Genomic DNA, 51,793 nt, shown 5'->3' on the forward strand with positions numbered 1-51,793 from the left:
GGGGACTGCTTGGGGTCCTGCTGTGGTCCTGCCACCTGCTCCAACCTCTTCCAACGGGTGATCAAACTACCCGCGGCTGATAGGTGTTTCGGACCGGGACTGGTTCATTAGCTCTGACGCGGATGGGCAACCCCACGAACTCGTTGGCGGGATACCCCGCCTTGTAGATGTCGAAGGCCGTCTTGAACAGCGGGTCACTCTTGCTGAAGTCCGGCTCGGCCGTCTTGTTGCCAGGGAAGCCGTTCGCCAACGTGCTCAGCTGCGCATTCGCCTGCTTGTTCATCAAGAACTGGACCAGCTTGAACGCCTCGGTCTTGTGTTCCGAGGACTCGGCGACGCCGATGCCCCAGGACGCGTACGGGATGCCGCGCTTGCCGGTGTAGCTGTCCTCGGCCGGGACCGGCACCACCGTGAAGTCCAACTTGGGATTGTTCTTCTTGATCAGCGTGATGTGGGCCAAGGAATCGATCACCATGCCGACCTGACCGGTGGAGAACTTCTCGACCTTGTCCTGCTCTTTCATGGTGAGTGCTCCGGGCGAGATGACGCCCGCGTCGTTCAGGCTCTTGACGTACTCCACGGTGCTCTTGACGCCTTGGCCGGTCAGATCGGGCTTCCCGTCCTTGGTGAGCATGCTGCCGCCCGATGCCCACAGCCATGACATCACGTCATTCTGGACGCCGTTGGGAACAGCGGTGTCGAGTGGCAGGGCCCAGCCTTTGACGTTGCCGCCAAGTGCGCTGATCTTCTTGGCCGCCTCCAAGAACTCCGTGCGCGTGCTCGGAGGCGTCTTGATCCCCGCCTTCGAGAGCAGATCGTTGTTGACGAACAGGGGGTAGACGAAGTTCACGACGGGGATCATGTAGGTCTTCCCCTTGACCTGTATCTGGCTCGCGAGCTGGCTTGAGTCGTACTTCGCAGCTGCCATGAGCTCGGACAGGTCAGCGATGGCACCCTGCTTGGCGAAGTCGCTCACCCATGCACCGTCGAGGCCCACAACATCAGGCAGCGTCCTCGACGCCGCTCCGGACACCAACTGCTGCTTCGTGGACGCGTACGGACCACTCAACAGCTTGACCTTGATGGTCGGGTTCTGCGCGGTGAATTCCGACATGAGCTTGTCGAACGATCCCGCCGGCAGCTCCGGCGCCCACCACTGCGCAAACTCCAGCGTGACGGTCCCGTCCCCGCTTGATCCCGCGCTTGATCCCGAGTTAGAACCACACCCCACGACCGTGGCGCCGATCACCGCCACCGCCATCACCCCGAGTAGTCGCCTTGTCCGGCCCTGCAACCGGGTGCTGCCTCCGGTCATCGCGACCTCCTTGCTGTGCAGGTGTTACCGCTCTTTGCCGATTTCCGCCACATTAACAACGCATCACGCGATCCTACAAGACCTAGTACCGCAGAATCCGGCTATAAACCGCACAGTTCGGCACACAACAGAAGAGGTGTGCTAACAGAGGAGACCTCTGTCGGCCAGCCTTCCTGGAGTGGCAGCATCTTGCCCGGAAGGAGCAGGGATATGCGGTAGTCTGCAGTTCTAGGCCGGTGTTACTCCTCTGTTGCGTTGGTCTGTAGCGCAACTACCGCAGAGATGGGAGGGTCAGTGACTCTTGACGAAGAGGATCGGCAGCGTCGTCTACCTGCAGGACGTAAAGCCCAACTGGCGGCATACGTCGCAGAGGCCGGGCAGGTCACGGTCAGCGCACTCGCAGAGCGCTTCGGCGTCTCCATCGACACGATCCGGCGGGACTTGGACCAGCTCAGCGCCGACGGCGTCTTGGTCCGCACCTATGGCGGAGCGGTCAGTCAGTCGACCCTTTCCCGGGTCGACCGGGCCGTGGACGTGCGGCTCAAGATGGAAGAACGCGAGAAGGAGAAGATTGCGGTACTTGCCGCGTCACTGGTCAAAGATGGGTCAGTCGTCATGATGAACGGCGGTACGACTACGCTTGCCGTGGCCCGGAACCTGCGCGACCATCGGGACCTGACAGTGGTGACGAACAGTCTGCTCGTGCCCCCGGCACTGTCGCCCTCAGCCGTCCGCGACGTGTACTTCTTCGGCGGCGCAGTCCGCACTCTCACGCTGACCACCATCGGCCCCGTCAGCTTCCAGGCGTCCGACGGAAGCGAGCTGGACATCAGCTGCGATCTGGCGTTGATCGGGGTCGGCGCCGTTTCAGCGGCCGCCGGGTACACGACGAGCAACCTCGCCGAGGCGGCGATGATGCGAGAGATGATCTCTCGGGCGGCGCGCGTGGCGATCCTGGCTGACTCGTCCAAGTTCGGTCGCCGGCTCTTCGCCCAGGTGTCCGAACTCGGGGGCGCCGACTACCTCGTCACAGACTCCACCCCACCGCTTGATCTTTTGGACGCACTGACGGAGAACGAGGTAGAACTGATCACGCCGGAAACCGTCGAAGACGCCTCTGAAGGCAATCAAGATCCCCACTAGTTCGGGTGACGAGCAGGTGGTGGCCTGTCCGGGTGCCGATTCGTGTCATGGCCGGTCAGTTCGCGGCAGCCGAGAACACCGCCCACCTGGTCCTGACCGCTGCCCGGAAGCTCCAGAAATGACCGGATGACTCGCGTGACTCACAACATCACTGGCCGTTCCCCGTGACAGGAGAACGGCCAGTTAAGGACCGCAGGCAGTCGTCCAGCGCATCGAGATTCCGGCCGAAGTAGCCGCCAGGCCCGTTGATCGCCTCTCCCATCGCCCGGTAGAAGGCGACCTCATCAGTGATGTGGGGGGCGAACTGTCCGAAGCGCCCTGGGCAACACCGTACCGTGATCCGGATCCTTCGCCGCAGGCCAAGGAGGTAACCACACGAGCATCAGCCTGCCATGGACGGGCCCAGCAGCAGGGGCGGCGACGCTGTTGTCAGTGTTGTTGTCACAGACACAAAAACGCCCCGGAGCGATCTTCGCTTCGGGGCATCTTGGCTGGTCAGTTGCTGTGGTCAGGGGCGGGGTCGAACCGCCGACCTTCCGCTTTTCAGGCGGACGCTCGTACCAACTGAGCTACCTGACCTAGAGCGGTCCTGACGGGACTTGAACCCGCGACCTCCACCTTGACAGGGTGGCGAGCACTCCAAACTGCTCTACAGGACCTTGCGTTTCGTGCTGTTTGCGCTCGCTTAGCTTACCAGCTCTGCGGTGGTCTTCGACCAGCCGTTTCGCGGTGCGCTAGGCGCTCGCAGTGCCCCCAACGGGATTCGAACCCGTGCCGCCGCCTTGAAAGGGCGGTGTCCTAGGCCGCTAGACGATGGGGGCTCAGGATTCCCTGCCGCCTTCCGTCGGAGACCTCTGAAGCATAGGGGACGATTGCCTCTGATGCCAAAGTGGCGGACCGGCGTTCGGCGATGGCGTGCCGCTGACCGATCCCGTTGGCGACGGGGCGTTCGTTGGCTCTGGGGAAATCATACGATGTGGGTCGGGCTCCACGTGACGCTGGATGTACACCGACTGCTCCCCCAGCCCGCCCAGCGTGATGTCGTCCCACGCCTGCAGACGTTTGGTCTCCTTGTCGAAGTACAGGACCGAGGCCTGGACCGGGGTGGGCTGGGCGTGTTCGAGGGCGCGCAGGCCGGCGCCCCCGGTGGAGCCCTGGATGAGCATGCGGGTGCCGGACGGCAGCATGGTCGTCTTACGTTCATGGGTGTGGCCGGCGAGGATCATGGGCGCGGCGCCGCTGAAGCCCTTGCCGACGTCCGGGTCGTGTACGGCCACCACGTCGGCCTTGCCGACCTTGGCGAGGTGAGCGCGGGCGAATCGCGCCAGAGTCGCCGGGTTCGAGTCGACGGCCACCGACAGGTCAGGGGTGAAGCGGGGATCGCCCAGGCCGTAGATGGACAGGCCGGCCACTGTTTGGGTCTTGTTGTCCAGGACCACGGCGTTCTTCTGCTTCTCGACCGCTTTCTGGGTGGTCATGGAGTCGTGGTTGCCGCGTACGTACACGTACGGGACCCCGAGGCGGCCGATCTCGTCGAGGAACTTGTTCTCAGCCTTGGTGCCATGGTCGGAAATATCGCCCGAGTCGATGATCAGGTCCACGGCGAACTGGTCCTTGAGCGAGCGGATGACGTTCCAGGCGATCGGGTTGATGTGGATATCGGAGACATGGAGGACCCGGATGGATCTAGGGTCGGCGTCGTACAGGGGGAGGGTGGAGACCGTGTCGTAGAGCTTTGAGACGTTCGTCACAAGTTTGGTGAGCTGGGACCGGTACGACTCGAAACGCGTCACGATCGCCTCCGCGCTGCCCACCAGAGACGGCGCGGCGGCGACCAGGCCCGAATAGCGGGGCTCCACGAGCGAGTTCGGGCGGAAGGTGAGCGCGGCGAGCGCGGCGGTCCCGGTGAGCGCCACCGAGGCCGCCAGGAGGCCCAGCAGCGCCACGCGCGGGCGTCTGAACACCATCAGGACCGCGAGCAGCGCCCCGGCGCCGGCGCACAGGAGCGAGCGGATGGCGAGGGCCCGCACGCCGTCCAGCAGATCGCTCTCGATGAGCTGGGGCAGCCGGTCGGCCAGGCGCGGATCCTCGATGAAGGCCCTCGCGCGCTGCTGGTCGATGTTCTCGAGCGTGATGCGCAGCCGCAGCGGCGCGTCGTGGGTGCGGAACGTGAGCGTGCCGAGCGGGCTGGCGTCCACGACCGTCTCGCCGTTCCAGGCCGGCCGGAGGGACATGCCGGTCTCGACGGGACCCACCTGAGCACGTACGGTGCCGCTGAAGAAGATCCCCAGCCACGCGCCCACGGCGGCCACGAGCAGCACCGCCGCCACCCTCGACGGCCTCGATCGAAGGATTGCCGTTGACCTGTGGAGAAACTTCATATGGTTTCTTGCTTACCTGACCGTCGGGGCAGAATGGCAGGTGTGATCGAGGTATCGCGGGAGAAGTTCGAGGAACTCGTGGCCGAAGCGTTGGACACGATTCCCGCCGACCTCGCGGCAGCCATGAGCAATGTCGTCGTCGTTGTGGTCGATGATCCGCCGGAGCCCCACCTGCTCGGCCTGTACACCGGTGTCCCCCTCACCGAACGCGGCGACTGGTACTCAGGAGTCCTGCCCGACCGCATCGAGATCTACCGCAATCCCATCTGCCAAATTTGCGATTCCGAGGACGACGTGATCGACGAGGTGCGCATCACGGTCGTGCACGAGGTCGGGCACCACTTCGGGATCGATGACGCAAGGCTCCACGAGCTGGGTTGGTAACCCTTTGCCTTGGGTTCGCTTCTTTGGGTTGCGGCTGACATAGTGATCAGGCACCTTAGGTGACATAGCGAACACCCTGAGTCAGGCACATCGGAGTCCAATGGGGGCCATGCGGGCGCGACGGGCGCCGGGACGGCATCGACGTGCGGACCTACACCAAGCCACTTATCGGGAAGTCATCGCCATCCGGGAGTTCCGGGCACTCTGGTACGGCCAGGGCCTGTCGCTCCTCGGCGACCAGCTCGCGCAGGTCGCCCTCGCCGTGCTGGTCTACAACCGCACGCACTCGGCCCTGGCCACGGCGAGCGTCTACGCGCTGACGTACCTTCCCTCGATCGTCGGCGGCCCGCTGCTGGCGGGGCTTGCGGACCGGTTCCCGCGCCGGGCCGTCATGCTGACCTGCGATCTGCTGCGAGCAGGGCTGGTGGCCGTGATGGCGGTGCCCGGCATACCGTTCTGGGCGTTGTGCACGCTGGTGTTCCTCGTGGTGCTGCTCAGCGCGCCGTTCTCGGCCGCGCGGGCGGCGTTGCTGCCGGAAATCCTGGCAGGCGACAGATACGTCATCGGCTCGGCCCTCCAGAACATGACGAACCAGGCCGTTCAGATGCTCGGTTTCGCGGCGGGCGGAGCGATGATCGCCACGATGGGCCCGTACCGGGCACTCGCCCTCGACGCGGCGACGTTCCTCGGCTCCGCGCTGATCCTGATTTCCGGCGTCCGCCGCCGGCGCGCCGCCCACGACGACGGCTCGAAGCCGTCCATGTGGACCATGACCAGGGCGGGAGCCAGGCTCGTCTTCGGGTCGAGGAAGCTGCGGACGCTCGTTCTGTTCGCCTGGTTGTGCGGCTTCTATGTGCTCCCCGAAGGCATCGCCGTGCCGTACGCGGCCAAGCTCTACACGGGCACCTTGCCGGTCCCCGTGATCACCGGGCTGCTCATGGCGGCCATGCCGACCGGGACGGTGGTGGGGGCGTTCCTTTTCAGCAGGTTCGTGTCACCGCCGGGGCGGCTGCGGCTCATGGGCTGGATGGCCATGCTGAGCTGCGCGCCCCTGGTCGTGACCGCGATGCGGCCGTCGCTGGCCGTGGTGCTGGCGGCGTGGTTTCTGTCGGGGATCGGCGGGGCGTACCAACTCGCGGCCAATGCCGCCTTCGTCCAGTCCGTTCCGCCCGAACGTCGCGCCCAGGCGTTCGGGATCGTGCAGTCGGGCCTGATGGCCGTCCAGGGGATCGGGATCTTGGTGGGTGGGTTCGCGGCGGAGAGACTCGGTCCTGAGCCGGTGGTCGCGCTGGCCGGGATCACCGGGGTCACCTGCGCGGCCGCGCTCGCCATGGTCTGGACCGAGTCTCGGGGGGACAAGACCGCCCGGGTGCCTGCCCGGGCCGTGGCCTCATCATGACTGGGGCTTGTGCTCGCCGCTCCAGTCGGTGCTCGTGCCGCGGTTCTGCGACTTGCTGATCAGGTCCTGCACGATCGAGGTGTCGCTGTGCTCGTCCGGCATGAGGAGCCAGCCGATCGCGTAGACACCCACGCCCAGGCCGCCGAACAGCGTCGCGATCGCCAGCGCGATGCGGATCATGTTCGCGTCGATGCCGACGTACTCCCCGATGCCGGAGCAGACGCCCGCGACGATCCGGCCCTTCTCGGTGCGGCGGAGTTTCTTGACGTTGTGCTCGTGGTATTCGCTCATGTCTCAAGACTGCCCGCGTACCCGGTGTTAGCACATCGGGATTCCCCCTGGTAGAACCCTGGTAACCCCTTACGTGTAAGGAGAGGATCCGAGATGGACGACCTGCTTCGCCTCGACGAGCGGCTCAACGCCGACCAGCGGCTGATCCGCGACACGGTCAGATCCTTCGTCTCCGACCGCATCCTCCCGCACGTCGGGGACTGGTTCGAGGAGGCCACCTTCCCGGCGCGCGACCTCGCGCCCGAGCTCGGCTCGCTCGGCCTGCTCGGCATGCACCTGCAGGGGTACGGCTGCGCCGGAACGGACGCGGTGTCGTACGGCGTGGCCTGCCGGGAGCTGGAGGCGGGCGATTCCGGGCTGCGTTCGTTCGTGTCCGTCCAGGGTTCGCTGGCCATGTTCCCGATCTGGCGGTACGGCTCGGATGAGCAGAAGGATGAGTGGCTGCCCCGGATGTCCGCCGGCGAGGCGATCGGCTGCTTCGGCCTGACGGAGCCGGACCATGGGTCCGATCCAGCCGGCATGCGGACGTACGCCAAGAAAGACGGATCCGACTGGATCCTGAACGGCAGCAAGATGTGGATCACCAACGGCTCGATCGCCGACGTGGCCGTGGTCTGGGCGCAGACCGACGAGGGCATCCGCGGCTTCGTCGTGCCCACGTCCAGCCCCGGCTTCTCCGCCCCCGAGATCCACAAGAAGTTGTCCCTTCGCGCCTCCATCACCTCATCCCTCTACTTCGACGATGTGCGTCTGCCCGAGTCCGCTGTGCTTCCGGGGGTCGTCGGCTTGAAGGGGCCGCTGTCGTGCCTGTCGGAGGCCCGCTTCGGCATCGTGTGGGGCGTGGTGGGCGCCGCGCGCGCGTGCCTGGAGTCGGCCGTCGAGTACGCGAAGACCCGCGTTCAGTTCGACAAGCCGATCGGGGCGTTCCAGCTGACGCAGGAGAAACTGGCCTGGATGTACGTGGGGCTGGCCCAGGCCGGTCTTACCGCGCTGCATCTCGGGGAGCTGAAGGACGCGGGGCGGCTGGAGCCGCGGCAGATCAGCTTCGGCAAGCTGGCCAACGTACGGGCGGCGCTGGACATCGCCCGGCAGGCGCGGTCCATCTTGGGAGGGAACGGGATCACGCTGGAGTATCCGGTGATCAGGCACATGAACAACCTCGAGAGCGTCCTGACGTACGAAGGGACCCAGGAAATTCACACGCTGGTGCTCGGGGAGGCGCTCACCGGGATCGCCGCGTACCGTTGAGCCGGGGTTCTTCGATCCCGGATCTTCACCACGCGTGTGCGCCCGGGGTGTCTCGTTCGGCTCGGGCCCGCGTACCGGGGTGGACCTGGACCTGGACCTGGACGTCGGGTTCTGGTTCGGTCAGGAAACTGATGGCTGCGTCGATCCGTTACTGTGAGGGGCGGGAACCGCGTCGCGTACTGGGCAGTAATCTCTGTACCCTTGCTGTACGTGGGGGCGTTAGCTCAATTGGCAGAGCTGCGGACTTTTAATCCGTAGGTTCCGGGTTCGAGCCCCGGGCGCCCTACCAGCACATCCCTTGGTCAACTAGCCCCCCGGTAAAGATCGGTAACCGGGCTGGCAGACCATTGCCAGACCATCCCGCAAACGATCACGCGTCCCTGAGGACGCATCACGCTTCCCTCCGCCGACGCGGGATGACCGCCACCGTCGCCTCCGCGGCCGCCTCGGCGAGCTCCGGCACGACGCTGGTGTAGATGTCCTGAGTGAAGGCGTACTGCTTGTGCCCGAGGGTCTCCGACACCACCTTCTTGTCCACCTTCGCCAGGAGCATGAACGTCGCCGCGCAGTGACGCAGGTCGTGGAGCCGGATCGGCGGCAGCCCAGCCTGGTTAACGAGCACGTCGAAATGATCGCCGATGTAGTCGATCCTCAGCGGCGCGCCCAGCTCGTCGGTGAACACACGACCGGAGTCGATCCACTTCTCCCCCGCCGCCAGGCGCTCGCGCTTCTGCCGGATCGCCCACGCCTTCAGCAGGCGCACGTTCTCCTCATCCAGAGTCACCGTGCGCCAGCTGGACTCGCTCTTGAGGCTAGCGTCGTCCTCGGCGCCGTCGTCCTCGTCCTCCTCGTCCTCGAGGAGCGCCAGCGCCTTGGTCTCCAGATCGACGTTGGGCCATTCCAGCCCCCACACCTCACCACGGCGCAGACCCCTGGTGGCGACCAGGTGATAGAGCGGATACAGCCGCTCTTCCTCCGCCTCGCAGAAGTCGAGGAACGCACCCGCTATCTGCGGCGTCCACACCATCACCGAGGCGGGACGCTTGCCCGTCTTGCGCCACGCCTCGACGCGGGCCGCGGTCCACACCACCGGCCGCCGGCGCGGCACCTTCGGCAGCTCGACGTGCGGCGCCGGATTGTGCTCGATCAGCTTGCGTTTGTGGGCAGAACCGAGGGCCGAGGAGATCGTGGCGTGGATGCGGCGGATCCGTGCGGGGGTCAGCCGACGGCGCTGCCACAGGCCTGGCCCGTTCTCGCCGTCACGCGTCCAGGTGGCCTTCTTCCGGGCGGCCACCAGCCGCCGCAGCAGCTCGCCGGGCTCTTCGCCGGCGGGCAGGTTGTTGATCTGCCGCATGGCGGCGTACAGCTTCTCCAGATGGCTCTCGCGCAGGTCCACCAGGTTCAGGTGTCCAACGCCGGGCTTGTAGTACAGGTCGATGTGCTCTTGGTAGGAGCGGCGCGTGGACGGCTTGAGACTGGCCTTGCCGTCCAGCCACTCCTGCAGATATACGCCGACCTTGACCTTGCGGTCCGGGACCGGCCTGCCGCTGTCGGCGCCGGTCTCCAGCTTCTTGGCCTCCTGCTCGGCGATGGTCTTGGTCGGGTACGGGCCGGCCCACGGCCGGCGCCGCTTGCCGTCGGGGCCTGGCGGCGCCTCGTAGCGGGCCCACCAGGTGCCGTGGTGGCGTTTGGCGAGATCGGGGCAGCTCTTGCCGAGCTTCTTTCCGTTGGGGTCACGGCAGTTGCAGAGCTTGGCTATATGAGCCATCGTCGTCTCTCCTGCCTGCGATGCGGGTGCGGATGTAGTGAGTGGTTTGGGCCGCGAGGTGTTCGGCGATATGGCGCCGGATGAGTCGACTGTTGACGTAGACGTCGACCTGCTCGGCTTGGAAGTCGACGTCGAACAGGTCGACGTCGCGGGTGCGGTGGTATCTCAGTGCGGGGGGATGCTGGGGGTCGATCAGCTCGGCGAGAATCTTGTGCGCCTGGCCAGCCATGGCATCGAGTGCGGCGATGAGGTGCGGGTCGGTCCCCGAGGTGCGATCGATCCGGAACTCCGTGCGGCCGGGGAAGTGCACGGTGTTCACAGGGCTGCCGATGAGGCAGCAAGGGGGGACGAGGCTGACGGAGATCAGTACAGACATAAGGCACCGACCGCTCTCTGTGCCGGTAAATGACGGGGAGTAACTGAGATGACCGATTCTCACCGTCCGATGCGGGAGCGTCGTGTGTTAGTTCGCACATCACTGCGATTGTTACGTGCGCGTTGCCGGTCAGTAACGGAGTGTCATTCTGTCAGGTGGCGCGCCAAGTCCTCCGCCATCCGTACGAACCGAGCTCGATCCTCCTCGGAAAGTCCTTCGGGAACGGTCACGACTACCGCGGAATCCGCCCCGGCCGGCACCTCTGCCACCTCCACGCCGAGCCACTGAGCCGCCGCCAGCTCGGCCAGCCTCCGAACCGGGACACCCATGCCAGCCGCCAGCGCACGCAATCGCCACAGCTCAGGCGCACGAGGGACACGATCCCTGGCGAGGCTAGCGATCCATCCATGCTGGAGCTGAAAGTTGGTCTCGGGATCGATGGCCCTGTCCGCCAGGCGGCGGGTGCTCTCGTCATGTTCGGTCAGCCAGTCGCGGACGAAGGCACTGAGACGGTCTGCTGGGGTTGCCGGGGCGCTGCCGTGAGTCCCACCACTCGTCGGCATGCTGCTGCTCCTCCTCGCTGGCGGTCGATGATTCGGACATCACCACCCGCACCTCTTTGTACCTGATCGGTAATGCAGTCAACCAGTGAGGCGAGTAAACCAGAACTAACCGGTAAGCGACGCGTGCTGTCTCTAAGAATCTCGGCGAGAGTGCTAGACAGTCGTCGGCAACGGTCGGTACTGTGCGATTAATCGCACGACAGAAAGCAAAGGCAACCGATGACCGAGTCCTCCCTGACGCCCCGAGATCCGGCCGGACTCCGCGCCGCCATGGCCTCTGCCGGACTCGACACCGTGCGACTAGCCCGAGCTTCAGGCGTTACCAAGCAGTTCCTTTCCCTACTGCTGCGCGGCCACCGCCGATGCAGGCCCAGCACCGCCCAGGCCATCGCAGAGGCCATCGGCAAGCCCGTGGCCAGCCTTTTCACGCCCTTGATGTTCGAAGATTCAAACACCGAAGATGTGGAGCCGCACATGACCACCACCCCCGTACTCCGCGAGGAGGATCCCCTTCTCACCTTCGAGGAAGTGGCCGCACTCGCCCGCGTGCCGGTCAAGACCCTCCGCCACTACCGCGCCATTGGGAAAGGACCCGAATTCTTCCCGATCGGCCGCCGACTGAAGATCCGCGAGAGCAAGGCGCGCGCCTGGATCGAGCAGTTCGAGAATGCCCCGGCCGAGTAACCGGCCTCCGCCTGAAACCGCCGCGGGCCCACCCGACGCAACCGGATGAGCCCGCTGACGACCCCGCCACCTCAACCAAGCCCGAGAAAGGCGCAGAGTTCATGACCAACCGTATCGCGAGCCCGCAAGACGAGCTCACCCCCGGCCAGGTCGCCGACTTGTTCCGGGTGGACCCCAAGACCGTCATCCGCTGGGCCAAGTCCGGACGACTGCCCTGCATCCGCACTATCGGTGGCCACCGACGTTTCCGCCGCGCCGACGTCGACGCCGCGCTCGCCGGCAAGCAGCTGCACGTCCTGGCGCTGACCGACGCCGAGCTGCAGGCCGCCGTCGACATGCTCGCCGAGGTGTTGGATCGCGCCTGGCAGCTCCCGCTCACCGACGACGAGGCCGCTCCGCTGCGCACACTGCTCGACGCGCTGACGGGTGGTGAGGCCAAGTGAGCTACATCGACCGCACCACCCGCATCCTGGCCACCCTCGCGCACCTGGCCGCTGTGCGTACCGGGTCCGAGGGCGCCGTCCTCTACCACGCCCTCTACGCCACGCTCCTGGCCGTCGAGCTGCGCCTGGCCCCTGGCGACGCCGACGACCGCGCCGCCGACCCCGCGTGGGACGAGGCCGAACGCGCCATCAACGACCGCGCCCGCGCGCTGATCGACCAGGCCCGCCGCGCCATCCGCGCCGCTGAGCACGCCCACGACGGCGAGTGGACGCCCGCCGACGGCGACACCGTCACCTGGAACGGCCACGACGGGACCTGGATCGTCCGCGGCTGGGAGGACGACGACACCGTCTGGATCCACCGCCCCGACGTACGCATGGTGCCCGCCATCGGCCGCAACGGCGGCGGCATGGTCGACCTCGCCGGATGGCGGGACGAGCCCGAGCACGAGGAGCTGGTCTCGATCGCCGCCCTCCGCCCCGCCGAGCAGCCCGCGACGGTGACGCGATGACCGCCCCCACCATGCGCCACCGGCAGCAGATCGCCGCCGCCGCGCTCGCCAACCTGCTCACCCACCCCGTGCCCGACTCCTTCTCCTGGCACATCAACCGGGAGGGCGTGATCGAGGCCATGCCCGCTGTGGGGCCTTCCCTGGACGTGACCCGCGTCATCCTCCACCAGTGGGCCGCGCTGCTCGACGACGCGCAGTGGAGCGTCAAGCCCCACAGCGAGACCCGGCGCAGGCTCATCGTCGAGGGGACGTGGATCGGCCAGAAGGTGCGGATCTGGGAGCTGATCCCCATCGACGGGCCGGACCTGGCCGAGCTGTCCGCCCGCCCCGAGCTCGACACCGTGGCAGGTGCGCAATGACGGATCTGTACTTGGACACGTACGAGCCGCGAAGTGGCGAGTACACGCGGCAGGTGGCGGCGGGGCTGGCCGAGTGCGTGCGCGTGCTCGACCACCACACCATGGACGCCGAGGCCCTGCCGTACCCGAGCACCATCTACGACGTCCTCGGCTCCCTGCACGCTGCTACCGCCGGACTCGACCAGCTACTCCGGCAGCTCGACGCCCGGCTGGCCGCGCAGGCCACCTCCGGCCGTCTCGCGGACACTCGCGACGACGCTCGAAACTCCGCGGCCCGGGCCAGGCACGGCGTAGCGGCAGCCCGGCGGGCCGCTGCCCAGCTCACCGACCACCTGAACTATGCGTTCCAGGCCACCTCCAGCCTCTACCTGCGTGAGGACGGTGGCCAGTGAACAGCAACCAGCAGGCCGCGCCGTCGCCTGTCCACACGGTCACGGAGTACGGCATCCGCTACACCCAGATCAGCCGCGCCCCTGGGGACCCTCGCCTCAAGCGCCGCATCAAGTACAAGCTGTGCAGCCCCGCCACCGCCGCCGAGAAGCTGGTGGAGGTCCGGGCCTGGCAGGAGAACGAGCCGCTGTGCCCCGTGGTGGACGCGGTCGTCGTCACCCGCACCGTCACGTACGGCGCCTGGACCGTACCGGCCGACGCCAGGGGTGGTGCGTGATGGCCGGCCGCAGCACGGCGCCCATCAGCATCCGCAGCAGCGATCCCGGCGTGGGCATCCGCCTCACCATCACCTGGGAGATCAACGACGGGCTGTCGGTCGAGCAGGCCGCGCGCCTGTGCGAGCTCGACGCCGCCAAGGTCCTGCCCGTGGTGCGCGGCAAGCGGCCGGTCCTGGTGACGGCCGAGCCGTGCGCGATCAGGCCGGAGGTGACCCGGTGACCGCCACCATGCCCGAGACCGGGCAGCTGTTCACGCCGACCGCCCAGCTCGTGCTCCCAGCAGACGCGTCGCGCGAGGAGTGGCTGGCCGCGCGGCGGCGCGGGATCGGCGGGTCGGACGCGCTGGCCGTGCTCGGGCTCTCGCCGTACGGGTCGCGCTACAGCGTGTGGGCCGAGAAACGGGGCCTGCTGCGCCCCAAGGATGACAACGAGGCCATGTACTGGGGCCGCAAGCTGGAGCCGATCCTCGCCGAGGAGTTCACCGAGCGCACCGGCATCCCCACCCAGACCTGCGGACTCCTTCAGCATGTCGAGCGGGCCTGGCAACTGGCCAGCGTGGACCGGCTGAGCGCGGACGACGGCATCGTGGAGATCAAGACCACGTCGGCATACAAGGCAGCGGACTGGGACGAGGAGCAGGTCGCGGACGCTGCCGAGGCCCAGCTGCAGCACTACTTCGCGGTCACCGGCAAGGAGCACGGCTACGCCGTCGTCCTGATCGGCGGGCAGCGGCTGGAGATCCGGCACGTTCACCGTGACGAGCGGCTCATCAAGGTGATGGTCGAGGCCGAGGCCGAGCTGTGGCAGATGGTCCTCGACGGCACCGCGCCCGCGATGGACGGCAGCGCCGCCTCGCTGCGCGCGCTCAACGAGCTGTACCCGACCGCCGGCGGCCGCAAGGTGGCGCTCGACGCCCAGACGGTCGCCACGCTGCGCCGCTACGCCGGCTGGGCGGAGGAGGCCACCGCGCTCAAGAAGGCCAAGGACGCTGCCAAGGCCGACGTGTGCGGCGAGCTGAAGGACGCCACCGTCGGCACCTGGATCGGCCAGGACGTCGTCACCTGGAAGAACACCGGCGACTTCAACGCCGAAGCCTTCACCGCCGCGCACCCCGACGTGGCCGCCGCCTGCCAGAAGACGGTCCTCGACGAGAAGGCCGTCAAGACACTCCACCCCGACCTGTACGCGGCCTACCGCGGCCGCCGCTTCCACGTCGTCAAGAAGGGACTCGCAGCCTGATGGGACGCAACCTCGCCGCCCGGGCCGAGCAGGCCCGCGGCCAGATCGAAAAGAAGCCGGCCACCCTCATCGAGCAGATCCGAGAGATGCAGCCGCATTACCAGCTCGCGATGCCCAAGGGCGCCGAGGCGGCCCAGCTCGTGCGCGACGCGATGACGTGCCTGCGCACCACGAAGAAGCTGGACCAGTGCGAGGCCGACAGCGTCCTGGGCGGCCTCATGACCCTCGCCCAGCTCGGCCTGCGGCCCGGCGTCGGCGCGCTCGGCCACGGCTGGCTGATCCCGTTCTGGGACTCCAACGCCGGGCCGAAGAACGCGCAGGGCAACCCGATGGGCGCCTACCGCGCCCAGCTCATCATCGGCTACCAGGGGTACGCCGAACTGGCCTACCGGACCGGCCGCGTGCTGAACATCGCCCCCCGCACCGTCTACCAGTGCGACCGCTTCGAGCTGGAATACGGCCTGGAAGGTGACACCCTGCGGCACGTCCCCTTCCTCGACGGCCCACGCGGCGCAGCCCGCCTGTACTACGCGGTGGCCCGGCTCGTCGGCGGCGGTTACGGCGTCACCGACCCCATGACGCAGGCCGACATGGAATCCCACCGCGACAAGTACGCCATGGCCAAGGGCAAGGACAAGGAGACCGGCGAGACCTTCATCACCGGCCCCTGGCGGGACCACTTCGAGGCCATGGCGCACAAGACGATGGTCCGTCGCCTGGCCAAGCTCCTGCCGAAGTCCACCGAACTCGCCTACGCCCTGGCCGTCGATGAGGGCGTGCGGGTGGATCTGTCGCCGGACACCGCCCCGGACGAGGCCACTGAGCACCCGGTCATCGGTGGCGAGATCGCGCCGGGCGACCAGCAGAGCGCGCTCGAACCGCCGCCGGCCGACGAGGACCCCGACTGGCCGCCGGTACGTCGGCCGGGCAGCGGCGAGGCAGAGAGCGAGGCGTCGTGAAGGGCCGCCACGACCTCATCGAGCAGCTCGCCCGCATGGCCGAGGAAGCCGCCGACGCCGAATACGAGCGCCTGGCCGAGGAGATCGCCGACCAGGCGCTCCGGGAGGGCCAGTGACCACGCCCGGCCGCTACAGCGGCAAACCCAAGCAGCCAGCCGACGTGACGCAGGTCCGCATCATCGGCCCCGCCCACGTGGTCGACCAGGTGCGCGAAGTGCTCGCGCTCGCCGCCGACACGATGCCGGGCTGGCGGATCGCCAACACCTCCCGCCCCCTTCCCGCCCACGCGGGTCGTATCCGCCGCTACGTCGACGTGGAGGTACGCGAGCCGGCCCCGACGCCGAGCGGCCGCTACCGCTACCCCTGCGGCGACGCGGAGGTGCGCGATGCCTGAACCGTACGAGCTGCCGCCCGACACGCCAGAGCTGCTGACCCCCGGTGAGGTGGCGAAGCTGTTCGGTGTCGATCGCAAGACCGTCAGCCGGTGGGGGCAGAACCGGTGGCTCGACTTCATCCAGACGCTGGGCGGCCACCGCCGCTACCACCGCAGTGACGTTCAGGCCGCGCTCCGGGACGGCTTCAGCCCTCGCAAGGGGGGTGGTGCGTGATGGCCACGACGAACGCCGCCGCCAGCATCGCGCCCGTGCTCCGCGAGGCGGCCGACCAGGTGGCCGCGCTCTCGCACGCGCGGGTCGTCCGCAGCGACGTCCACCACGCCCTGCGCCGGGCCGCGGCCTCCTACGGCCTGGCGCAAGAGGCCCTGGTGGAGCTGATCCGCCACCTGCGCGCGGTCGGCCGCCTTGACGTGGTCACCCGCTGGTCCGCACCCCGCAACCGAGACGAGGTGGCCGCCGACCTGCGCGCGGCGGCCGACGCCATCGAGGCAGAGCAGGAGCGATCCCAATGACCGCGCAGTATCCCAACCCCGGCAGCGAGATCCCCGGGCAGCCCGGGTTCGTCGTTGCCACCTGCGGCCACCGGGTCGCGGGCAGCGAGTGGCGGGCCGGATTCCGCACGTGCGAGCGCTGCCCCGCCGCCGCGTGGGCCTCCGATCAGACCACCCCCGCCGCTGACTGCGACTGCACCGCCGATGAGGCCTGCCACGTGTGCGTGCCCTGCGACGTCTGCCGCGACGGCGAGGAGGAGTGCGGGTGCGGCGGCGACGACGGGTTCGACTGCTATTCGTGCAACGGCTCCGGCTATCGCATCCCTGACCATTGCTGCGGCTGCGGCGGCTCGCCGTACTGCGTGAAGTGCCACCGGTGCGAGGCCGCCTGCTTCGGCGACTGCACCTGCCCCGTGACCGTCCGGCTCGCCGACGGCGGCGAGCTCGTCCTGTAGCCCCTCCCCACGGGCGGCTCTCGGGGGGCCGCCCATGGCGATCGCCAGTCCCACCAGCACCAGCAAGACTCCCGAAGGGAGCAGATCATGATCCACCCTAAAGCGGGCGAAGACCTGCCCGAGCCGCTGGTCAACCTCCAGGCCGCCAACCCCGGCTGGTCGATCTGGACCAGCCGCGGCGACTGCGGATTCGTCTCGCGCTGCTACGCCACCCGCCTCGGTGAGCTGACCCGAGACCAGACCGACCGCGGGCTCGCCATGACCGTCCACGCTGAAACCCCCGACGGGCTGTCCCACCTCCTGGCCAAGCAGGCCGAGATCTCCCAGGATCTGGCCGAACGGGGACTCGCATGAACAACGGCCAACACCCCCCGGCCCCTGCGGAGTCGTACCCGCGCGCCGTCTACGCCGCCGACCGGCACATCACCCCAGACACCGTCTCGGTGGAGGCGTCGGAGACGACGCTGATCCTATGGCTGGCCGGCATCATGGTCGGCGTTCCCCGTGACGCCGATGACACGCGCCTGCAGGCCAGCCTGCACCTCGCCTGGCATCTGAGCCAGACGGCCGAACGGTTCGGAGCCCTGGTACGGGCCGAGCTGGAGCAGCGGCAGCGGGAGCGCACCGCCGCGCCGATCGCCGCGGCGATGCGCGCCGCTTCCCACGCCCGCCTCGCTCCCTCCGCTCCGGCCGCGCCTGCGACCGGGGATGTGCTCGCCCAGCAGGCCGCGCCGCCTGGCGCGCGCTACTGCACCGGATGCGGCAACCAGCTACGGCCGGTCACCCCGGAGGAGACGGCCGCCGCGGCCACGGCGGCCGAGCCGGCGGACACGCGGCGGGACTGCCCGCACTGCCGGGTGGAGTTCCTGGCCGATCAGGTCAGGGCACGCGCCGAGCACACCTCCAGCCCGCCCGCGCCCGCGGTCTTGGCGGAGACCGGGCTCATGCCCGTCGTGGCGGACGCCACCGCCCACCCGAACGGGGACCACACCCCATGAGGGCCGAGGTGATCATCCCCACCGTTATCACGGTGGCCTACCTCGTCGGCGTGCTGGTCTTCTGGGACCGGCTGGAACGCCGGGAGCGTGCATACAGCCCCCGTCGCCGGACGGCCGAGGCCGCCCTGCTGGAGCACCCGGTGTACGTGCCACCCGGGCACCCCGAGTACTTCCCCGAGCTCGACAGCCTGGACGGCGAGCTGGCGCAGGTGCATGACGTGCTCTGGCCGCGCGAGGAATGGCTGTTCGTCCTGGACTGCCCTGACCCCGCGCTGACCGGCTACGTCACCCCTGCCGAGGCGCACGCCGAGGAGCCGGGCGGCGTGTCATACACGTGCGCGTGCGGGCTGGTGCACGTGCGTCGCAGCCGGCGTGCCCGCGGCCGCGGCATGCGCGGCCGCGGTGGCCGTCGACGTCGGCCCCGCGCCGACCGGAGCCGCAGCTCCCCCTGACTTCCCATACCGCCCGCCCAGCGCGTAGGGGAAGCGCGCATCGGCGGGCACGGGGTGCCGGCCGCATCCGGAGGGACTCGCGGCCCGCGCTGCGGCCGGCCCCCATTCCCCATCCTGACCATCCCAAGAAAGACGATCATGAGCGCTCCGACCCACCAGCCCGGCGAGCACGTCCGGGTCACCATCGAAGGCCGCATCCAATTCGCCAACGACACCGGGATCACCCTGCGGCAGGACGATCTCCTTTTCCCGATCGCCTACGCGCCCACCGTCAAGATCACCCGCGTGGCCCCGGCCGACGGCGAACCGCAGCCGGGCCAGATCTGGGCCGACGCGCACGGCACCGAGTGGTACGCGGCCCGCCGCACCAGCGGCCGTGGCGAGTCCCGGGTCTACCTGTACGCCCCCGACGGCCGCGACTACCACTGGTCCGACGTCCACACCGACGACCAGCTCGGCCCGATCCGCCTCGTCCGTCCCGCGAACCCGGTCCCGGCCGTTCCCCAGCACGAGACGGCGGTGCTCTGATGGCGCACCGCAAGCTCACCCACGCCGAGTTCCTCGCCGAAGCCGAGAAACGGTTCGGTAAGGACCCTCTGAAATGGGCGTTCGCCTGCCCCAACTGCAGCGACACGGCGACCGGCCTGGACTTCACGGTCGCGCTGACCAGCCATCCGCGCACCGACGCCCACGGCCGCGAGGTCCGCTACTGGGAGATCCTCGGGCAGGAATGCATCGGCCGCACCCTCGGCGCGCTGTCCGGTGACCCCACCACCGACCAGGGCCGCGGCCGTGCCGAACGCGGCTGCGACTGGGCCGCCTACGGCCTGATCCGCGGCCCCTGGGAGATCGTCCTGCCCGAGGGCCAGAGCATCTGGTGCTTCCCCCTCGCCGACCAGGCTGGCCACGCCGATCCCGGGACCGCTGATACGGCGAAGGCAGGTGCCCGGTGACCCGTCTCGAGCCCAACCCGTACAGCCCATACGCGAACGCGGACCCCGACGTCCGGCACCTGTTCGCCGTGCCGTCCTGGCTCATGGCGTCGCCCCGGCCGGGCACGCTCACGCCCACCGCGTGCGGCGCCCTCGCCGTCGTGCCCGAGACGCCGATCAAGCTCACGCCGGGCGATCCGCTGCCTGAGGGGGTGTGCGGCGCGTGTGCGCAGGCGCAGGCCGCCGACACCGTCGTAGCGCGGACCGGCCCCCTTACAGACTGCCAGGAGTGCGGCCTGGGCACCACGCACGGCGCGATCTGCGCCATGTGCCGCGGCGACCTGCACGAGGCCTGGTGGCTGGCGAAGAACACCGCGAATGCGGAGTGCACGTGTTCCGAGGTTGGCCCCTGCCCCGCCCACGCCGAGTCAGGCGGGAGGTCGCGCTGATGGAGATTCTCCTCATCTCAGCCCTGGCCGCCATCGCCGCCGCCAACGCGGCCTGGTGGTGGTACCGGGACCGCGACCAGCAGACCCACATCCGCCTCCTGCGAGCCGAACGCGACCACGCCCGACGCCGGGCGGACGACTGGTGGATCAAGGCCGTACGCGCCGAGCAGGAGCTGCGTACCGCCTCCGACGAAGCGACCTCGTTGCAGGAGCGCAACCGCATGCTCACCGACCTGATCGGAGGCGATCGCACGTGATGATCCCCCGCCGAGTAGGCCAGCGCGTCATCGGCACCCACGGCATCGGCATCATCACCGGCCTGGGCACCCTGCGCGGCGAACAGGTCGTGTACGTGCTGTGGGACCAACCCCAGTACGACGGCGAGAACAACGAGTGGCGTGACACCGTGCGCGCCCGCGACGTCGTCCCCCTGAGCGCGTCATGACACCCGAGCAGCTGCACGCCGCCGTCGACGCCCGCCGGCGCGAGCTCGGCCTGAAGTGGTGGCAGATCGCCGTGCAGGCCGACGTCAGCGCGTCCGCGCTGGAGCGGCTGCGTAACGGCGTCGTCGGCGACCGCACCCGCGAGCAGCTGGCCGCCTGGCTGCGGCGAAGACAGACCCCGCCCAAGGAGTGACCGAGACCACCCTGAAGCGAGGTGTAAGTGAGCGAGGAAGAACCGGGCGAGGCAACCCCGGTCGATGACGCGCCCGCCCCTGCGTGGGCCGCCGCCTATCTGTCACCTGGGCAGCTGAGCATCGACCGCGGCTTGCAGTGGATCCTGCTGGTCTACTCCCGCCGTGGCTGGGATCCCTCTCGGGTGAACGTCGCGCAGCGGCTGTACGTGCACACGGTTGGCCGCCAGCGAAAGCACTGCAACCCGAGCATCACGTCCCTGGCAGAAGACTGCGGGATCTCCGAGACGACCGCCGCGGCGGCGGTGGAGGACCTGGAGTCGGAGGGGTGGCTGGTAGTGGTGCGCCGCCGCCGGCACCCGAACGTGTACCGGCTGGCGTGGCCGCCCTTGGACCGGCATCCGGGCGATCGGGAGCAGGTGCCGCGGTGCGGTGCGCCGACCAAGAAGGGCGGCGTGTGCACGCGGCGAGCGGGCCGGGGCACGGCCACGCCGGGGGTCGGTCCGTGCGTGCTTCACGGGGGGACGCCGGCGGGGCCGCGGGTGCTGTCCGGCCCGATTGAAGGCTCGGTTGAACCCCAACCATTGGGGTCCAACGAGGCCGTCGGCCCTGTGGATAACCCGCCGACCGAACAAAGTTCGACCCCAACCACTGGGGAGTTTGACCCCAACCACTGGAGCGTTGAACCCCAACCACTGGAGCGTTGGACCCCAACCACTGGGGTGGAGTACGTCGTGAGTACATCAACCAGTACGAAGGGAGTACATGAATCCCGGGTTCTCGCCGTAGGCGACCTCGAGGACCGTAACGAGCGCGCGACCGCACGAGCGCCTTCGGCGCAACCCGGAAGATCATCGCGCTTAAGAGCCCACACCCCCGCCGGGATCCTCGCCCGCATCCCCCGCTACCGGCCCCTGCTCGGCACCCGCTACGGCTGGGCACTCATCGCCCTCCTCAAGCGGGCCCTGGCCGCCGGCTACAGCCCCGACGCGATCACCCGCTACGCCGAGATGGTCATCGGCGAAGCCTGCTTCCAAGAGCACCAGCACGTGCCCGAGCTGCGCTACGCCCTGGCCCGCCTGAGACGCGACGCCGACCTCGGACACACCTGCCGAACCTGCGCCAACGACCCGGACATCTGCACCTGCGCCTGGACCGGCGACACCGAGATCACCCTCGACGCCGAAACGGTCGAGCGCGCCCTGGCCAGCCTCGGCGCCGGCCCCGAAGAACGGGCCGCCTGCCTGGCAGCCGCGAGGAGCGCCGCATGATCCCCGCACCGAGCGAGCTGCGCGCCTGCCGCGACTGCGGCCGGTCGGTGCTGTGGACCACCACCGCGGCCGGCAAGCGGCTCGCGGTGGACCCGCACCCGGCAGAGGACGGCAACCAGGCCTGCTACCGGATCGCCCCCCGCTCGTGGGTGTCTCGCAGCCTGGACGGGGCCGACGCCCGCCCGCCGGCCCGCTGGGAGGAGCGCTATCGGCCGCACGTGGCCACCTGCACCGGTCGCCCGGCCGTGCAGGAGGCGCTGCCCGTCGTGCTGCCCGACCCGCCGAACGTGATCCGCATCGACCCGCGCCGTCGGGGGCGCGCGCGTCGCAGGAAGGGACGCCGATGAGCATGATCTTCGCCCCTGGCGAGCGGCATGTCGTGGCCCACCGGCCGTCCGGGAACGGCACCAGGTGCGGGCTGCCCGTCAACGACGGCTGGCAGACCCTCCCGCCGGAGCTGAGCACGCCCATGTGCGCCGAGTGCACGGACAGCCCGCAAACCCCCGAGCACGAGGCCCCACAAGCCCTCGAGGAACAGCCCGCCACGGAGACGCCCAGCGTGTCCCAGGAGCCGCCACAGCCCACACCGGCCGCCCCGCAGGAGCCGCCGCCCGCCGCGCAGGAGAAGGCCCCGCAGGACGAGGCACCGCCGCTGCCCCACGCCCCAACCGGCGTGCCCCTGGTGTGGCGGGTCCTCGCCTGGCTCCGAACCCTCCGCCCCTGACCCGCCGCCGGCACCCGCCCGGCGCTCAACCCTGGAAGAACACGATGACCGACACCACCACCGAACGCGCCGCCCTTACCGCAGGCCCGGCCGCCTACCGCGTGGCCGCCACCCAGCTGAACGCTGACGACGGCCCGTACCTGGTGCTGGAGTGCACGCACGAGCACGACCACGACGCCTGCACGCCGGGCCGCTGCATCAGCAACCTGCTCCACGGCACCCGCTACCGCACGGGCGTCGATCTCGGCACGCTGCTCCAGGCCGCGATCAACCACTACCACTGCCACACCGGCACCATGCCGTGCGAACTCGCCGAGCAGCTGCGCGAACAGATCGCCGAACTCGGCGCCTACCGGCTGTGCCCGGACATGGACGTGCACCCGTTCCTGGTACTCAACTGCCCCTACCTCGAACGCGAGACCGCCCGCCTCTGCCCGGACACCGTCGACGGAGAATGCCTGGCCAACCTGCTGCCGGAGGACCAAAACACCGGCAGCGTCGAACTCGGCACGCTGCTCCGGCTCGCCGCCGAGCACGAGCTGGCCCGGGCACGCGCGCTGGCCGAGCGCCTCGGGGCCGAGAGCCTCGAAGCCCGCGCGGCCGAGCTCACCGCCCAGCACATCGCCCTGGCCGGCGTCGCGGCCGGGCGGGAGGTCGAAGACGCCCGGCGCAAGCAGCAGGCCGCCGAGGAGCACGCCGCCGAACTGCTCGCCCGGCTCGCCGCGCTCCGCCGGGCCTGGGCCGAGCGGCAGAGGGCGGAGATCTACGCCCGGGAGACCTCCGACGGGGTGAGCGCGTTCATCGCCTCTGAGAGTGCGGACCTGATCGGCCGATTCCTCGCCGATCTCGACCGGGCGGCGAACGGTGGCTGAGCAGACCGTCCGCACCATGGTCATCACACTCAGGTCCGGCGCCCAGCTGCGCCTGCCCATCGTCAAGTACCACCTCGTCAAGAGCCGGCACGGCCGCCGTCTCAAGCGCGTGCTGGTGGACACCCCGGACAACACGCACCCGGTGGCGTACATCGACGTGCGCCAGGTCGCCCTCATCCACATCGAACCTGACACCGGCACCCCCGAGCGCGATGCCCGGCAGCCCGCCAAGGAGCCGGAGTGAGCACGCAGCTGGCGCTCTGGACTCCACGCCGCCGCGGGAGACGCCGTCGTCGCGGGCGGTGGGTGCCGCGCTGCGACGACTGCGGACGCCGCATCCGGGCCGCAGAGTCCCTGCGCGTCGGCCCAGACGGCAAACGCCGCGGCGACAAGTGCCGACGCGCCTACAACCGGGCCAGGCGCCGCCTGTGCATCCCTACGGCCATCCCCGTCCGCACATGGCGGGACATCCCCGGCCAGCTCGCCATCCCCGACCCCGACCAGGAACGACCATGACCATCGACCCGTTTGCCGCCGACGAGGTGCCGGCGCTGCGCCGCGACCTGCTGGAGTGGATACGCGACGGCCGCGGCCTGGCCTTCCACGCCCGCATGTCCCACAGCGCCGGCACCATGATGGGCCGCCCCGAGCTCGACGGGCACCCCGGCATGATGCACGCCTACGCCGAGATGCTCGTCGCCCAGGAGACCCGCACGCTGGCCGACGCCGAGTTGTACTTCGTCACCGCCGAGATGACCGAGCTCGTGCAGACCGCCGCCGCTTCCATGCCCGCGTTCCCTCCCGATGCCGACGACTTCCCCGTCCCGGCCGGGCTGGTCGTGTACGAGACGCCGCTCGTGCAATACGAGCGGTCCGAACTCACGGCGCTCGTCATCGATGGCCGCCTGGCGTTCGATCCGCGCGACGGCCGCGAAGAGGTCGGCGTCAGCGCCTGCACTTGGGGCCCGTACGACGCCGGCGGCCAATGGCGGCACGGCGGCGTGTGGATGAGCTTCTACCGCAACCGCGCCGAGATGCTCGCCAAACTCCACGACGACCGGGACCGCGATCACCTCCGCGACATCGTGACCCGCCTGGTGCCGGACAACGAGTACGGCATCCAGTTCACGGCCGACCAGGCGAACAAGGCGAGCCTCGAGGAGCGCCTGGCCGAGACGGATAAGCCGGCTTACACCTCGTACTGGGCCAAGCACCTGATGGCCACGCTGCTGCTGATGCGCCAACCCCTCGTCTACCAGCGGGCCGAACCCATCCGGAGAGGCCTGCGCCGCCGGCTGGAACGCTCCGGCTACCCGACCGGCGACATTCAGATCCTGGACGCCCGGCCACGCCGGTACACCACCTTGCCGCACGACGACTCCGGCCATGGGGCCGGGCCCGAGGCCGCGGCGGAAGAGACCGGGCGGAAGATCGGCGTCCGGTTCCCCGTCCGCGGGTTCTGGCGCAACCAGTGGTACCCCTCCCGCCAAGTGCACCGGCCGAAATGGATCGACCCGCACTGGCGCGGCCCCGAAGACGCCCCGATCACCCATGCCGAACGCGTACGCGTGCTTCGCCACCACCCCGACCACGACCAGGAGGCGCCCAGTGCCCAAACCCACGCCTAGCCGTCCCCTCCCACCCGACCCCGCCCCCGCCGCGTCGTGCGCCTGGGGCTGCACACCGAGCGTGGGGTGGCGCTGGTATCGCGGCGCCGCCTCCTGGGAACGCGTCTGCCGCTCCCACACCGGCGCTCCGGCCTCGCTCACCAAGCGTGAATACGTGCCCGACGACGCCATCGTCGTGCGTCAAGGGGGCTCTCGGTGACCTGCGGCAGTGGAGAGGGAAGGGCTGCCCGGCAAGGCGGAGGCAATGTGAGCAAGGCCGCCGGACAGCCCTCTGGTCGCGGGTCACGCTCCTCCAGATCCGAAACCCGCGACGCAGGTCTATCAGTAATCGACCCATCACGGATAGTGACCGAAGGGCCTGTAGCCCCAGGCCATGCCCAGGAAAGCGCGATGAGCGACCACGACTCCACCCCCACACGCACAACCGGCCGGGGCCGCCTCCACATCGACACGCGCGCCTACCGGGCATGGGTCGACGACCGGCCGGTGGACCTGACGCGTCTGCTGTTCCGGCTGCTGCTGGAACTGGGCCTCAACGAGGGCGCCGTCCTGACCTACGACCACCTCACGATCAACGTGTGGAACACCACGCCGATGCCGAGTTCCATCAAGAACGTCCAGGTGTCCATCTACAGCCTGCGGCGGCGCCTCGGCGACGGCGGTAGCCTGATCCGCTGCATCGACCGTGTCGGTTACATGCTCGCCCCCGGCTCGCTGGCCGAACCGGTCGAGTCCCTCCCGGTCGTCGAGCTACCCCCGCCGGTCGTCGAGCCGCCCCCGCCCTCCGACAAGAAACCGGAACTCGACCTCGCCCAAGTCCTGCGGGACTCGATCGCCAACCTCTCCGCTTACATCGAGGACCGCGCCGCCGAGCTCGCCAGGCCCCGGATCGCCGCGATCCGCCGGGAGGCCGAGCAGCGCATCGCCGAACTGGAGGGCGCGCTGGCCGCCGAGCGGCAGAGACGGCAGGACCTGGCGACCGAGACGCGCCGCCAGGTGAAGGCGCTCGAACAGCAACTCGCCCGCGCCCTGGCCGGGTCGGGCCGGCCGGAGGGTGCGGCCGGATGAACCCGCGTCAGCGCTACGCCCTCGCGCACCCGCTCACCGACCCGCGCCGCGAGGACCTCGGCGCCTACCGGGCGGTACGACGCCACGCCACCGGCCTGCTGCTCGTGTCGATTCTGGCGGTGGATCGTTGAGCGCGCCTCAACCAAGGGCGGCCGGTCTGGCATGCCTCCGTCAGCGCGTGGGATCCGGGCACCCAGCACATGACCCTCAACGAGGCCCTTGCCGAGCGGGAAGCCATACGGCTGCTCGCCGGAGTCGGGGGCGACCGCGAGTGGTGGATCTACTCGCGGGGCCGGGTGGGGCATCTTCGCATCCCGGTCACCGCTGAGGAGTATGAGCTGATCCCGCCGGGGTGCGTGGTCGCGGACGCGGGCGAGTCCGGCCCGGAGCGGCCGCGTACGAGGCGGTGAGGCAGGGGGTGGGGCCGGCGGAATTCGGCACGGCGGCCGGTGAGAGTCCGCCGGCCCCTTCGGCCGATTGAGGAGCCGAATCTTCAGGCTACTTTCTTCCGTCAACCCCTCCACCCAAGTACAGAAGTGTGGTAGATTTATGGGGTGTCGGGACGGGGGGTGAGAGCCCCGGAACCCGCGGCCGATTGAGAACTCAACAGAGGAGAGCCGATGGGGAACATCTCCGCCCATCACACCACCACCGTCACCGCCCGGTACGCCGGTGACCACGAGACCCACGTCGAGACCATCCTCGACACCCTCCGGATCCTGATCCCAGGGCTGGTCATCACGGTCACCGACCCGCACGCCATCTGGTGCCTCTGGAAGGCCTGGCGCGACGCCTCCGGCATCGCCCCCCAGATCTTCACCGGGCAGCGCGCCGCCGCCTATCTGGTAAGCCCGGTTACCAGAATCCAGACGGCGGTCACGATCACCGGCTGGCAACCGGGACGGCAGGTGTGGGGCAAGAACCCGCAGCACTCGGCCAGCGGGTGCGGCGAGCTCCGCGTCCGGGTTGGCGGGCTCACGATCATCTGCGATGACCGCGACGCCTACGACCGGCAACTCGCCACCTGGGCAGTCGCCTACGACACCGCCCACCGCATCACCTGGCCGAGTCGCCTAGCGGCAATCTAACAGCAGGGGGCGGGCCCAGCGCCCGCCCCTCATCCACATCGGCGACATCCCCTGATGAGTTCTCCACAGAACGCCATTCGGGCGCATGGCCGGCGCGACCCGGCCGCCACCCTGAACGCGACGAGAGGAGCTTTCCGTGTACGACATCAGAGACGAGCTCGGCAACGTGATCGACAGCAGACCGACGTTCGACGAGGCCGAGCAGCGCATAGAGGAGATCTGCGCCCAGGCCACCGAGCAGGCCGCCGCATCCGGCGAAGGCACCCGCGGCATGAACCTGCGCTGGACCATCTACGACACCCGCGCCGGCGAGGTCGTCGGCTTCATGGTGCTGTCCCCGGACGACTCCGGCCAGCCGTACACGCCGATCAGCCAAGCCGCAGCTGAGCGCGAGGAGCACCAGGCATGATCCCGGCCGGACGTGACGCCGTGGACGGCGCCGGCGCGGCCGAGCTGCTCGGCATGAGCCCGCAGACCTTCCGCAACAAGCGCATCGCCGGCAGCGAGGACTTCCCGCGGCCGTTCAACCCGGGTCGGCGCAAACCGCTGTACGACCGCGCCAGCCTGGAGGCGTACCGCAACGGCCGCCAGCTCCCCTCCTGGCCGCTCAGCCGCCACCCCGACGACCTACTCGACGGGCCCGAGGCCGCCGAGCTGCTCGACGTGGAGTACGCCACCCTGCGGCACTACCTGTACGAGGCGCGGCTGCCCGTGGTCGACGTCTGCGGGGTGCCGCACATACGCCGCGGCGACATCGAAGAACGGCGGACCAACCCCGGCCGGCCCGGGCGGCCAGTGAGCCGATGATGGTGTGCATGAGCGATGGCGAGTTCACGGTGCGCAAGTTCAGCGCCACGGTGCCCATGTCCGAAGAGCTGGCGATGGAGCGCGGGCTCATCCCGGACACCCGGCCGCCAGTGCACATCCCGTAGCTACGCCGCATCCGCTGGCGCATCAGCGAAGCGATCGGCCGGGCCCGGCTCCGACTCGGCGCGCGCATCGCTGGAGTCCACCCCGAGGAGTGGGAATGAGCACCCACCGCTACGGCCCGCTCACTGTGGTCATCCCCGGCACCGTCGGCCGGGCCCGGCCGGGGGACTGCACGTGCTGCAGCCGCATCAAGGATGGCCGCACCCCTGGTAAGGCCCGCTACCGGTGGGAAGGGCAGAACGGCAACACCGAACACCTGTGCGTCCGATGCTGCGCCCTGTGGCGGCAGAACGCCGCCGCAGACCTCACGCTGGCCCCGGCCTGCGTCATCGACCTGGAAGCAACATGAAAGTGACCTACACCCTCGACGGGGACGAGATCGCCATCACCTGGGAGGCCGAAACCCCCGAGGAGATGGCCGAGCTGAAAGAGCAGGCGCTGCGCATCGCACGCGGCGAGGTACCGGACGACGCGCTGAACGCCATCGACCTATGCCCCCAGGGGTGCGGCCGCACCACCGAGGACCCGTACGGGGGCCCGTGCCGGGCATGCTGGGACGCCGTAGCGATGCCGTGGAAGTGAACCCGTAGACATGACAGACCGCCCGGCATACATCGTGCTGCGAGCCGCTCCAGAGCTGCCGCCTGATTTCATGCCCGACCATCTGGACGGGCAATGGTTCAAGCGCAGCGACCTTCGACTCAGCGCTGATGCCAGGATGCTCCAAGTGATCGCACAGACCGGGGCTGAGCCTCCCTGGTTGGTCATCGTCGTCGTGGCCACCGGCCGCACTGAGCACGACCCGGACCGCGGACCTGGCCAGGACCGAGCCGAGGTATTCGAAGTAAGGCCCTGACGGGCATCACCGCTATGCGCTACGGTCTTCCAGACCCCCCGGGGATAGGTAGAGCAGCCCCCGCACGTGTCGGTTGGCGGCCCGCCGACATGTGGCTCCCTGTCCTCTCGCGTCACCTATAGACCCCGGCGCCCGAACGTGGGCGCCGGGGTCTTCGCGTGGCGGCTGGTCGACCGCGAACGGGGAAGATCATCCGGGCATCTTTGAGACGCGTACACGGCTGAACACGTACGGTGACGCCGAGATATCGACCGCACGCCTCATGCGGGGGCTGTGGTCCTCCCCGAAAGTGAGGGTGCCTCATGAGCCCTAAGCGCAAACCGCCGAGCCGATCACCCCTGCCCCCGCTCGGCACGCACCAGACGCCGGAATCGGTCGCGTACACGCCGATCCAGCAGACGTGCGGGTGCGTGGTCAACTGGGGATGGGAGCCCACCTCCTGCGACCCGCGCACGTTCATGGCCTGGTGCAGGGCCATGTCCGGGGCCCCATGCCCCTGGCACGGCGCCGAGTCCGGCCAACCGGTCGACGTACCGACCACCGCCGTCATCAACATGAGGGATCTCACCACGGGCCGCGGCTTCTACGCGCGCATCGCCACGGCCGGCGACATCGAACTCGGCCGCCGGCTGACGGCAGAGCTTCACGAACTCGCCGAACTGGTCGAAAGCGGCCCCGAGGCGGTGCGCGCAGCGGTGCCGGCCCCGCTGCGCCGATGGCTGGAGGAGAACGGGTACGACCCTGTGACGGCGTGGGTCGACCAGCGCATGACAGACATCATCCTGAACCGCGGGCAGACCAACCTCGACGCCATCGTCGCCGGACTCGCGAACCTGGACTGACTGCCAAACGGGAGGCAGGCGCGGCCCCGGCCGCCCACCAGGCCAGGACCGCGCCGACGTGTTCGAGGTACGCCCCTGACCGGCATCCGCCGTATGCGGTACGGTCCTGCCGAGACTCCCAAACAGGGGGAACGCTCAGGGATGGGAAGACCAGCCCCCACCCGTGCTGGCCGGCGGCCACGGCCGAGATGTGGCTCCCTGTTCCCCCGCCCCACCCAGAAGACCCCGGCGCATGAACCCTGGCGCCGGGGTCTTCGTGTTGGCCGGTGCTCCCGCCGCAGGGGACGCTGCTCACCTTGGTCCTGGTGCCGACGCTGTACAAGATGGTGGTGCGGGCGAAGGAGCGGATGCGGCGCAAGCCGGCCGCGCCGCAGCCGGAGGAGAAGGTGCTGACGCCGGCCCCCGTGACACGTGGAGCGGTCTTGCGCCTGTACGGCCTGGTGCCGTGCGGGCGCAGGCGTGTGGTCCTTGCCCTTGGCGCCAAGTTTGCCATCCACGGGTGAGATTCCAGACGGCTGGCCTCATGGAAGTTCTAGGCTGCCAGCGGATGTCGTGAAGAAGAGGGAAGGCGTGCGAACGGTCATCTCGCTGCTGGTTTCGACCGTCGTGGTGCTCAGGCTCGGCGTCGGCTCGATGGCTTCGGCCACCGGTGTCGGCGACAGAGTGATGGCGACTTTCGTCCTGCGTCAGACCGAACTGGAGATCACCGTGCCGGACTCGGCCGCTGCCGGTAGCACGGGTCCGGGCGGTACGATCAGCGCCACGCTCGGCACGGTGACCGTGACCGACGCCAGGGCGGCGGATCCGACCTGGGCGGCGACGGTGTCGGCGACGGACTTCACCACCGGCGCCGGATCCCCGGCCGAGACCGTCACAAGGGGCGCGGTCGCGTATTGGTCCGGCCCTGTCACCGGCTCATCGGGCGGTGGCTCGAGCACCCCGGGACAGGACACCACGGAGGCGCGTGTGACGCTGTCGGTACCGGTGACGGCGTTCAGCGGGCGCAAGAGCTCGCTGTCCACTCAGACCACGAGCTGGCAGCCGACGCTCGTCATCACCCCGCCGGCCTCCGCCGTGGCGGGGACGTACACCGGCGTCATCGTCCACTCGGTGACCTGAGGCCCGGGGACTGATGACCGGCCACGCGTTTCACCGTGTGGGCCCGTGGCAGGGATGGCCGGTCGGTTACGGCCGGGAGGCCAACGCCCGTGCGGCACGAAGCTGGCGGCGACGGCGCATCCGGAGGAGGGGCAGGACGAAAAGGTACACGCAGCAGGCGATGCTGATCGCCGCTGTGGCAACGGCGATCAGCGACACGGGCGAGTTCAGGAGGGCGGGCAGCCCCCACATGGCGTTTTGCTCGGGGAAGGTGAGCGTGCCGGTGACGGTGCGCTTGACTAGGCCGCTCTGTAGCGTGAGTGTGACCTTCCAGGGGCCGTAGGGCAGCCGGGCGTCGAGCACCACCATGACGGGCGCGCTGTCGTTGAGGGCGATGGTCGTTCCTACTTGGGCGGGGAACGGCCCGGCGTTGAGGCCGCCGGGCCCATCGGACAACCACAGCTTCCCGCTCAGGTCGAGGGCGCGTTCGCCGGTGTTGCGCACCGTCGCCTTGACCACGGGCAGGCCGTCCTCGGTGCGGCCGGGAATCAGCTGGTCGATGGCGAAGTCCGAGGGGGGATCGCCGCCCGGCCCGATATCGAGATAGACCCTGATACCGACTCTGTTGACGACCTGGACGTTTTTCCTGGGGCCGGGCGTCGTGGAGCCCACTTCGGCCCAGATGGCGCCGTACCGTTCTCCTCGGGTGGCCGATTCCGGCACGTTGATCGTGGCCTTGACCGGTATGCGGCTGTTCGGTGGTGCGATTATTTCCGGACGGTCGAGGGAAATCCATCGGCTAAGTTCGTTGGCGTTCGGGTTGGCCGCCGGAATGAATTTGTCGTCGTGGATTTCCGCCGCGGCGGCGTATATCTTTACGCGTTGCGGCTTGCTGGAGGTGTTTCTGATTTCGAGTCGCCGGGAGAACCCGGTTCCGGGATTGACATGGTCGATGATGTAGATATGGGCTCGTGGGTCGTTTTTGCGGCCCAAGGTGGCTTCGAGCAGTCTGATGCCGATGCCGCCGTCTGCGGACAAGGGGGCGGCTCCCGTGCCGTGCAGCACGAGAGCCAGCACGCTGACTGCTGTGAACGGCCGGGATCGTCGTGTCATGTGCTATGTGATCGTGTGGGTGATCGTGCCGGTGTACGTGCCCGCGATGTCCTCGGCCTCGGGGTCCACCGTGATGAGGGCATTCCAGGCCGCGGTGTTGACACCGGTGCCGCCGGTGTGGGCGAAGGCGGTGCGCGCAACGCTCAAGTCTTGCCCGGTGGCGGGAGGTGGCGCGGCACAGCCGGTCTGGCCTGGAGTGAAGGTTCCGGTGCCGGAGGTGCTGGTGGCGGCGCCGGAGCAGTAGTACACGTTGGTGGTGGGTACGGTCTCGGAGGCGTCGAACGGCGCTGTGCCGGTGGTGAAGGCCGTCGATGTCACGGTCGCCGTCCAGGAGGCGTCGGCTGCCGCGCGCTCGTCGGTCACGGTGATCGCCCCGAGGTTTCCCGAGGCGAAGCCGCCCGGTGCCGCGTTGCTGCTGAGAGCACTCGTATCGGGCACGGTGATGTCCAGGACGTCCGCCGTCACGGCGAACGTCGTCGTGGTATTACAGGCGGCATCTTCACCACATGTCGCTGCTTGAGCCGGCTCTGCGAAGACCACGCCGGCTCCCAGCACCATTGCTCCGACCAGAGCGGTGCGAATATGTCTGTTATATCTGTTCATGTCTATGAATTTTCCTTTTAATGCCACAGGGATCTGCTGACACGGTAACACCGCATGTGGGCCATCATGCGGCTCCGTGGAGTCAATGGTTGATCAAGAATGGCCAATGGGAGCTGGGTTGATTAGGTGCATTTCGGTCATAGCGCAAAAGAGTCTCCGATTGGTGCTACAACGGCATTTCACTAATGTCATATGCATGGCTTGCTAAACGGCCCCGGCGTGGCCGTGGCCAGTCCAAGGTGACCGCGGCGACCGGCACCGGCCACATGAGCCCCGAAGTCCTTGCTAACAGCTCGTGGACGTCGAGGTCATGCGGCGGCACTGGCGGCCGGGCATGACCTCCTGGATGCGCTGGCACGCGGAGAACGCCGGCATGTGCGACTGCGAGGAGGGCAACCCATCGTCACCATGCATGCCCGCGACCATTCCCCGGGCCGAGGGCCCGACGGTGAGGCCCGTATCCGGGGCACATTAGAGCCATGAGAGCAGGCCCGACCCCAACGCCATGACGGGCCCAACGCGTGACGGCAACGGCCGCTACGACCGCGACCCCGATACCGCCCGGCGAGACGCCGAGGCGTGCCGTCTGCGCGCCCAGAACCTGACCTACCGGCAGATCGCGGCTGAGCTCGGCGTGGACGTTCACACCGCCTATGACGCCGTCCAGCGAGGCCTGCGTGACACGCTGCAGGAGCCGGCCGACGAGGTGCGCCGGCTGGAGCTGGATCGGCTCGACGAGCTCGCGCAGAAGGCGCGCGAGGTGATGCTGGCCACCCACTACCTGGTGTCGCAGGGCCGCGTCGTACGGCTCACCCGCGGGGGAGCACCGCTGGAGGACAACGGGCCAGCGCTGCAGGCGATCGATCGGCTGCTGCGGATCCAGGAGCGGCGGGCGCGGCTGCTCGGGCTCGATTCCCCTCAGCGTGTCTCGATCGACGCGCAGAACCTCGGCGAGGAGATCCGGGACCTGATCGCCGCACTTGTCACCGGGGACGGGGACCTCGACGACGACGAGCCCGGCCCGGACGGTCCCGATGACGAGCCAGCCTGACCTGGCGCGCATCGCCGCCTCCGTCGACGAGCTGGTGCGCGCCGGCGACACCCGCCGGCTGCGCCTGGTGCAGCGGCAGCTCAAGTCTGCGGTGGACCGTAAGAGGCTGGCCGAGCGGCGGCGGCTGTACGCGGCCGACCCGGTCGGGTGGGTGCGGCGGCGTCTCGGCCAGTCGGTGTGGTCCAAGCAGGCCGAGATCCTCCAGGCGGTGCGCGATCACCGCCGTACGGCGGTCCGCTCGGGTCACGGCGTCGGCAAGTCGTGGACGGCTGCGCTGGTGGCGTGCTGGTGGCTGGACACGCACCCGCCCGGCGAGGCCTTCGTGGTGTCGACGGCGCCGACGTTCTCGCAGGTGCGGGCGATCCTGTGGCGCTACATCCGCAAGCACCACCGCGCCGCCGAGCTGCCCGGCCGGGTCAATCAGACGGAGTGGCTCATCGATGACGAGCTCGTCGGGTACGGGCGCAAGCCGGCCGATCACGACGAGTCGGGGTTTCAGGGAATCCACGCGCGGTGGGTGCTCGTCGTGATCGACGAGGCGTGCGGCGTGCCCGAGCAGCTGTGGATCGCCGCCGATGCCCTGGCCACCGGCCCGGACTGCCGCATCCTGGCGATCGGCAACCCGGACAACCCCGCCAGCCACTTCCGTCGGGTGTCCACGCCAGGGTCGGGCTGGCACCAGATCCGCATCAGCGCGTTCGACTCGCCGAACCTGACCGGTGAGGAGGTGTCGCTGGCCATGGCGACGGCGCTGGTGGGTCGTGAGTGGGTGGAGGAGAAGCGCAAGGATTGGGGCGAGGACAACCCCCTGTACCGCAGCAAGGTGCTCGGCGAGTTCACCGAGGACTCCGAGTGGCAGGTCGTCCGGTCGTCGGACGTGGCCGCGTGCCGGATCGGCCGGGACGAGCCGTACGAGGAGGCCGAGCTGCTGCCGGTGGAGCTCGGCGTCGACGTCGGCGGCGGCGGTGACGAGACCGTCGTGCGCGAGCGGCGCGGCCGGCAGGCGGGGCGGGAGTGGCGGGCGCACACGGACCGGCCTGAGCGGATCGCCCCGCTGATCAAGATGGCGATCCGGGAGACCGGCGCGACCCGCGTGAAGATCGACAGTATCGGTGTCGGGTTTGGCGTGATCGGCGAGCTGCGCAACGACAAGACCCTGCGCGGCGTGCAGATCGTCGCGGTGAATGTTGGGGAGAAGGCGAGCAGGCCGGACCGGTTCGCCAACCTGCGTGCGGAGATCTGGTGGGAGGTCGGCCGCGGCCTGTCGGAGCGCCGCGGCTGGGACCTGTCGGGCATGGACAACGCCGACACGACCGTAGCGCAGCTGCTGGAGCCGCAGTGGGATGCGGACCCGCAGGGGCGGATCCGGGTGGAGAAGAAGGAGGAGATCATTAAGCGGCTGGGGCGGTCGCCCGATAATGCGGACGCGTTGCTGCTGGCGTTCTACGGTGGCGGGCCGAAGGGTCGCGTCCGCTTCGTGTGACGATGACGACGGGAGGCGGGCCTGCCCAGCGCGAGGAGTAGAGCCCATGATGTGGTGGTTCGCTGGAGTCGTCGTCGCAGTCCTGGCCGCGGCTCAGGTGTGCGCGGTCTTGGCGGTATGGCGCGAGACGCGCCGGGCGGCGCGTGGGTGGGAGCGTGCGGCCGGAGCGTGGGCGCAGGCCGAGGCCGGATGGAAGACGGCCGAGGCTGAATGGGCGAAGGCAGCGACGGCCTGGGAGCGGGTAGTCGATCTACGGGCGCGGAGACCCCGGCAAGCGGGATACTCACCGTCATGGAACAACGACGCATCGTGATCCACTTCGGCGGCGTGGAATGGTTCGAGGGCGCCGTCAGCCTCCTCGCCGCCGCCCAGGCCCGGCCCATCGGCCGCTCGCGGACGTTCGCCGTGGAAGGCCCCACCATCACCGCGACACAAGCCGACGCCATCCACCGCCTGGCCGAAGAGGATGGCGTGGCGGTGCCCTCTCCGCCGGTGCCCGATGGGTGGACGATCATCGGGGAATACCAGGAGATCCCCGAGATGGACTTCGGCGAGGCGGAAGCCTGGTGGAAGGCCAGCTACGACAATCGCCTCAGCCGGTGATGGAAGAGATGATCGCGTTCGTGCGCGCCTGCCTCGACGAGGACCGCGACTCCCGGCGGACCCAGATCCTGCGCCGGTTGTTCGACCGCCTCACCGCGACCAAGCAACTGGTACACGAGGATGAGGAGCACGGGCAGCTACTGCGGCATCTGGCAGCCAGGTACAGGTCTCGGCCGGGCTATCGGGAGGAGTGGTGGCCCCAAACCCCACCCAGGCGAAATATTTCCGCTAAGGGGGCCAGTTCACCGTAAATCTTCCTGTTCGCTGTACCATCCGGAGTATGGCGTCCCCCGCGGCCCAGCCCTCCACATTCCGTCAGGCGTTCCGCACCGAGCGCCAGGCCGCGGCCTCACGCCCCCCGCGCACGCCTCTGACGGTCCGGGCCGCCCGGCTCCTCGCACGCTGCCTCCCACGCTGGGCCGCGATCCGCACATTCCTGCTCAGCGTGGCCGGCTTCGGCGCGATCACCGTTGCCGCCTTCCAGATCGCCGTCCCGCTCGGCTGGGCCATCGGCGGCATGAGCTTGCTCGTCTTGGAGGCGCTGAGCGGCGGTGAACGCCGGTGAGATCCCCGCTGCGCACCCTGACTGGCCGCATCCTGCAGCCGTCGAACAAGGCACCCGTCCCCTACGTCAGCAGGGGCCGTACGTGGGGCCACATGTTCGGCTCCCGCACCGACGCCGAAGCGCAGATGCGCACCATGGGCAACGTCGGGACCGTGTTCGGCATCGTCCACCGCACGTCCAATGCCACCAGCCAGGTGGAGTGGAAGCTGTGGCAGCAAGCGGCGTCCGGCCTGGACGAGGACCGCAAGCCCGTCACCTCTCACCTTGCCCTCGACATCTGGAACAAGCCGAACGACTTCTACACCGGCCAGCTGTTCCGCGAGACGTTCCAGCAGCACATCGACCTCGTCGGCGAGGGCGTGTGGGTGATCGCCCGCAACCCGCGCATGCGCTCCATCCCTCTCGAACTGTGGCCCGTCAGGCCGGACCGGATGGAGCCCGTGCCCTCGCGCGAGAACTTCCTGGCCGGCTACGTCTACCGCGGCCCGGATGGCGAGCAGGTGCCGCTGCGCCTGGACGAGGTCATCCGCCTGCTGATGCCCAACCCTCTGGATCCGTACCGGGGGATGGGTCCGATCCAGTCGGTGCTGACCGACATCGACGCAAGCAAGTACAGCGCGGAGTGGAATCGGTCGTTCTTCGTCAACTCCGCGCTGCCCGGCGGCATCGTCGAAGTACCAGGTGAGTGGAACGACGAGGAGTTCGAACAGTTTCGAACGCGGTGGGAGGAGCAGCACCGCGGCGTCGCTGCGGCTCACCGCGTCGCGCTGCTGGAGAGCGGCGCCCGCTGGGTGGACCGCAAGTTCACGATGGTGGACATGCAGTTCACGGAGATGCGTGGACTGTCCCGCGAGATCATCCGCGAGGCGTACACCATCCCCAAGTTCGCCGTCGGGATCATCGACGACGTCAACCGCGCGACGGCCGAGGCGAGCAAGGCGTGGTTCGCCGAGATGCTCACCGTGCCCCGCCTGGAGCGCATCAAGGACGCGCTGAACCACTTCTACCTGCCGCTGTTCGGCGAGGCGGCCCGCGGGCTGGAGTTCGACTACTGCGACCCGGTGCCGGCGGACGCCGAGGCCCGGGACCGTGAGCGCACCTCGAAGGCGCAGGCGGCCAAGCTGTACGTCGACGCCGGCTTCAACGGGGCAAGCGTCGTCGAGGCCCTGGAGTTGCCTGAGACGCTGGAGTGGGAGGGCAGACCTCAGGCCCTCACCCCGGCCCCCGCGGCCGCTTTGGAGCCCGCGCAGGGCTCGCCCGAGGCGTTGCTGGCCGGTCTGCGTGGTGAGTTGCCGGTGCGGGCGCAGGACGAGGACCGTATCGAGCGGCTGGTCGAAGAGGCGATGCGCGCCATTCGAACATTGTTCGAATCTGCCCTGTCGGCGCTCCTCGCCGCGTGGGACACCATCACACGGGCGTGGCGGCGCGACCTCGTCGACCAGGTCCGCCAGGCCGTCGAAGACGACGACATCTCGGCGCTCGCCCGCCTCGTCCTCGACACGGACGACGCCGACACCGAACTCACGGCTGCGATGGTCGCCCTCGCCCGCACAGCTGCCCAGCAGCTGGCCGACGAGGCCGCCGCCCAGGGCGTGAGCGTGGAGCCGGCCGAGCCGGACGAGGACTCCCTGGGCGCCGTGGCGGTCGTCGTGGTGGCGCTGCTCGCCGCTGGCCTCGCCGCGGCGGCCGCGCGGGAGGCGCTGCGGGTGTGGGGGCCGGACGCCGAGGCCAACGACGTCGCCCGCGAAGTCGACGAGCACCTGCGCTCCCTGTCCGACAGGACGCTGCGCGACGAGCTCGGCGGCGCACTGCACCACGCCCAGCAAGCCGGCCGCATGGACACGATGGAGGACGCTCCGGACCCGTCGGTATGGATCGCCAGCGAGCGCAACGACGCCAACACCTGTGACGCGTGCCGGGACGTGGACGACCAGCGGTTCACCAGCTTCACCGCCGCCCGGGCTGCCTACCCGGTCGGCGCCTACCGCGACTGCAAGGGCCGCACCCGCTGCCGCGGCACGATCGTGCCCATCTGGGAGGAGCAGTAATGCCGTGGATCAACCTCCCTGCCGACTGCCAGGCCCCGCCCCCGGTGAGCCTGCGCGAGCCGCACCGCTGGTACGAGTTCCGCAACGTCACCGAGGATGAAGCCGAGCTACTGATCTTCGACGAGGTCGGCGGCTGGTTCGGCATCTACGCCGACGAGTTCGTCGAGCAACTAAACGCGGTCACCGCATCGCGGCTGACGGTCAGGATGAACTCGCCCGGCGGGTCGGTGTTCCAGGGGATCGCGATCGGCAACGCGCTACGTGCGCATCGGGCGACGGTGACGGTGCGGGTTGAGGCACTGGCCGCGTCGATCGCCTCGGTGATCGCCCTGTCCGGAGATCGGCTGATCATGGCGCCGAACTCCATGCTGATGATCCACGACGCGAGTACTGGCACCTGGGGTAACGCCGCCGAGCTGCGGAAGACGGCCGAAACCCTCGACAAGATCAGCGACAACATCGCCGATGCCTACGCCGCCAAGGCCGGCGGCACCCGGGCCGAATGGCGCGAGCGCATGCTGGCCGAGACCTGGTACAACGCCGCCGAGGCGGTGGAGGCGGGGCTGGCGGATGAGCTGATGGTCCCGCCCAAGCCCGGCGAGCCGGAAGGGCCGGACGACGCGGCCCAGCGCCTGACCACCGCCTGGGACCTGTCCGTCTTCCGCTACGCCGGCAGGGAGAACGCGCCCGCGCCGAACCTGCCGGCACCCGCCGCGCCCTCACACCAGCCGGCCGCACCGGCCGCCGCCGTGGCCGTCACGCCGGTGGCCGTGGTGCCCACAGACCAGGCGTCGGCCCCGAGCCCGCCGTCGACCCCTATCGCGGCGCACCCGCACCCCACTGCGGGCGACCAGCCGGAGCCGGCGCCTGAACCGCCCGCCGAGTCCGAGCCCGCGTGGGCCGAGCTCGTCGCGCATCTGACCGCCCCGCCGAGTGCGGAGGACCTGCTCGCCCATCTGAGGGAGGCAATGTGACCACACCCGTCCTGCCGAAGGACATCCCCATCCCGGCCTCCTCGGAGGAGCTGGCCGAGTTCATGGGAGACCCCGGCAAGTACAAGCCCGTGCTCGCCGACGTCGGGACGCTCCAGGCGTTCATTCAGGCGTACGGCCAGAAGCTCCAAGGCGAGGGCACCGACCTGCACCGCGCGGTCGCTGCCGAAACGCAGCGCCAGCTCGCCGCGTACCTAAAGGACAAGGACGTCACCGGCGAGAACGCCGACCGGATCAAGCGGCTCAACCTCGACCCGCAGGCCCGCGGCGGCAAGCGGGCGAGCATGCTCACCAGCTACGGCCAGGGCGCCGCGCACAACCCGCACGCCCCTGGCGCCGTGCTCGACGCGAAGTTCGCGACGGCGACGGACTATCTGAAGGCGATCTGGCACCTGGACGAGTCCAAGGACGCGCACTCGCTGCGGGCGGAGATCCGCAACGCCGCCTCCAGCGTGTCGCCGGCCGACGGTGGCTTCCTCGTGCCCGAGACCCTGCGCAGCCAGCTGCTGGAGATCGCGCTGGAGATGGCCGTCGTGCGGTCGCGCGCCACGGTGGTGCCGATGGATAGCGCGCGGGTGCCGTTCCCGACGATCGATGTGACCAGCAACGCCTCGTCTCTGTTCGGCGGCATGATCGCCTACTGGGGGGAAGAGAGCGCGGCTCTCACCGAGTCGGACCCGAAGTTCGGCCGCGTCGTCCTGGACGCCAAGAAGCTCACCGGGCTCAGCGTCGTGCCCAACGAGCTGCTGCAGGACTCGATCATCTCGTTCTCCGCGCTGATCGAGCGGCTGTGGCCGATGGTCCTGGCGTTCGAGGAGGACGCGGCGTTCATGACCGGCTCAGGCGTCGGCGAGCCGCTCGGCTTCCTCGGCGCGGGCAACGCCGCCGCCATCGCCACCGCGGCGGAGTCCGGGCAGGCGGCGGACACGATCGTCTACGAGAACATCGTCAAGATGTTCGCCCGGATGCTCCCATCGAGCCTCGGCCGGGCAGCGTGGTTCGTCTCCCCCGACACGATCCCCGAGCTGTTCACGATGGCTCTCAGCGTCGGCACCGGTGGTAACTCGGTGTTCGTCGTCAACGCCGCCGGGCCCGGCCCGATGACCCTGTTCGGGCGGCCGATCATCGTCACGGAGAAGGCGAACAAGCTCGGCGACCGCGGCGACATCGCGTTCGCGGACCTGTCGTACTACCTCGTGGGCGACCGGCAGACCATGACCGCGGCGAGCAGCACGGACTGGAAGTTCGGCAACGACCAGACCGCCTACCGAATCATCCAGCGCGTCGACGGCCGGCCGTGGATCCAGTCGGCGATCACCCCCCGGAACGGCGGCAACACGCTCAGCCCGTTCGTCGAGCTGGCCGCCCGCTGAGCCGAGATAGGAGATCTGATCATGGCTGTTGAGGCGTACGCGCTCGGCAGGCACTTCAACGTCGGTGCGGTCACCGTCCCCACCGACGCAGTAGCCGGCGCGATCACGGGCCAGCGGACCCGGATGAAGGACTACGCCGTGTGTAGCTTCGTGGTCGTTACCACGGGCGGAAGCACGGACATCACGGATGTGGACCTGCGCGAGCACAACGCTGCATCGGGCGGCACGAGCCAGGACCTGGACATCATCACCACGTACTACTACCGGTCCGAGGCCACGCTCGATGGTGACGAGTCATGGACCAAGGGCACCCAGTCAGCCGCCTCGGAGATCACTAATGTCGGGGCTGCGTCGGAGGAGCTTCTCCTGGTGGTCGAGGTGCGGGCCGAGCAGCTGAGCGACGGCTACGAGTGGGTATCCCTCGACGTGCCCGACCTGGGCACGAACGGCACCCGCTACGTCGCTGTCATCCCGATCCTGTCCGGGCTCAAGGTGCAGCGGGCCCCCGAAAAGCTGGCCGTGCCGCAGTAAGGGAGACCCACGTTGTCTGTGATCATTCAGGGCGACCAGCTCCGCACGATCCTGTTCGGGACGCGCGTCGAGAAGGCCTATCCCACACTCGCAGTCGAGACCAAGAGCCTGTTCACCGTGGCGGGCGGCAAGGTGCTCATCACGAGCATCACCGGGGAGGTGACCACGGCCATCACGGTCGCGGGCACGTCCAAGCTCCAGCACAACCCGACGGTGGGTACCACCAAGGACCTGTGCGCTGCGACGGACCTGGGAACCACTGATACGCCCGTGGGTAACCTGCTCGGCTTCCAGGGCCTTACGGGCGACTCGATCCTGACCGGGCCGGGCGCGGTCCCGAACCTGAAGCAGCCACTCGTGCTGACCGCTGGCGTCATCGAGCAGGTCAACGCGACTGGCGCGGACGGCGGTATCACGTGGGTGCTCACCTATGTGGCGTTGGACAACGGCGCGACCGTGACGGCGGCCTGACGTGTCGCTGTGGGTGTGCTCCGACTGCTCGACGCGGTACGCGCCGGGCCTGGAAGCGTGCCCGCACTGCAGGGGCGCTGAGCGCGTCGAGGAGGGCAGCCCGCAAGGGTCACGGCTGCCCGTCCTCGACGTCGCCTGCCCCCGCAAGGGCTGCCGGGCTGAGGGAACCGTACGGCGCGTACACCTGCGTGTGGCCGCTCTGGGTGTGGTTGAGATGCCGCACCTGCTGCTGTGCGCCTGCTGCGGCGCCGCGATGCCAGCCCTCAGGTCGTGGATTGACGAGGAGACCGACATGCCGAAGATCACCCGCCACGGCGGGCCGACCAACGCGGCCGCCGAGCGCGAGCACCAGGCCGCCGCGCCGAGCGAAGGTATCGAGGTGCCGGCGGACGGCACCTTGTCGCCCGAGATCACCGGCGACGGCACGGGGGAGGCCCTGCCACCCGCCGACGACAGCACGGGAAAGGAGGAGTCATCTCCTGGGAACAGCTCCTCGACATCAGCCGAGAAGCCGCCGATGAGCGGCGAGCCGAGGAAGCCCGCCCGCCCGAAGCGTGCCCGAACGACGGCGAGCCGCTCGAAAGCGGGCCAAACGGCGAGCTCCACTGCCGGTGGGACGGCTGGACCTGGCCCCGAGACCCCCGATGAGGGCAAGGACGGCTGAGCATGGCGGTCACCCGGGTCTGCTACTGCACGCGGGAGGACGTCCAGCGGGCGCTGGACGTCAAGGAGACCGCGCGCTCCTTCCGGCAGATCGACCGCGCCATCGAATCATCCTCCGACGCGATCGACGGCGGCGCGACCGGCGCCAACCGCGGCACCGGCATCCTGAAGCGGCGGTTCTTCCCCGAGGTGGAAACCAGGACGTTCGACTGGCCGAACTCCCAGCGTGCCCGCCCCTGGCGGCTCTGGCTGGACCAGCACGAGCTGGTGTCGGTCACGTCCTTGGTCGCCGGAGGAGTCACGATCGCCTCGACGGACTACTTCCTGCGCCCCGACGACGGGCCGCCGTACAACCGCGTCGAGATCGACCTCGGCAGTTCGGCCGCGTTCGCGAGTGGGGACACGCACCAGCGGGCCGTCTCCATCGCTGGTACCTGGTGCGGCACCGACATCACCACCGCCACCGCCGGCACTCTCGCCGAGGCGCTCGACGCCACGGAGACGGGCGTGGACGTGAGCGATTCCAGCCTGGTCGGGGTGGGTGACCTGATCGTGGTCGACTCGGAGCGGATGCTGGTCACGTCCAAGTCGATGCTGGACACGGGCGTGAACATCGACGCCGGCGACTCGCTGACCGCCTCGGCGTCGGACGTGTCGATCACCATGTCCACCACCACGAACGCGCCCGCCGTGGACGAGGTCATCCTGATCGACTCGGAGCGGATGCTGGTGGTCGACGTCGCCGGCAGCGTCCTGACGGTGAAGCGCGCTTGGGACGGGTCCGTGCTGGCCGCGCACTCGGCGAACGCCGACATCTACGCGCCGCGCACCCTCAACGTGGTCCGGGGTGCGTACGGGACGACGGCCGCGACCCACAGCAACGGCGCCGCGGTGTCGCGGCACGTCGTCCCCGGCCTGGTGCGCGACTTCTCCCTCGGCCTGGCCCTCGTGCAGCTGCTCGGCGAGCAGGCCGGCTACGCCCGCACCGCGGGCACGGGTGAGAACCAGCGCGAGGTGACCGGCCGCGGCCTGGCCCAGCTCCGCCGCGACTGCATCGCCGCCTACGGCCGCAAGGCACGGATTCGGGGGATCTGATGGAGATCACGGTAGACGTCGACACCTCGGGCCTGATCTTCCGCACCGGGTACGCCGAGCAGGTCATCAAGTCCTACCTCGACGAGGTCACGCTGAAGGTGGCCGGTGTGGGCAAGGCCGACGTCGACGCGACCCTGCGCAGGGTGCTGCGCAATCCGACGGGCTACTACCAGGCGCACATCGCGATCCGGCAGTTCGTGGGCGCGGCGGTGATCCACGACTCGCGGGTGATCTACGGCCGCTGGCTGGAGGGCGTGGGCTCCAGGAACTTCCCCGTCACCCGGTTCCGCGGCTACCACACCTTCCGCGACGTGCACGCCCGCCTGGACGCCAAGGCGGGCGAGATCGCCGGCCACGTGCTCCACCAGTATGTGCGGAGGCTGAACTGATGGCCCTCGATGCGACCGGCATCCTCACCGCCGCCGTGAGTCACGCCGAGACCCTCGGCCTGTTCGAGCGGGTCAACACCCACGAGCCGGACAACGCCCCCGGCAATGGGCTGTCGTGCGCGATCACCGCCACCGAAATAGGCCCTGTCCCGGCGGGGTCGGGCCTGGCGATCACCACGGGACGCGTGGCGCTGAGTGTGACTGTGTTCTCTCCGCTGCCGCAGGAACCGGCCGACGGCATCGAGACGGGCCTGCTCGCTGCGGTCGATGCGCTGATGGCCGCCTACTCGGGTGACTTCGAGCTCGGCGGCAAGGTGCGCAACGTCGATCTGCTCGGCCAGGCCGGTACCCCGCTGTCCGCGCAGACCGGCTACGTGACGATCGACGCCCAGACCTACCGGGTGGCGATCATCACGCTCCCCCTGATCGTCAATGATCTCTGGAGTCAGGCGCCATGAATCCCCTGGAGCTGGCCCGCGTGGGCTACGAGGCGTACGGCGACCACGTCGACTGGACCAACCACGCCGGCAACGTCATGCCCCGCTGGCACGAGCTGCCAGCAGCGCAGCGGAACGCGTGGGTGGCGGCGGCCGAGGCGATGGAGCGGGCACTGCTCGCAGTGAGGAGCGGCGCGTGATCGTCACCGTGAACACGACCATCATGGACGGGACCGTGGTCCGGTGGTTCCGGTCCCTCGACGCGGCCCAGACCCAGCGTCAGGTCATGTCCGCCTCTCGCCACGGCGTGCGTGTGGAGGTCTATCTCCACGAGATCCCGGGCGAAGCGCTGCGCGCCGCCAACGGCGCCTACGAGACGCTCCGGCGCGACCGGAACGCGGACGTGAGGCACCTGGCCACCCACGTTAACCGCGGCCCGTCCAACGGGCCGCTCGTACCCGTTGGGGAGGCGATGAGCGATGGCTAAGCAGAGCGGCCTGGGCGACCGGCTCTTCGTGGCCGGCTACAACCTGTCCGGCGACATCGGCTCACTCGGCAGGATCGGCGGCGGCCCAACACCCGGTGACGTCACAGGGATCGACAAGTCGGCGTACGAGCGGCTCGGTCTCAAGCGGGACGGGTCGATCGAGTTCTCCGCGTTCTTCAACAAATCCGCCGGGCAAGTTCACCCGAGGTTGTCGGCGCTGCCCACCTCGGACGTGATCCTCACCTACTGCCGGGGAACCACGCTGGGAAACCCCGCCGCTGCCTTGGTGGCGAAGCAGGCCAACTACGACGGCACCCGGGACGCTGAGGGCAACCTCACGTTCGCCGTGCAGGCGTTGGCCAACGGGTTCGGGCTGGAGTGGGGACGGCAGGGAACAGCGGGCATCCGCACCGACACTGGGGCCACGAACGGTTCGTCGATCGATGACGGCGCCGCGAGCTCTTTCGGCCTGCAGGCGTACCTGCATGTGTTCGCCTTCACCGGAACGTCGGTAACCGTCAAGATCCAGGAGTCGAGCGACAACGGGTCTGTCGACCCATGGGCCGACGTGGTCGGCGGCGCGTTCACCGCAGCCACGGGCATCACTTCGCAGCGGATCGCCACCGCCTCGAACCTGGCGGTCGAGCGGTACCTGCGCGTGGTCACGACTGGGACGTTCTCTGACGCTCAGTTCCACGTGCTGATCGTGCGGAACACGACCTCGGTGGTGTTCTAGATGGCCCTTATCTCGTGCACCACTGGCACCCTCGCTCTCTACGCCCAGGAGGACGGGTCGATCCTCGCTAAGCCCGTGGAGGCGTGGGACGACGCAGGGGCGCCGTACGTGGCCGCCGCCACCGTCTTGGTCGCCGCCCAAGACGCCGGCCCCGGGACGTTTCAGCGCCTGGAGATGGCCGCGGTCGTGCTGCCGCCGCCGCGCGAGGTGCGCGTCCCCGATCGTGTGGGCCGTCCCCCGCGTCCGGGGCCTCGTCCCGTCCCTGAGGGGCCGCGAGAAAGGCCGGGCGTATGAGACCCGTCTTCCGCCCGGACCCGGCGCTGCAGGTGGGCGCCTACCAGACGTACGCGTGGGCCGCCCCGCGGGATACGCGGATCAAGAGCGTGTGCGAGGAGGTCGGGTGCTTGGCATGGCTGCATGGCTGGACGTCCACCTTTGACGAGTCGACGGAGTTGGGCCGCCGCCAGGCCGACTACGTGCGGCACCGTGCGGGGCGGACGTTCCGCGAGCGGCGTACCGAGGCTGGGCTGACGGTCTTCGAGTTCGAGTCGGGTCAGCGCTGCTTCGCCAACCACGAGACGCGGCCGGCGGTGTGGTGGGTGCGGGGCGGGGACTGGCGACAGGATCGGGGCCTCATCCGCCGGCACGTGAACGGGCGCGACTGGGTGGAGGACTTCGCTGAGCACCAGGACCGCGTCGCGCGGCAGATCGAACGGGGGTAGCCAATGGCGAAGGTGCAGATCGTACTCACGCATGCAGGCACCGGATCGCTGATCGTCGACGGTCACGACATCGCGGGTGAGGTCGGCGGCATCGAGCTCAAATCCATGCCGGGATACGAGCCTGAGCTGCAGTTGCAGCTACCCGGAGTCGAACTGGCGGCAGAGGCAAAGGTCGGCGTCGGCCCGAGTACGGCGGCCGCACTACGAGCGCTGGGGTGGACCCCTCCCAGCAGCAACGACACAGGCAAGGAGGGATAGGCCATGGCCAAGGAGAGCGGCCTCGCGTGGACGACGCTGAGCGTGGACGACAGCGCCGGCACCGTGCGGGCGATCATCAACGACATCACGAACTTCGAGTTCGCCACCCCGCGCGCCGTCCAGGACGTCACCGGCGTGGACAAGAGCGCCATGGAGCGGCTGCTGCTGCTCGCGGACTTCTCGATCACGCTGAACGGGGTGTTCAACGACGCGGCCGGCCAGAGCCACGACGTGTTCAAGACCGTTCCGAGTACCTCGGTGAACCGGACCGTGACGCTCACCCACTCCGGGCAGACGCTGCCGAACGAGTGCCTGTTCACCGACTACGCGTTGACCAGGGCGGCTGATGGGTCGCTGACGTTCCAGGCGCCGGGCGTTCTCGCCAACGGCACCGTTCCCACCTGGGCATAGGGGGGCGAATCGGATGGGATTTGTGCGCGCCCGAACCGTCAAGCTCACCTGGGCAGACGGCGAGCTGCAAGGACTGGAGATCCGCGCACGGCGCGTGTCCATTGAGCAGTTCTTCGACCTCGCCCCGCTCATCGACGGCAAGTTCGATGTGTTCGACCCCCAGGACCGTGAGGCCCTGCGGGACCTGTTCATGCAGTTCGGCAAGGTCCTCGTCTCCTGGAACCTCGAGGACGAGGACGAGGACGGCACCAGCACGCCGATCCCGTGCACGGCCGAGGAGTTCATGCGCCAGGACCCGGCCTTCGTGCGGGAGGTCCTCAACGCGTGGGCCGAGGCCGTCTCCGGAGTGTCCGCCCCTTTGGAACAGCCATCGCCCGGTGGCGAGCCGTTCCCGGAGGGATCACTGCCGATGGAGGTGTTGTCACCGAGCCTCGCGAGCTGACCGACGCCCGCTGGATCTTGCGGCAGTGCGAACGGTTCGGGTGCCTGCCGTCGCAGCTCATGGCGGAGGACGCAGGGCTGATCAGGCTGCTGAAGCTGGAGGAACTGGCCGGGCCCGAACCGGCCGATCTCGCCGATCTGGGAGAGGGGGTGTGAGCGGTGGCCAACGAAGTCGAGATCGTCATATCGACCCGGGACCGATCCGGCCCCGGCCTGGCCGCCGTGCGCGCCCGCGCTGGCCGGTTCGGCGCCGACCTCGGCCAGACCATGGCCAAGGCCGGCCAGCAGGCAGGGCAGCAGCTTGGTGAGGGCCTCGTCCGCGGCGTGGACGGGCGGCTGCGCGACAGCCGCGGCCGATTCATCAAGGGCGGTCAGGACCTCGGCGACGGCATAGCTGACGGGATCAAGGACGGCACCGAGCGGGGCGGCCGGATCGTGTCCGGCTTCGCTACCAGCACCCTAAGAACCTTCAGCCGACTGGGCCCCGGCATGGGCGCCGCGATCACCGCCGGCCTCGTCGGCGCGGCCGCCAGCGCGGGAACCGTCGCAGGGGCTATCACGCTGGCCGTGGGCGGCGCGCTGACCGGGATCGGTGTCGTCTCGGCCGCTCAGTCGGAGGCCGTGCGCCGGGAGTGGCGGGCCACCGGCAAGGACCTGAAAGCGGGCCTCGCCGACGCTGCCCAGCCGCTTGAGCAGTCGGCCATGCGGGCCGCTACGGTCACCCGGACGACGTTCAGCCGGCTCAAGCCGTTCCTGGCGGATTTCTTCGAGCGGTCGGCACCCGCTGTTGATCGTTTCGTGGCGTCGATCGGTGAAGGGGTCGCCTCCCTCGGGCCTGCACTGGAGCCGGTACGGCGCGGCTACACCGCCGTGCTGGACGCGATCTCCAACCGCAGCCCCGCGATCTTCGGGTCGCTGGAGCGGTCGCTGGAAAACCTCGGAGAGACCGCCGAGGAGCACGCCGACGACATCGCCGCCGCGTTCGAGTTCACCGCCAGCGCCGTCGAGAAGACTACGGAGGCGCTGGGGTTCCTGGCCGACGAGTGGGACAACTTCACCTCTGACATCTCCGCAGCCAACGAGGCAGGCAAGGACTTCGGCCGGAGCGTGGCTGAGGCGCTCGTGGACGCCTACGAGGCGGTCGGCATCAACACCGACCGGATGAAGGAGATGCGGGAGGAGTGGGCTGCTGCTGACGCCGCGGCGGCCAACAGCTCCGGGGTCAAGGACGCCTCGGCCGCCACCTCTGGCCTGGGTAGCGCCGCTGATGACGCGGCGGCGGGGCTGCGTGATCTCAAGGCCGAGATGGAAGAGCTGAACGGCCCGGCTCTCGACGCGGCGGAGGCGCAGATCCGGGTTGAGGAGGCGATCGACCGGGCGTCCGAGGCGATCCGCAAGAACGGCGCGACCTTGGACGTCAACACGGCCAAGGGCAGGGCCAACAAAGATGCGCTCATCGACATCGCCAGGGCCGCGCAGGATCACATCGCTGCCATGCAGGCCGAGGGCGCGTCGGCGGACGCCATCACCGCGAAGTACGGGTCGTACCGCGGCCAACTGGTGCATGCGGCCCGCCAGGCGGGGCTGACGAGGGGGCAGGCGGAGCGGCTGGCCGAGGCCTGGTTGGCGATGCCGGATTCGGTGACGACTCACGCCAAGGGCAACATCTCCGATCTGGAAGCGAAGATCGCCGCCGCGAAGGCGAAGCTGAAGGACCCGGGCTTGACCAGGCCGGAGCGGGCGCGGATCCGCGCCGAGATCTCCGACCTGCAGCGCAAGGTGGCGGCAGCGAAAGCCGCGCTGGCGGGCGTGCAGTCCAAGACCGTCTCCATCAGCCTGATCACCCGGTACACCACCATCGGGCACGGAACCGTCCTCGCCCCGGGCCGGGCGCACGGCGGCGTCATCGGCGGGCTCGGCGGCGTCAAACGGTTCGCGACCGGCGGCGTGGCCGGCTCGGGCTCCTCACTGGCCATGGTGGGCGAACAAGGTCCCGAGTTGGTCAGGTTGCCGGTCGGGTCCACGGTCACCCCAGCCGGGCAGACGAAGGCGCAGCTCGCACAGTCCGGATTCGGGTCGATCAGCATGGCGTTCCGGGCAGCGGCCGGCGGCGGGGGCGGCGACGTGGCCTCGTCGATGCGGGACCTGGCGTCGGCGTTGCGCGAGGTCGTGTCGCTACGGGACGGCCTGGACAAGCTCACCGGCAGCGTCTTCGGCCAGACCCGCGCGCTGATGGCATACGAAGAGGCGTGGGACGCGGCCCAGCGCGCGCTGAAGGAGAACGGCAAGACCCTCAACATCACGAAGGAGAAGGGCCGGGAGAACCGCAGCGCCTTGCTGTCGCTGGCGGAGGCCGCTCACGAGGTCGTGATCGCGATGCGGGAGAAGGGCTCGTCCATCACGACCGTCACCAAGAAGATGAAGGAGCAGCGCGCGGAGTTCATCCGCATGGCCCGCACCTTCGGCCTCACCAGCAAGCAAGCCAGCGCGATGGCCGACCGGCTCGGGCTGATCCCCTCCCAGGTGAAGAAGATCCTGGAGACGGAGAAGCGGGATCTCGCCTACAACAAGCGGATCGACTCCGGTAAGGCCAGCGGCGGCATCGCCGGCGGGTGGACGATGGTCGGCGAGCGCGGCGCCGAGCTCGTCCGCCTGCCCTTCGGGTCGCAGGTCACCCCGGCCGGGCAGACGGCCGCCATGCTCGCCGGCGGCGGGGGCGGCACGTTGACCGTCGTCCTGGAGACTCGCGGCGGCCAGTCCGAGTTCGACCGGTTCATGGCCGCGTGGATCCGCCAGTTCGTCCACGCCAAGGGCGGCCAGGTGCAAACCGCGTTCGGGAGGTCGTGATGGTCTTCCCCGCCACCGTGCTGCCCGTCGTGGTCGAGCTGTACCTGAACGGGGCGTGGGTCGACGTGACCGCGCTCGGCCACGTCTACCGCCGCGACATGGTCAACATCACCCGCGGCCGCGCCGACTGGGCCAGCCGGGTCGACGAGTCCACCCTGGCGCTGACCTTCAACAACCGCGACGGCCGCTACAGCCCCCGCAAACCCACTGGCCCGTACTACGGGCAGCTGGCCCGCAACACCCCGATCCGGGTCGCGATCAAGGATGGGTCGGTCTACCTGGACCTGCCCGGAGCCACGACCGACAAGGCCACCGCCCCCGACGCCGCGGCGCTGGGCATCACCGGCGACATCGACATCCGCATCGACCTGGAGCTGGCCAACTGGCGCTCAGCGGTCGACCTGTGCGGCAAATACGAGATCACTGGAGACCAAAGAAGCTGGGCGCTCTACCTTGACGATGACCGCGACGGGGCCTTGGTGTTTTCCTGGTCCACCGCGGGCACCCTGGCCAGCGTCCAGAGCCGGGAGTCATTCGTGCCCGTCCCGGCGCCGGCCTCCGGCAGGCAGGCGCTGCGGGTGACGCTGGACGTCAACAACGGCGCCGGCGGGCACACGATCACGTTCTATACCGCGGACGCGATCGCCGGCCCGTGGACGGTGCTCGGCGAGCCGGAGACGACCGCGGGCACCACGAGCATTTTCGACGGCACGGGAGGCTTGGAGGTCGGCGACGTCGGCGACCTGTCCGCCTCGCCGGTCACCGGCCGCATCTACGCGTTCGAGCTGCGCAACGGCATCGCGGGCACGGCCGTGGCCAACCCGGTTTTCACCGCGCAGAGCGCCGGCGCCACCTCGTTCCAGGACACGGCAAGCTCACCGAACACCTGGACGATCAACGGGAACGCCACCCTGACAAACCGGCGGTACAGGTTCGCCGGCGAGGTCACCTCCTGGCCGCCCCGCTGGGACATCACCGGCACCGACGTTACCGTCCCCGTGCAGGCGACCGGCGTGCTGCGCCGGCTCGCCCAGTCCGGCAGCGTGCTCGGCTCGGCCGCCTACCGCGGCCGCATCTTCGACACCGACGGGCTGGTCGCGTACTGGCCGATGGAGGACGCCGAGGGCAGCACAAGCCTGGCACCGGCGCTGACGCATGACCCGCTCACCATCATCGGCAGCCCGACGCTCGCCTCGTTCGAGAACTTCACCGCCTCCAACCCGATCCCCGTCCTGAACGGCGCCGAACTGCGCGGCAGCGCACCCGCCTACACCGACACCGGGCAAACCCAGATCCGGTTCCTCATGAACGTCCCGACCGCCGACGGCGACAACCAAGCCGTCTTGACGTTCTACACGACGGGCTCCACCCGAAGATGGGAGCTCCACTACGGGAGCGGCGGCACCGGCACCCTCGGCCTGCGCGCGTTCGACAGCGGCGGAACCCAGCTGTTCGATACCGGAGACGTCGCCTTCGCCATCCACGGCGAACTCCTCCTGGTGAGTGTCGAGCTGACCCAAGACGGGGCCGACATCGACTACACCATCTCCACCCTCGAA

Annotated in this window: 75 protein-coding genes, 4 tRNA genes and 1 pseudogene (1 of these 80 cut by a window edge); 69 read left to right on the plus strand and 11 right to left on the minus strand. The window is 69.2% G+C overall.

The features are described from left to right. Positions 1-61: 61 nt before the first annotated feature. Complete coding sequence (locus tag ACTWQA_RS38585) at positions 62-1,255, minus strand: ABC transporter substrate-binding protein (RefSeq protein ID WP_443163880.1); 1,194 nt, start codon at positions 1,253-1,255, stop codon at positions 62-64. Between the two features lie 354 nt (positions 1,256-1,609). Here ACTWQA_RS38585 and ACTWQA_RS38590 point away from each other — a divergent pair, with 354 nt between their 5' ends. Beyond that, positions 1,610-2,458: a DeoR/GlpR family DNA-binding transcription regulator gene (locus tag ACTWQA_RS38590; RefSeq protein WP_443163881.1), complete on the plus strand. Its 849-nt coding sequence runs from the start codon at positions 1,610-1,612 to the stop codon at positions 2,456-2,458. 148 nt (positions 2,459-2,606) lie between these two features. Here ACTWQA_RS38590 and ACTWQA_RS38595 read toward each other — a convergent pair whose 3' ends face one another. The 5 genes from ACTWQA_RS38595 to ACTWQA_RS38615 form a co-directional block, all read right to left on the minus strand. Then, on the minus strand, positions 2,607-2,816 hold the full coding sequence (locus tag ACTWQA_RS38595) for a barstar family protein (protein WP_443164009.1): 210 nt from the start codon (positions 2,814-2,816) through the stop codon (positions 2,607-2,609). Positions 2,817-2,963: 147 nt separating this feature from the next. Then, positions 2,964-3,037 (minus strand) — tRNA-Phe (locus ACTWQA_RS38600). A gap of 5 nt (positions 3,038-3,042) precedes the next feature. After that, a tRNA-Asp gene (locus ACTWQA_RS38605) sits at positions 3,043-3,117 on the minus strand. 89 nt (positions 3,118-3,206) lie between these two features. Continuing rightward, positions 3,207-3,279: transfer RNA gene (locus tag ACTWQA_RS38610), tRNA-Glu, on the minus strand. Further along, positions 3,280-4,779: a metallophosphoesterase family protein gene (locus ACTWQA_RS38615; RefSeq protein ID WP_443163882.1), complete on the minus strand. Its 1,500-nt coding sequence runs from the start codon at positions 4,777-4,779 to the stop codon at positions 3,280-3,282. It abuts the tRNA gene before it with no gap. A 93-nt stretch (positions 4,780-4,872) separates the two neighbouring features. Here ACTWQA_RS38615 and ACTWQA_RS38620 point away from each other — a divergent pair, with 93 nt between their 5' ends. After that, positions 4,873-5,223: a metallopeptidase family protein gene (locus tag ACTWQA_RS38620; RefSeq protein WP_371825932.1), complete on the plus strand. Its 351-nt coding sequence runs from the start codon at positions 4,873-4,875 to the stop codon at positions 5,221-5,223. Positions 5,224-5,332: 109 nt separating this feature from the next. Beyond that, complete coding sequence (locus tag ACTWQA_RS38625; protein ID WP_443163883.1) at positions 5,333-6,622, plus strand: MFS transporter; 1,290 nt, start codon at positions 5,333-5,335, stop codon at positions 6,620-6,622. On the opposite strand, the gene ACTWQA_RS38630 is transcribed toward ACTWQA_RS38625, so the two are convergent. Beyond that, positions 6,617-6,913, minus strand: a complete 297-nt coding sequence (locus tag ACTWQA_RS38630; RefSeq protein WP_305923233.1) for a PspC domain-containing protein — start codon at positions 6,911-6,913, stop codon at positions 6,617-6,619. The two genes, ACTWQA_RS38625 and ACTWQA_RS38630, sit on opposite strands and share 6 nt — an antisense overlap. A gap of 93 nt (positions 6,914-7,006) precedes the next feature. On the opposite strand from ACTWQA_RS38630, the gene ACTWQA_RS38635 reads away from it, so the two are divergent. Further along, positions 7,007-8,161, plus strand: coding sequence for an acyl-CoA dehydrogenase family protein (locus ACTWQA_RS38635; RefSeq protein ID WP_443163884.1), 1,155 nt, complete (start codon positions 7,007-7,009; stop codon positions 8,159-8,161). Between the two features lie 213 nt (positions 8,162-8,374). Further along, positions 8,375-8,450, plus strand: a tRNA-Lys gene (locus ACTWQA_RS38640). 102 nt (positions 8,451-8,552) lie between these two features. Here ACTWQA_RS38640 and ACTWQA_RS38645 read toward each other — a convergent pair. After that, entirely contained in the window at positions 8,553-9,929 is a 1,377-nt protein-coding gene (locus ACTWQA_RS38645) for a tyrosine-type recombinase/integrase (RefSeq protein ID WP_443163885.1), read from the minus strand. Beyond that, entirely contained in the window at positions 9,895-10,248 is a 354-nt protein-coding gene (locus ACTWQA_RS38650; protein WP_443163886.1) for a hypothetical protein, read from the minus strand. The genes ACTWQA_RS38645 and ACTWQA_RS38650 overlap by 35 nt, the downstream gene beginning before the upstream one ends. 839 nt (positions 10,249-11,087) lie before the next feature. Between ACTWQA_RS38650 and ACTWQA_RS38655 the strand changes: the two genes are divergently transcribed. From ACTWQA_RS38655 to ACTWQA_RS38850, 40 genes and pseudogenes are all read left to right on the plus strand, one after another. Next, positions 11,088-11,552: a helix-turn-helix domain-containing protein gene (locus ACTWQA_RS38655; RefSeq protein ID WP_443163887.1), complete on the plus strand. Its 465-nt coding sequence runs from the start codon at positions 11,088-11,090 to the stop codon at positions 11,550-11,552. A gap of 101 nt (positions 11,553-11,653) precedes the next feature. Continuing rightward, positions 11,654-11,833: pseudogene (locus ACTWQA_RS38660) on the plus strand (BldC family transcriptional regulator); the annotation flags it as partial. Between the two features lie 158 nt (positions 11,834-11,991). Beyond that, positions 11,992-12,507 (plus strand): hypothetical protein, encoded by a 516-nt coding sequence (locus tag ACTWQA_RS38665; RefSeq protein ID WP_443163888.1) that lies wholly within the window; start codon positions 11,992-11,994, stop codon positions 12,505-12,507. After that, the gene (locus ACTWQA_RS38670) at positions 12,504-12,866 is read left to right on the plus strand and encodes a hypothetical protein (protein ID WP_443163889.1); all 363 of its coding nucleotides are present in this window, start codon (positions 12,504-12,506) and stop codon (positions 12,864-12,866) included. The genes ACTWQA_RS38665 and ACTWQA_RS38670 overlap by 4 nt, the downstream gene beginning before the upstream one ends. After that, complete coding sequence (locus ACTWQA_RS38675) at positions 12,863-13,258, plus strand: hypothetical protein (protein ID WP_443163890.1); 396 nt, start codon at positions 12,863-12,865, stop codon at positions 13,256-13,258. The genes ACTWQA_RS38670 and ACTWQA_RS38675 overlap by 4 nt, the downstream gene beginning before the upstream one ends. After that, positions 13,255-13,533, plus strand: coding sequence for a hypothetical protein (locus tag ACTWQA_RS38680; protein ID WP_443163891.1), 279 nt, complete (start codon positions 13,255-13,257; stop codon positions 13,531-13,533). The genes ACTWQA_RS38675 and ACTWQA_RS38680 overlap by 4 nt, the downstream gene beginning before the upstream one ends. Next, positions 13,533-13,754, plus strand: coding sequence for a hypothetical protein (locus ACTWQA_RS38685; protein WP_443163892.1), 222 nt, complete (start codon positions 13,533-13,535; stop codon positions 13,752-13,754). The genes ACTWQA_RS38680 and ACTWQA_RS38685 overlap by 1 nt, the downstream gene beginning before the upstream one ends. Further along, positions 13,751-14,773, plus strand: a complete 1,023-nt coding sequence (locus ACTWQA_RS38690) for a YqaJ viral recombinase family nuclease (RefSeq protein ID WP_443163893.1) — start codon at positions 13,751-13,753, stop codon at positions 14,771-14,773. Before ACTWQA_RS38685 ends, ACTWQA_RS38690 begins: the two co-directional genes overlap by 4 nt. After that, the gene (locus ACTWQA_RS38695; protein ID WP_443163894.1) at positions 14,773-15,732 is read left to right on the plus strand and encodes a recombinase RecT; all 960 of its coding nucleotides are present in this window, start codon (positions 14,773-14,775) and stop codon (positions 15,730-15,732) included. Before ACTWQA_RS38690 ends, ACTWQA_RS38695 begins: the two co-directional genes overlap by 1 nt. Before the next feature lie 112 nt (positions 15,733-15,844). Then, positions 15,845-16,126 carry a hypothetical protein gene (locus tag ACTWQA_RS38700; RefSeq protein WP_443163895.1) on the plus strand — a complete coding sequence of 94 codons (282 nt, stop codon included), beginning with the start codon at positions 15,845-15,847 and terminating at the stop codon, positions 16,124-16,126. Then, positions 16,119-16,340: a helix-turn-helix domain-containing protein gene (locus tag ACTWQA_RS38705; RefSeq protein ID WP_443163896.1), complete on the plus strand. Its 222-nt coding sequence runs from the start codon at positions 16,119-16,121 to the stop codon at positions 16,338-16,340. The genes ACTWQA_RS38700 and ACTWQA_RS38705 overlap by 8 nt, the downstream gene beginning before the upstream one ends. After that, positions 16,340-16,639, plus strand: a complete 300-nt coding sequence (locus ACTWQA_RS38710; protein ID WP_443163897.1) for a hypothetical protein — start codon at positions 16,340-16,342, stop codon at positions 16,637-16,639. Before ACTWQA_RS38705 ends, ACTWQA_RS38710 begins: the two co-directional genes overlap by 1 nt. Next, positions 16,636-17,073, plus strand: a complete 438-nt coding sequence (locus ACTWQA_RS38715; RefSeq protein WP_443163898.1) for a hypothetical protein — start codon at positions 16,636-16,638, stop codon at positions 17,071-17,073. The genes ACTWQA_RS38710 and ACTWQA_RS38715 overlap by 4 nt, the downstream gene beginning before the upstream one ends. Positions 17,074-17,160: 87 nt before the next feature. Further along, entirely contained in the window at positions 17,161-17,427 is a 267-nt protein-coding gene (locus ACTWQA_RS38720; RefSeq protein WP_443163899.1) for a hypothetical protein, read from the plus strand. Beyond that, the gene (locus ACTWQA_RS38725) at positions 17,424-18,071 is read left to right on the plus strand and encodes a hypothetical protein (RefSeq protein ID WP_443163900.1); all 648 of its coding nucleotides are present in this window, start codon (positions 17,424-17,426) and stop codon (positions 18,069-18,071) included. Before ACTWQA_RS38720 ends, ACTWQA_RS38725 begins: the two co-directional genes overlap by 4 nt. Continuing rightward, positions 18,068-18,523, plus strand: a complete 456-nt coding sequence (locus ACTWQA_RS38730; RefSeq protein ID WP_443163901.1) for a hypothetical protein — start codon at positions 18,068-18,070, stop codon at positions 18,521-18,523. Before ACTWQA_RS38725 ends, ACTWQA_RS38730 begins: the two co-directional genes overlap by 4 nt. Before the next feature lie 138 nt (positions 18,524-18,661). Further along, positions 18,662-19,051 (plus strand): hypothetical protein, encoded by a 390-nt coding sequence (locus ACTWQA_RS38735; protein WP_443163902.1) that lies wholly within the window; start codon positions 18,662-18,664, stop codon positions 19,049-19,051. Beyond that, positions 19,051-19,476 carry a VVA0879 family protein gene (locus tag ACTWQA_RS38740; RefSeq protein ID WP_443163903.1) on the plus strand — a complete coding sequence of 142 codons (426 nt, stop codon included), beginning with the start codon at positions 19,051-19,053 and terminating at the stop codon, positions 19,474-19,476. The genes ACTWQA_RS38735 and ACTWQA_RS38740 overlap by 1 nt, the downstream gene beginning before the upstream one ends. Beyond that, positions 19,473-19,904, plus strand: coding sequence for a hypothetical protein (locus ACTWQA_RS38745; protein ID WP_443163904.1), 432 nt, complete (start codon positions 19,473-19,475; stop codon positions 19,902-19,904). The genes ACTWQA_RS38740 and ACTWQA_RS38745 overlap by 4 nt, the downstream gene beginning before the upstream one ends. After that, positions 19,904-20,161, plus strand: a complete 258-nt coding sequence (locus ACTWQA_RS38750; protein WP_443163905.1) for a hypothetical protein — start codon at positions 19,904-19,906, stop codon at positions 20,159-20,161. The genes ACTWQA_RS38745 and ACTWQA_RS38750 overlap by 1 nt, the downstream gene beginning before the upstream one ends. After that, entirely contained in the window at positions 20,158-20,349 is a 192-nt protein-coding gene (locus tag ACTWQA_RS38755; RefSeq protein ID WP_443163906.1) for a hypothetical protein, read from the plus strand. Before ACTWQA_RS38750 ends, ACTWQA_RS38755 begins: the two co-directional genes overlap by 4 nt. Next, the gene (locus ACTWQA_RS38760) at positions 20,346-20,540 is read left to right on the plus strand and encodes a hypothetical protein (RefSeq protein ID WP_443163907.1); all 195 of its coding nucleotides are present in this window, start codon (positions 20,346-20,348) and stop codon (positions 20,538-20,540) included. The genes ACTWQA_RS38755 and ACTWQA_RS38760 overlap by 4 nt, the downstream gene beginning before the upstream one ends. A 27-nt stretch (positions 20,541-20,567) precedes the next feature. Continuing rightward, positions 20,568-21,809, plus strand: coding sequence for a helix-turn-helix domain-containing protein (locus ACTWQA_RS38765; protein WP_443163908.1), 1,242 nt, complete (start codon positions 20,568-20,570; stop codon positions 21,807-21,809). After that, positions 21,806-22,156, plus strand: coding sequence for a hypothetical protein (locus ACTWQA_RS38770; RefSeq protein ID WP_443163909.1), 351 nt, complete (start codon positions 21,806-21,808; stop codon positions 22,154-22,156). Before ACTWQA_RS38765 ends, ACTWQA_RS38770 begins: the two co-directional genes overlap by 4 nt. Then, positions 22,153-22,533 (plus strand): hypothetical protein, encoded by a 381-nt coding sequence (locus ACTWQA_RS38775; RefSeq protein ID WP_443163910.1) that lies wholly within the window; start codon positions 22,153-22,155, stop codon positions 22,531-22,533. Before ACTWQA_RS38770 ends, ACTWQA_RS38775 begins: the two co-directional genes overlap by 4 nt. Positions 22,534-22,577: 44 nt before the next feature. Next, a complete protein-coding gene (locus tag ACTWQA_RS38780; protein ID WP_443163911.1) occupies positions 22,578-23,405 on the plus strand; it encodes a hypothetical protein in 828 nt (275 codons plus the stop codon). 16 nt (positions 23,406-23,421) lie between these two features. Continuing rightward, positions 23,422-23,649, plus strand: a complete 228-nt coding sequence (locus tag ACTWQA_RS38785) for a hypothetical protein (protein WP_443163912.1) — start codon at positions 23,422-23,424, stop codon at positions 23,647-23,649. Further along, on the plus strand, positions 23,646-23,921 hold the full coding sequence (locus ACTWQA_RS38790; protein WP_443163913.1) for a hypothetical protein: 276 nt from the start codon (positions 23,646-23,648) through the stop codon (positions 23,919-23,921). The genes ACTWQA_RS38785 and ACTWQA_RS38790 overlap by 4 nt, the downstream gene beginning before the upstream one ends. Further along, on the plus strand, positions 23,918-25,033 hold the full coding sequence (locus ACTWQA_RS38795; RefSeq protein WP_443163914.1) for a hypothetical protein: 1,116 nt from the start codon (positions 23,918-23,920) through the stop codon (positions 25,031-25,033). The genes ACTWQA_RS38790 and ACTWQA_RS38795 overlap by 4 nt, the downstream gene beginning before the upstream one ends. 390 nt (positions 25,034-25,423) lie before the next feature. Further along, positions 25,424-26,101, plus strand: a complete 678-nt coding sequence (locus ACTWQA_RS38800; protein WP_443163915.1) for a winged helix-turn-helix domain-containing protein — start codon at positions 25,424-25,426, stop codon at positions 26,099-26,101. Beyond that, entirely contained in the window at positions 26,098-26,232 is a 135-nt protein-coding gene (locus tag ACTWQA_RS38805; RefSeq protein ID WP_443163916.1) for a hypothetical protein, read from the plus strand. Before ACTWQA_RS38800 ends, ACTWQA_RS38805 begins: the two co-directional genes overlap by 4 nt. A gap of 69 nt (positions 26,233-26,301) precedes the next feature. Beyond that, positions 26,302-26,511, plus strand: coding sequence for a hypothetical protein (locus tag ACTWQA_RS38810; protein WP_443163917.1), 210 nt, complete (start codon positions 26,302-26,304; stop codon positions 26,509-26,511). Positions 26,512-26,721: 210 nt separating this feature from the next. Next, positions 26,722-27,189 carry a hypothetical protein gene (locus tag ACTWQA_RS38815; RefSeq protein WP_443163918.1) on the plus strand — a complete coding sequence of 156 codons (468 nt, stop codon included), beginning with the start codon at positions 26,722-26,724 and terminating at the stop codon, positions 27,187-27,189. 136 nt (positions 27,190-27,325) lie between these two features. Beyond that, positions 27,326-27,598 (plus strand): hypothetical protein, encoded by a 273-nt coding sequence (locus tag ACTWQA_RS38820; protein WP_443163919.1) that lies wholly within the window; start codon positions 27,326-27,328, stop codon positions 27,596-27,598. Next, positions 27,595-27,996, plus strand: a complete 402-nt coding sequence (locus ACTWQA_RS38825; protein WP_443163920.1) for a helix-turn-helix transcriptional regulator — start codon at positions 27,595-27,597, stop codon at positions 27,994-27,996. The genes ACTWQA_RS38820 and ACTWQA_RS38825 overlap by 4 nt, the downstream gene beginning before the upstream one ends. 220 nt (positions 27,997-28,216) lie before the next feature. Further along, positions 28,217-28,468: a hypothetical protein gene (locus ACTWQA_RS38830; protein WP_443163921.1), complete on the plus strand. Its 252-nt coding sequence runs from the start codon at positions 28,217-28,219 to the stop codon at positions 28,466-28,468. Next, positions 28,465-28,701: a hypothetical protein gene (locus ACTWQA_RS38835; protein WP_443163922.1), complete on the plus strand. Its 237-nt coding sequence runs from the start codon at positions 28,465-28,467 to the stop codon at positions 28,699-28,701. Before ACTWQA_RS38830 ends, ACTWQA_RS38835 begins: the two co-directional genes overlap by 4 nt. 576 nt (positions 28,702-29,277) lie before the next feature. Then, entirely contained in the window at positions 29,278-29,817 is a 540-nt protein-coding gene (locus tag ACTWQA_RS38840; protein ID WP_443163923.1) for a hypothetical protein, read from the plus strand. A 266-nt stretch (positions 29,818-30,083) separates the two neighbouring features. Further along, positions 30,084-30,320, plus strand: a complete 237-nt coding sequence (locus ACTWQA_RS38845; RefSeq protein WP_443163924.1) for a hypothetical protein — start codon at positions 30,084-30,086, stop codon at positions 30,318-30,320. 67 nt (positions 30,321-30,387) lie between these two features. Beyond that, complete coding sequence (locus tag ACTWQA_RS38850; RefSeq protein ID WP_443163925.1) at positions 30,388-30,936, plus strand: hypothetical protein; 549 nt, start codon at positions 30,388-30,390, stop codon at positions 30,934-30,936. Positions 30,937-31,002: 66 nt separating this feature from the next. Here the strand turns inward: ACTWQA_RS38850 and ACTWQA_RS38855 are convergent, their stop codons facing one another. Both ACTWQA_RS38855 and ACTWQA_RS38860 read right to left on the minus strand, forming a co-directional pair. Continuing rightward, complete coding sequence (locus tag ACTWQA_RS38855; protein ID WP_443163926.1) at positions 31,003-32,028, minus strand: hypothetical protein; 1,026 nt, start codon at positions 32,026-32,028, stop codon at positions 31,003-31,005. Between the two features lie 3 nt (positions 32,029-32,031). After that, positions 32,032-32,493, minus strand: coding sequence for a hypothetical protein (locus tag ACTWQA_RS38860; RefSeq protein WP_443163927.1), 462 nt, complete (start codon positions 32,491-32,493; stop codon positions 32,032-32,034). Positions 32,494-33,136: 643 nt separating this feature from the next. Between ACTWQA_RS38860 and ACTWQA_RS38865 the strand changes: the two genes are divergently transcribed. The 24 genes from ACTWQA_RS38865 to ACTWQA_RS38980 all read left to right on the plus strand — a co-directional run. Continuing rightward, entirely contained in the window at positions 33,137-33,682 is a 546-nt protein-coding gene (locus tag ACTWQA_RS38865; protein WP_443163928.1) for a hypothetical protein, read from the plus strand. Then, positions 33,666-35,165 (plus strand): hypothetical protein, encoded by a 1,500-nt coding sequence (locus ACTWQA_RS38870; RefSeq protein WP_443163929.1) that lies wholly within the window; start codon positions 33,666-33,668, stop codon positions 35,163-35,165. The genes ACTWQA_RS38865 and ACTWQA_RS38870 overlap by 17 nt, the downstream gene beginning before the upstream one ends. A 291-nt stretch (positions 35,166-35,456) precedes the next feature. Beyond that, positions 35,457-35,768: a hypothetical protein gene (locus ACTWQA_RS38875; protein ID WP_443163930.1), complete on the plus strand. Its 312-nt coding sequence runs from the start codon at positions 35,457-35,459 to the stop codon at positions 35,766-35,768. An 8-nt stretch (positions 35,769-35,776) separates the two neighbouring features. Continuing rightward, positions 35,777-36,019 carry a DUF6221 family protein gene (locus tag ACTWQA_RS38880; protein WP_443164010.1) on the plus strand — a complete coding sequence of 81 codons (243 nt, stop codon included), beginning with the start codon at positions 35,777-35,779 and terminating at the stop codon, positions 36,017-36,019. A 29-nt stretch (positions 36,020-36,048) separates the two neighbouring features. After that, positions 36,049-36,333: a hypothetical protein gene (locus ACTWQA_RS38885; protein WP_443163931.1), complete on the plus strand. Its 285-nt coding sequence runs from the start codon at positions 36,049-36,051 to the stop codon at positions 36,331-36,333. Next, positions 36,330-38,381 (plus strand): phage portal protein, encoded by a 2,052-nt coding sequence (locus ACTWQA_RS38890; protein ID WP_443163932.1) that lies wholly within the window; start codon positions 36,330-36,332, stop codon positions 38,379-38,381. The genes ACTWQA_RS38885 and ACTWQA_RS38890 overlap by 4 nt, the downstream gene beginning before the upstream one ends. Beyond that, the gene (locus ACTWQA_RS38895) at positions 38,381-39,355 is read left to right on the plus strand and encodes a head maturation protease, ClpP-related (RefSeq protein WP_443163933.1); all 975 of its coding nucleotides are present in this window, start codon (positions 38,381-38,383) and stop codon (positions 39,353-39,355) included. Before ACTWQA_RS38890 ends, ACTWQA_RS38895 begins: the two co-directional genes overlap by 1 nt. Continuing rightward, complete coding sequence (locus ACTWQA_RS38900; protein ID WP_443163934.1) at positions 39,352-40,746, plus strand: phage major capsid protein; 1,395 nt, start codon at positions 39,352-39,354, stop codon at positions 40,744-40,746. Before ACTWQA_RS38895 ends, ACTWQA_RS38900 begins: the two co-directional genes overlap by 4 nt. A gap of 21 nt (positions 40,747-40,767) precedes the next feature. Further along, on the plus strand, positions 40,768-41,277 hold the full coding sequence (locus tag ACTWQA_RS38905) for a hypothetical protein (protein WP_443163935.1): 510 nt from the start codon (positions 40,768-40,770) through the stop codon (positions 41,275-41,277). A gap of 12 nt (positions 41,278-41,289) precedes the next feature. After that, positions 41,290-41,748 carry a hypothetical protein gene (locus ACTWQA_RS38910; RefSeq protein WP_443163936.1) on the plus strand — a complete coding sequence of 153 codons (459 nt, stop codon included), beginning with the start codon at positions 41,290-41,292 and terminating at the stop codon, positions 41,746-41,748. A 1-nt stretch (position 41,749) separates the two neighbouring features. Then, the gene (locus ACTWQA_RS38915; RefSeq protein ID WP_443163937.1) at positions 41,750-42,412 is read left to right on the plus strand and encodes a hypothetical protein; all 663 of its coding nucleotides are present in this window, start codon (positions 41,750-41,752) and stop codon (positions 42,410-42,412) included. Positions 42,413-42,414: 2 nt separating this feature from the next. After that, positions 42,415-43,506, plus strand: coding sequence for a hypothetical protein (locus ACTWQA_RS38920; protein ID WP_443163938.1), 1,092 nt, complete (start codon positions 42,415-42,417; stop codon positions 43,504-43,506). Beyond that, positions 43,506-43,895 (plus strand): hypothetical protein, encoded by a 390-nt coding sequence (locus ACTWQA_RS38925; RefSeq protein WP_443163939.1) that lies wholly within the window; start codon positions 43,506-43,508, stop codon positions 43,893-43,895. The genes ACTWQA_RS38920 and ACTWQA_RS38925 overlap by 1 nt, the downstream gene beginning before the upstream one ends. Next, positions 43,895-44,353 (plus strand): hypothetical protein, encoded by a 459-nt coding sequence (locus tag ACTWQA_RS38930; protein WP_443163940.1) that lies wholly within the window; start codon positions 43,895-43,897, stop codon positions 44,351-44,353. Before ACTWQA_RS38925 ends, ACTWQA_RS38930 begins: the two co-directional genes overlap by 1 nt. Then, positions 44,350-44,532 carry a hypothetical protein gene (locus ACTWQA_RS38935; protein ID WP_443163941.1) on the plus strand — a complete coding sequence of 61 codons (183 nt, stop codon included), beginning with the start codon at positions 44,350-44,352 and terminating at the stop codon, positions 44,530-44,532. The genes ACTWQA_RS38930 and ACTWQA_RS38935 overlap by 4 nt, the downstream gene beginning before the upstream one ends. Further along, positions 44,529-44,819, plus strand: a complete 291-nt coding sequence (locus ACTWQA_RS38940) for a hypothetical protein (RefSeq protein ID WP_443163942.1) — start codon at positions 44,529-44,531, stop codon at positions 44,817-44,819. Before ACTWQA_RS38935 ends, ACTWQA_RS38940 begins: the two co-directional genes overlap by 4 nt. Continuing rightward, the gene (locus ACTWQA_RS38945) at positions 44,812-45,555 is read left to right on the plus strand and encodes a hypothetical protein (protein WP_443163943.1); all 744 of its coding nucleotides are present in this window, start codon (positions 44,812-44,814) and stop codon (positions 45,553-45,555) included. The genes ACTWQA_RS38940 and ACTWQA_RS38945 overlap by 8 nt, the downstream gene beginning before the upstream one ends. Beyond that, positions 45,556-45,849 (plus strand): hypothetical protein, encoded by a 294-nt coding sequence (locus ACTWQA_RS38950; RefSeq protein ID WP_443163944.1) that lies wholly within the window; start codon positions 45,556-45,558, stop codon positions 45,847-45,849. It abuts the gene before it with no gap. After that, entirely contained in the window at positions 45,846-46,277 is a 432-nt protein-coding gene (locus ACTWQA_RS38955; protein ID WP_443163945.1) for a hypothetical protein, read from the plus strand. Before ACTWQA_RS38950 ends, ACTWQA_RS38955 begins: the two co-directional genes overlap by 4 nt. Before the next feature lie 3 nt (positions 46,278-46,280). Then, complete coding sequence (locus ACTWQA_RS38960; RefSeq protein ID WP_443163946.1) at positions 46,281-46,535, plus strand: hypothetical protein; 255 nt, start codon at positions 46,281-46,283, stop codon at positions 46,533-46,535. Positions 46,536-46,538: 3 nt separating this feature from the next. Then, positions 46,539-46,946 (plus strand): hypothetical protein, encoded by a 408-nt coding sequence (locus tag ACTWQA_RS38965; protein ID WP_443163947.1) that lies wholly within the window; start codon positions 46,539-46,541, stop codon positions 46,944-46,946. A 22-nt stretch (positions 46,947-46,968) separates the two neighbouring features. Next, complete coding sequence (locus ACTWQA_RS38970; protein WP_443163948.1) at positions 46,969-47,388, plus strand: hypothetical protein; 420 nt, start codon at positions 46,969-46,971, stop codon at positions 47,386-47,388. Between the two features lie 158 nt (positions 47,389-47,546). Further along, a complete protein-coding gene (locus ACTWQA_RS38975; RefSeq protein ID WP_443163949.1) occupies positions 47,547-50,234 on the plus strand; it encodes a hypothetical protein in 2,688 nt (895 codons plus the stop codon). Further along, positions 50,234-51,793: the 5' portion of a hypothetical protein gene (locus ACTWQA_RS38980; protein WP_443163950.1), read on the plus strand. The gene runs 1,200 nt beyond the window's last position; the window shows 1,560 of its 2,760 coding nt (coding positions 1-1,560); it begins with the start codon at positions 50,234-50,236; its stop codon lies off the right edge, out of view. Before ACTWQA_RS38975 ends, ACTWQA_RS38980 begins: the two co-directional genes overlap by 1 nt.

The organism is Nonomuraea sp. 10N515B (assembly GCF_052245915.1).
Classification (GTDB): Bacteria; Actinomycetota; Actinomycetes; order Streptosporangiales; family Streptosporangiaceae; genus Nonomuraea.

Bases quoted from the DNA above. Each gene is read 5' to 3' on its own strand.
- ACTWQA_RS38625 (WP_443163883.1), top strand. From the start codon at position 5,333: ATGCGGGCGCGACGGGCGCCGGGACGGCATCGACGTGCGGACCTACAC.
- ACTWQA_RS38800 (WP_443163915.1), top strand. From the start codon at position 25,424: ATGAGCGACCACGACTCCACCCCCACACGCACAACCGGCCGGGGCCGC.
- ACTWQA_RS38955 (WP_443163945.1), top strand. From the start codon at position 45,846: ATGAGACCCGTCTTCCGCCCGGACCCGGCGCTGCAGGTGGGCGCCTAC.
- ACTWQA_RS38735 (WP_443163902.1), top strand. From the start codon at position 18,662: ATGAGCGCTCCGACCCACCAGCCCGGCGAGCACGTCCGGGTCACCATC.
- ACTWQA_RS38815 (WP_443163918.1), top strand. From the start codon at position 26,722: ATGGGGAACATCTCCGCCCATCACACCACCACCGTCACCGCCCGGTAC.
- ACTWQA_RS38740 (WP_443163903.1), top strand. From the start codon at position 19,051: ATGGCGCACCGCAAGCTCACCCACGCCGAGTTCCTCGCCGAAGCCGAG.
- ACTWQA_RS38920 (WP_443163938.1), top strand. From the start codon at position 42,415: ATGGCGGTCACCCGGGTCTGCTACTGCACGCGGGAGGACGTCCAGCGG.
- ACTWQA_RS38715 (WP_443163898.1), top strand. From the start codon at position 16,636: ATGACCGCGCAGTATCCCAACCCCGGCAGCGAGATCCCCGGGCAGCCC.
- ACTWQA_RS38885 (WP_443163931.1), top strand. From the start codon at position 36,049: ATGGCGTCCCCCGCGGCCCAGCCCTCCACATTCCGTCAGGCGTTCCGC.
- ACTWQA_RS38630 (WP_305923233.1), bottom strand. From the start codon at position 6,913: ATGAGCGAATACCACGAGCACAACGTCAAGAAACTCCGCCGCACCGAG.
- ACTWQA_RS38675 (WP_443163890.1), top strand. From the start codon at position 12,863: ATGACGGATCTGTACTTGGACACGTACGAGCCGCGAAGTGGCGAGTAC.
- ACTWQA_RS38870 (WP_443163929.1), top strand. From the start codon at position 33,666: ATGACGAGCCAGCCTGACCTGGCGCGCATCGCCGCCTCCGTCGACGAG.
- ACTWQA_RS38945 (WP_443163943.1), top strand. From the start codon at position 44,812: ATGGCTAAGCAGAGCGGCCTGGGCGACCGGCTCTTCGTGGCCGGCTAC.
- ACTWQA_RS38780 (WP_443163911.1), top strand. From the start codon at position 22,578: ATGACCGACACCACCACCGAACGCGCCGCCCTTACCGCAGGCCCGGCC.
- ACTWQA_RS38810 (WP_443163917.1), top strand. From the start codon at position 26,302: ATGACCCTCAACGAGGCCCTTGCCGAGCGGGAAGCCATACGGCTGCTC.
- ACTWQA_RS38880 (WP_443164010.1), top strand. From the start codon at position 35,777: ATGATCGCGTTCGTGCGCGCCTGCCTCGACGAGGACCGCGACTCCCGG.
- ACTWQA_RS38770 (WP_443163909.1), top strand. From the start codon at position 21,806: ATGATCCCCGCACCGAGCGAGCTGCGCGCCTGCCGCGACTGCGGCCGG.
- ACTWQA_RS38805 (WP_443163916.1), top strand. From the start codon at position 26,098: ATGAACCCGCGTCAGCGCTACGCCCTCGCGCACCCGCTCACCGACCCG.
- ACTWQA_RS38710 (WP_443163897.1), top strand. From the start codon at position 16,340: ATGGCCACGACGAACGCCGCCGCCAGCATCGCGCCCGTGCTCCGCGAG.
- ACTWQA_RS38835 (WP_443163922.1), top strand. From the start codon at position 28,465: ATGAAAGTGACCTACACCCTCGACGGGGACGAGATCGCCATCACCTGG.
- ACTWQA_RS38685 (WP_443163892.1), top strand. From the start codon at position 13,533: ATGGCCGGCCGCAGCACGGCGCCCATCAGCATCCGCAGCAGCGATCCC.
- ACTWQA_RS38795 (WP_443163914.1), top strand. From the start codon at position 23,918: ATGACCATCGACCCGTTTGCCGCCGACGAGGTGCCGGCGCTGCGCCGC.
- ACTWQA_RS38655 (WP_443163887.1), top strand. From the start codon at position 11,088: ATGACCGAGTCCTCCCTGACGCCCCGAGATCCGGCCGGACTCCGCGCC.
- ACTWQA_RS38865 (WP_443163928.1), top strand. From the start codon at position 33,137: ATGACGGGCCCAACGCGTGACGGCAACGGCCGCTACGACCGCGACCCC.
- ACTWQA_RS38725 (WP_443163900.1), top strand. From the start codon at position 17,424: ATGAACAACGGCCAACACCCCCCGGCCCCTGCGGAGTCGTACCCGCGC.
- ACTWQA_RS38965 (WP_443163947.1), top strand. From the start codon at position 46,539: ATGGCCAAGGAGAGCGGCCTCGCGTGGACGACGCTGAGCGTGGACGAC.
- ACTWQA_RS38950 (WP_443163944.1), top strand. From the start codon at position 45,556: ATGGCCCTTATCTCGTGCACCACTGGCACCCTCGCTCTCTACGCCCAG.
- ACTWQA_RS38930 (WP_443163940.1), top strand. From the start codon at position 43,895: ATGGCCCTCGATGCGACCGGCATCCTCACCGCCGCCGTGAGTCACGCC.
- ACTWQA_RS38830 (WP_443163921.1), top strand. From the start codon at position 28,217: ATGAGCACCCACCGCTACGGCCCGCTCACTGTGGTCATCCCCGGCACC.
- ACTWQA_RS38875 (WP_443163930.1), top strand. From the start codon at position 35,457: ATGGAACAACGACGCATCGTGATCCACTTCGGCGGCGTGGAATGGTTC.
- ACTWQA_RS38775 (WP_443163910.1), top strand. From the start codon at position 22,153: ATGAGCATGATCTTCGCCCCTGGCGAGCGGCATGTCGTGGCCCACCGG.
- ACTWQA_RS38730 (WP_443163901.1), top strand. From the start codon at position 18,068: ATGAGGGCCGAGGTGATCATCCCCACCGTTATCACGGTGGCCTACCTC.
- ACTWQA_RS38960 (WP_443163946.1), top strand. From the start codon at position 46,281: ATGGCGAAGGTGCAGATCGTACTCACGCATGCAGGCACCGGATCGCTG.
- ACTWQA_RS38905 (WP_443163935.1), top strand. From the start codon at position 40,768: ATGGCTGTTGAGGCGTACGCGCTCGGCAGGCACTTCAACGTCGGTGCG.
- ACTWQA_RS38620 (WP_371825932.1), top strand. From the start codon at position 4,873: ATGGCAGGTGTGATCGAGGTATCGCGGGAGAAGTTCGAGGAACTCGTG.
- ACTWQA_RS38635 (WP_443163884.1), top strand. From the start codon at position 7,007: ATGGACGACCTGCTTCGCCTCGACGAGCGGCTCAACGCCGACCAGCGG.
- ACTWQA_RS38695 (WP_443163894.1), top strand. From the start codon at position 14,773: ATGGGACGCAACCTCGCCGCCCGGGCCGAGCAGGCCCGCGGCCAGATC.
- ACTWQA_RS38785 (WP_443163912.1), top strand. From the start codon at position 23,422: ATGGTCATCACACTCAGGTCCGGCGCCCAGCTGCGCCTGCCCATCGTC.
- ACTWQA_RS38760 (WP_443163907.1), top strand. From the start codon at position 20,346: ATGACACCCGAGCAGCTGCACGCCGCCGTCGACGCCCGCCGGCGCGAG.
- ACTWQA_RS38855 (WP_443163926.1), bottom strand. From the start codon at position 32,028: ATGACACGACGATCCCGGCCGTTCACAGCAGTCAGCGTGCTGGCTCTC.
- ACTWQA_RS38935 (WP_443163941.1), top strand. From the start codon at position 44,350: ATGAATCCCCTGGAGCTGGCCCGCGTGGGCTACGAGGCGTACGGCGAC.
- ACTWQA_RS38895 (WP_443163933.1), top strand. From the start codon at position 38,381: ATGCCGTGGATCAACCTCCCTGCCGACTGCCAGGCCCCGCCCCCGGTG.
- ACTWQA_RS38840 (WP_443163923.1), top strand. From the start codon at position 29,278: ATGAGCCCTAAGCGCAAACCGCCGAGCCGATCACCCCTGCCCCCGCTC.
- ACTWQA_RS38670 (WP_443163889.1), top strand. From the start codon at position 12,504: ATGACCGCCCCCACCATGCGCCACCGGCAGCAGATCGCCGCCGCCGCG.
- ACTWQA_RS38825 (WP_443163920.1), top strand. From the start codon at position 27,595: ATGATCCCGGCCGGACGTGACGCCGTGGACGGCGCCGGCGCGGCCGAG.
- ACTWQA_RS38705 (WP_443163896.1), top strand. From the start codon at position 16,119: ATGCCTGAACCGTACGAGCTGCCGCCCGACACGCCAGAGCTGCTGACC.
- ACTWQA_RS38925 (WP_443163939.1), top strand. From the start codon at position 43,506: ATGGAGATCACGGTAGACGTCGACACCTCGGGCCTGATCTTCCGCACC.
- ACTWQA_RS38720 (WP_443163899.1), top strand. From the start codon at position 17,161: ATGATCCACCCTAAAGCGGGCGAAGACCTGCCCGAGCCGCTGGTCAAC.
- ACTWQA_RS38645 (WP_443163885.1), bottom strand. From the start codon at position 9,929: ATGGCTCATATAGCCAAGCTCTGCAACTGCCGTGACCCCAACGGAAAG.
- ACTWQA_RS38750 (WP_443163905.1), top strand. From the start codon at position 19,904: ATGGAGATTCTCCTCATCTCAGCCCTGGCCGCCATCGCCGCCGCCAAC.